Genomic DNA, 57,362 nt, shown 5'->3' on the forward strand with positions numbered 1-57,362 from the left:
CTTCTGGAGTGCGCGCGCCGTCATTCCGTATTTCCTTCAACGCGGGGGCGGTGTGATGATCAATATCGCGTCCACTGCGGGCGTGCGCCCGCGCCCCGGGCTCGTCTGGTACAACGGCAGCAAGGGGGCCGTGATCACCGCGAGCAAGGCGATGGCCGCCGAGTTCGGCCCGCGCAATATCCGGGTGAACTGCGTGAATCCGGTCATTGGCGACACGGGACTGACTGCCGAATTCATGGGCGTGCCCAATACCCCCGAGAATCGCGCCAAATTCCTCGCCGGCATTCCGCTCGGTCGCTTCTCCACGCCACAGGACATTGCCAACGCCTGCCTCTATCTCGCCAGCGACGACGCCGCCTTCATCACCGGTGTCTGCCTCGAGGTCGACGGTGGACGTTGCATCTGAGCGATCCACATGTTTGCATGTCGTAGCACCCGTAGTTGTCGCACTCACACCATAACGACAGACAACACAACGTCAAATCGGAGGAGATCCGTATGAACAGCGTTCCGACGCCCCCGTCGCCCATGGCCACCGCGCCATCGGCCGACTTTGAAGCGGCTACCTACCGCAAGGTCGGCTGGCGGCTGATTCCGTTTTTGCTGCTGTGCTATGTGGTGGCTTACCTCGATCGTGTCAATGTCGGCTTCGCCAAGTTGCAGATGATCGGCGACCTGCATTTCTCCGAGACGGTGTTCGGTCTCGGCGCGGGCATCTTCTTCATCGGCTACTTCCTCTTCGAAGTGCCAAGTAATGTGATCCTGCACCGCGTGGGCGCGCGCGTGTGGATTGCGCGGATCATGATTTCGTGGGGGATCATCTCGGGTGCGACGATGTTCGTAACCACCCCCGCGATGTTCTACGTCATGCGGTTCCTGCTCGGCGTGGCCGAGGCAGGCTTCTTCCCCGGCATCATCCTGTACATCACGTATTGGTACCCGGCCTCCCGGCGCGGCCGCATGACCGCCTGGTTCATGACCGCCGTGGCGTTGTCGGGGCTGATCGGCGGCCCGCTCTCGGGCTGGATTCTGAAGGACATGAGCGGCGTCTCCGGCCTGGCCGGCTGGCAATGGATGTTTATGATCGAAGCGATTCCGTCGGTCGTGATCGGCATTGCCGTGCTGTTCATTCTCGACGACCGTATTCGCGACGCCAAGTGGCTCAACGACGACGAAAAGTCGATGCTGGAGCGCAATATCGCCAGCGATGTGCTGACCAAAGAGGACCTGCCGCTGCGTCGTGTGTTCTCCAGCCCGCGCGTGTGGATGATGAGCCTCATCTACTTCTCGTTCGTGATCGGTCTGTACGGCGTGGGCTTCTGGCTGCCGACGATCATCAAGAGCACAGGCGTGGCCGATCCGTTACAGATCGGCCTGCTCACGGCAATTCCGTACTTCTTTGCAGTGATCGCGATGGTCGCGGTCGGGCGTCGGTCCGACCTGCGCGCCGAGCGCCGCTGGCACATTGCGATCCCGGCGTTCATCGGCGCGATCGGCCTGTTCCTGTCGACGGTCTGGAGCCACAACACGCCACTCGCCATGTTCGCGCTGACGCTCGCCACAATGGGCATCATGATCGTGCTGCCGCTGTTCTGGAGTCTGCCCACCGCGTTTCTCGGCGGCACCGCCGCTGCCGCCGGTATCGCGATGATCAACTCGCTGGGCAATCTGGCTGGCTTCGTAGGCCCCTATCTGATCGGGTTTCTCAAAGACGCCACCCAGAGTACCAACAGCGGTATGTTCCTGCTCACGGTCTTCATGATTCTCGGCGGACTGCTGACGCTCTCGGTGCCTGCGCGACTTGTGAACAAGTGACGGCCCCGCAGATCGCCTGACGAAACCTCGTCTTGGTGACCAAGACCAAGGCGCTACGGGGCTGCTGGCCGGGTGGCCCCCTTGGGAGTAACATTCGTGAGGCCGTCCCCGTCGGGACGGCCTGTTTTTTCCCCAAAGAATCCGCATGCCCGCCAACGACTCACAGGCGACGCCGGCCGGCGTCTCGCTCACTCCCGCCGAGGTCAAGTCGATCCTCTCCGGCCTGCTGCTCATCATGTTTCTCGGCTCGCTCGATCAGACCATCGTGGCGCCTGCCCTGCCGACCATCGCCCGTGACCTTGGCAGCTTCGACGCCGTGTCCTGGGTGGTCACCGCCTACCTGCTGTCGTCCACTGCCATTACGCCCATCGTCGGCAAACTCTCCGATCTGCTCGGACGACGCGTCGTCATCGCCGTGAGCGTGGCGGTCTTCCTCGTCGGATCGGTGCTGTGCGCACTGGCGCCGAGCATGCTCGCGCTGATCCTCGCGCGTGGCGTTCAGGGTCTGGGCGGCGGTGGCCTCATCGCCCTGTCCAACACCGTGATCGCTGACATCGTCTCGCCGCGCGAACGCGGCCGGTATCAGGGGTATATCTCCGGCATGTTCGCGGTCTCCGGTGTGGCGGGCCCCGTCACTGGCGGCGTGTTCGCCCAGTACCTGAACTGGACCCTCATCTTCTGGATCAACCTCCCGCTCGGCGTGCTCGCCATCTATCTGAGCGACCGGGCGTTGCGGCGTCTGCCGCGTCGTGAAGGCAAGCCGAGCATCGATTATCTCGGCTCGCTCCTACTGATCGCCGCCACCGTCTGTCTGCTGCTCGCGCTCACGTGGGGCGGGCACCGCTATGCCTGGTTCTCGAAGGAGATCGGCGGCCTGCTTGTCGCCGCCATGGTCGTCGGCGCCGTCTTCCTGCGTCATCAACGCACGGTGCGAGAGCCCCTGCTGCCACTCGCGCTGCTCGCCAACCCGGTCTTCCGGATGACGTCGACGATGGCGGTGCTGGTCATGATGGTGAACATCAGTATCGGGATCTACGTACCGCTATATCTTCAGTTGCAACGGGGCGAATCGGCCAGTCGTTCGGGACTGATGCTGATCTTGCCACTGCTGGGAATCGTGATCGGCGCGCTCAGTTCCGGGCATTACATGCGCAAGACCGGGCACTACAAGCGTCCGCCGCAGATCGGTCTGCCGGTAGCGTTTCTCGGGCTCGCCACGATTGCGATGGGCGTGCAATCGCTGCCGCTCGTGGTGATCGGGCTGTGCCTAGGATTCGTCGGCATCGGCTTCGGCTCGGCCATGCCGGTCATGACCGTGGCCACGCAAAATGCCGTCGCACCCCGCGATATCGGTATTGCGACGGCCGCCCATGCGTTCTTCCGGGCACTGGGCGGTATGATCGGCGTGGCCATGTTCGGTGCACTGATCGTCGGCCTGCTGGTTTCGGGCGCGGGAGAAGACGGCGGCGCATCGCGCGAACTGACCGACTTCCTGCGTCCCGGTGGCGCACCGGCGGGAATGGAAGCGCATCTGCGGCTCGCTTTCGGTGCGTTCTTCGCCGGTAGCGCGCTCGTCGCGGCGCTTGCCATCGTTGCACTCGGCCGGTTGCCGGAATTGCCGTTGCGTCAGAGCTCCGGGAACGAGGCGACGGCCATCGAGTAACCAGGCAGCAGTCCCCGCGCACGCGATGCTCATCGCCCGCGCATCGCCTTCACGCAATTCACCGTCGCCGTGATCGCCAGCCACACCGGGCAGATTCCGAGACAAGAGGCTCATGCCTTGCTCATGCAACGCATCGATATCGCCGCGATGGAGGGCGAGTTCGAACACCTTGTGTTCTCATGCAGCGAGTGCATCGAAGGGCTTCACGACCGGTACTCGGCCTGCATGGATAGCGACTTCAACGATCTCGCGGCGCACGCGCGCACCAACATTGCCGAGGCGCTCGGGGACTATCGGAGCGCATTGCTGGACTGACTGAAGAGAGACTACGGTGAGGATCGAAGCGCTTTCGGGCGCTCCTGCGACGCACACCGACGACATGCGACTGCTGCGCAGATGTCATCGGTGCGCTGAGAGACTCGCGGGGACTTACGCGGTCGCGCAAGCCCGGTAGTGACGGTTGGCCTGTTCCATCTGACCAAGACCTTCGAAGAGTTGTGCCAACGCCAGATGCACGCGCTGCTGCAAATGAAGCTCGTCGGTATGGCGCAGCGCACCTTCGAGGAACGTCTGCGCCTTGCCCCACAAACGCTGATGCTGACACAGCTTGCCCAGCGCGAAGAGCAGATCGGGATCGTTCGGATGGCGTTGTTGCCATGCCTCGGCTTTCTGGATGAGCGGGAGCGCGTCGCCGCCGGCACACTCTGCATAGCGTCGCAGCAGACGCGAATCCCAGTGCTCGGCCAGCGCGGCTTCCACAATGTCGCGTGCCTCACGCGGGCGGTCGAGCGAGATCAGCAATTCCGCCGCCACATCGGCAATTCGCGCCGAGGTGCGGGTGTCGGGCGGCAGTTCATGCCAGCACTTGAGCAGTGCGTCGGCGTCGTGCCGGTGATCGCGCAGAATGCCTTCGCTGGCCGTCTGCTTGAGCTTGGCCGCCAGCGCGGGATGCAGCGCCTCGCGCTTTTCCAGCATCTTGAGCAGATTGAGTACTTCCGGCCAATGCTTCAGATGCTGATGCGCACGCAACGCGACAAGCTGCGCCTGCATGCGACGTGCCCCCTGCGCCCGCATCTCGGTGAGTGCTTCGAGCGCGCCTTCCGCATCGCGGGTATCCACACGCAACTCGGCCGTCTGCAACAGACGCGCCTCTTCCAGATTCGCCCCCTGCGCCTCGGCCAGCCATGCGTCGCGACGTGCAAACTCGCGCATGCGATGCGCCGCACGCGCCCCGATAATCGCCGCCACGCCACGGTTATCGTCTTGCTCCGCTGCTTCGCGCGCCGCTTTCTCGGCACGCGTGTAGCGACCTGCGAAAAGATTGGCCACCGCGTCGCGCAAGGCGATGTTCGCTCGGCGGCTACGCTGGCGATTACGGTAAGCGGCCACGCGCTCCGGCATCTTGTAGATGTTGCGCAGGATACGAATGATGACGTACAGCGCAACGAACAAAGCCAGCAGCGCCAGCACGAAAAGGTTCAGCGATACGTCTACACGGTAAGGCGGCACCAGCATCACCACCTGCCCGTGATTGAACGTGGCCAGCACGGCGAAGCCGGCCGCCACCGCGAACAGGAGCGTCAACCAGATCAATCCTCGCATGCCCGGCTCCTTACGGCTTGTCCTTGACGTCCTTGACCTGACCGATGGCGGTCAGGCTGGCGTCAAGGGTCGGCAGTTCGATCGTGCGCGAGCCCGAGTCGACCTGATCGAGCAACGTTTTCACGGCAGCGATGCGGCGTGACTTCGCATCGAAGTACTTGTCGAGCGCGGCTTGCGCGACCAGCACGTCGCTGTGCACGGCCGACGCATTGCGCGCCAGCAGCGCCAGACGCGCATTAAGCAGACGCAGCTTGAGATTGGCGCGCAGGAAAGCCCCCTGCTCCGGCGCGACGAGCATCACGTCCGGGTCGTCCAGACGACGCACCTGCACCAGTTGCTTCAGACTACCCAGCATCTCGCCGGACAGGCGGTGCCACGTTGCCGTCCAGCCGGTCTCGCCGGCGCCGCTCGGGCCGCTTACATCCGTCTTCGGTTCGGTGCGTTGTTCCTCGGCCTGCAACGGCAGTGTGTCGATCATGGCGATCGCCTGATCGAGTTTGCCTGTCAGTTGCGGCAAATCGGCGGCAGGCACCGCCTTCAGGCGGTCGATGTCCTTCTTCAGGGCGTCGCGCACACCGGCAAGTTGCGGTGCCCCCGTGCGCGCCAGACGCGCATCTGCACCTTCCAGCGCAATCAGCGCGCCACGCACGTTACCTGTGAGTTGCAACTGTTGATTCGCACTCGTGACGATTTGCTCGGTCTCGGCCAGCACCCATTCGTCGCGGTTGTGCGCGAGTTCCTGATAGAGCTGTTCAAGCGCGGCCTGCTGACTGCGCGAATCGGACACTCGGCCTTCGAGCGAAGTGAGACGGTTCTGCAGATCGCGCTGATTGTCGAGCGCCTGTGCGGTGCGTACCTGCGCCTGCATCACTTGTGCGTCGCCCGCCTGCTGACGGCGCGCCATTTCCTGCTGCACACGATCCAGCTTCTGGTTGAGCGACCAGCCGCCGATGCCGGCACCCGCCGACACGAGCACGAAGAGCAGCCACGGCAACGCGGCCCCAGAGCCACGGCGCTTTTGCGGCGGCTCCGGTGGCTGCCACGTAGGCGGGACACCCGCCGTGCCGTAAGTCGCACCGCCGGTTGCAGGGGAATTCGACGCCGCCGGGCCGCTCGGCGCCGACGGGTTCTGGGAAGACTCTGGAACGCGATTATCTGTCGTCATGCTTGACTTGAATGGGATCCGCCCATGTTTTGAGTGCCGCCAGCAAGTTCTCGTCGCCGGGCGCGCATTGCGTAATCCTATCAAACCCCGCAGCGCGCGCGGCATCTGCGATGCGCGCATGCGACGTAAAGCACGTCGCAGCGAGGATTTGCGCCAGCACTTGCGGGGTGCCCGGCGTGTGAAGACCGTCGCGCGTACCATAGCGCGCCGCGAGCAAAGTCGCCAGATGTCTTACGGCTTCCGAGCTGGTCAGCACCCATGCGCAATGCGCGGGCGAGGCCAGCCGGGCTTCCAGCGCGGCCCATGCGGCAGCATCCGGCGCCGGGGCCCGACGCGTATAGGCGCTCACGATGTCGACCTGTGCCCCGTTCGCGCGCAACGTGTCGGCCAGCAGTTCGCGGCCGCCGTCGCCTCGTACGATCAACACACGATGTCCGGCGAGTGCTGTCAGATCGAGTTGCTCGAGCAAAGCTTCCGAGTCGAATCTCGCCGCCGGGCCTCCCGGCGGCACGATCACCCGGTGCTTCGGCGCGGCGATGCCTGCGTCTGCCAGCGCCTGCGCACTACCGGGCCCTACCACCGCGACCGGCAATGCGGCCGGCCAGAGGTTGCCTGCATTCGCGTTGCCATCGACATCATTGGCGGCCTCACCAACGTCGGGCGACCGCACATCCACCAGCCGCGCCAGTGCATGTGCGACCGCATTGGGCGAGACGAACACCGCCAGCGCGTATGAGGTCAACGCGCCCAATGCACTGTCGAGTGCCGCCAACGCGCCGAGATCGGCTTGCGCCGCGATATCCAGCAACGGGAACGCGAGCGTGTCGATGCCTTCGGCATTCAGCGCCCTGGCGAGCGCATCCGCCTGCCCATCGGGGCGCGTCAGAATCGCGCACGGCGCGGGAGGCGTCGCCGAACCGGCAACGGGGCGTCCGGCAGCGGTCTCCGAGGCGAGCCCCCTGACAGGCGGCGGAACCGGCGCGCGCGGGCTCAAACGGGAGGATCCTTCGGCTCGGACGGCGGCACCAACGCCAGCCCGCCCGCGTCGATCAACTCCTGGGCCACGCGCTGCCCCAATGCCTCGGCGCCCGCCACGTCGCCCTGGGCGACATTGGCCGCTCCCTGCGCGTGAAGCACCGTCGCCCCATCCGTCGACGCGATGAAAGCACGCAACGTCAATTCGCCCTGCGGCGTGAATTCCGCAAACGCCCCCAGCGGTACCTGACACGACCCGCCCAAAGCTCGCGAGACAGCACGCTCGGCGCTCACGGCCAGCGTAGTGTTGGCATCGTGCAACGGTGCGAGCCATTGCAGGATTTCGGGACGTCCGGCGCGCACTTCAATGCCTAGCGCCCCCTGCCCGGCAGCCGGCAAGCTGGCGTCGGCCGGAATCGTGGCACGAATACGTGCGCCAAGCCCCAATCGCTTGAGGCCGGCCGCGGCAAGAATGATTGCCGCGAAGTCGCCACGGTCCAGCTTGCCCAGACGCGTATCCAGATTCCCGCGTAACGGCGCGACCTTCAGATGCGGATACCGGGTGCGCAAACTCACTTCGCGCCGCAGACTCGACGTGCCGACCACCGCGCCGGCGGGCAGCGCATCAAGGCTGTCGTAATCGTTGCTCACGAAGGCGTCGCAAGGATCTTCGCGCTCAAGCACGGCCGCCAGCGTAAAACCGTCGGGCAGTTGCATCGGCACGTCTTTGAGCGAATGTACGGCGAGGTCGGCACGACCGTCGGCCAGCGCCAGTTCGAGTTCCTTGACGAACAGCCCCTTGCCGCCGACCTTCGCGAGCGATCGGTCGAGAATCTGGTCACCACGAGTGGTCATTCCGAGAATACTCACGTGACACTGCGGATATAATTTGTGCAGCGCGTCACGTACGTGTTCGGCTTGCCACATGGCGAGCCGGCTCTCGCGCGAAGCGATCACCAGGGTTTCAGGAGCAGCGAAGTTCATTCAGCAACCGCGTGAAGACCAAAAGAAAAAATGGTAACACGCTTGACCGGCCCGAACGGCTGGTCTCGAGAGGAGCGACATGAAGAGCAGCGCAAAGGTAAAAGCCCCGCAAGAGGGCCTCGCCAAGTCGGTCGGCAAAACTTCCCCCGCCAAGGCAGCAGCAGCGGCCCCATTCACCCGGACACCGGCGCCGGATGTGCCGGCCAGATCCACAGCGCCCAAGACTCGCCGCTCGCGTGAGGACAAAGACGCCCCGCTGCGCGAGGACATACGCTTTCTCGGCCGCCTGCTCGGCGACGTGCTGCGCGAACAACAAGGCAGTGCTGCCTTCGATCTGGTCGAGACCATTCGTCAGAATGCCGTGCGCTTTCACCGCGAAGGCGACCGCAGCGCCGCCCGCGCGCTCGACACGATGCTGGGCGGTCTGACCAACGAGCAAGCCATTCAGGTGGTGCGTGCGTTCAGCTACTTCTCGCATCTGGCCAATATCGCCGAGGACCGCCACCATAACCGGCGTCGCCGCGTGCACGCGCTGGCGGGCAGCCGCGCCCAGCCGGGCAGCCTGAGCGCCGCCCTGCAAAGCCTGAAAGATGCCGGACGCGCCGATCCCGCCACGCTGCAGGCGTTTTTCGCCAGCGCCCTGATCGTGCCCGTGCTCACCGCACATCCGACCGAAGTTCAGCGAAAGAGTATTCTCGACGCCGAACGCGAAATCGCGCGTCTGCTGGCGCATCGCGACGACGCCCTCACCGAGCGTGAGTCGTCGCGCAACACCGAATCGATGCGTGCTTACGTCACCACGCTTTGGCAGACCCGCATGCTGCGTAGCTCACGACTGACGGTGGCCGACGAAATCGACAACGCGCTGTCGTATTACCGCAGCACGTTCCTCACCGAAATCCCCGCGCTGTACGACGATGTGAGCGCAGAACTGCACGACGCCGTGCCGGGCGTACGCGCCGAGGGCCTCGGACGATTCCTGCAAATGGGCAGTTGGATCGGCGGAGATCGCGACGGCAATCCGAACGTCACGGCGCAAACGCTGCAACTCGCGATCACGCGTCAGGCCACCGAGATCTTTGCGCATTACCTCGAAGAGGTGCACTTGCTGGGCGCGGAATTGTCCGTCTCGCAATTGCTCGCCGGGGCAAGCGACGCGCTGCTCACGCTCGCGCGCCGCTCACCCGACGACTCGCCGCACCGCACCGACGAGCCGTATCGACGCGCGCTCATCGGCGTGTACGCCCGACTGGCTGCCACAGCACGCGAGTGGGTCGGCCACGTGCCGCATCGCGGCGCCGTCGGCGACGCCCGGCCGTACCTCGACGCCAGCGAATTCATCTCGGACCTGAACACGGTCGTCGCCTCGCTGATGGCACATCATGGCGGCGCGCTGGTCTCCCAGCGACTCGGCCCGCTCGTGCGCGCCGCGGAAGTGTTCGGCTTCCATCTGGCGAGTATCGATCTGCGCCAGAGTTCGGACATTCACGAAGCCGTCATCGCCGAATTGTTCGCCAAGGCGGGCGTAGAAGCGAATTACGCAAAACTCGACGAAGACGCAAAGCTCGCTTTGTTGCTACGCGAGCTAAGTGAGCCGCGTGCGCTCTTCTCGCCGTATCTCGACTATTCTCAGCGCACTCGCGACGAGTTGGCCGTGTTCGCTACCGCGCGCGACATTCGCGCACGCTTCGGCCCTCGTGCGGTACGCAACTACATCATCTCGCATACGGAAACCGTGAGCGATCTGGTGGAAGTCATGCTGCTGCAAAAGGAGACTGGCCTCTTTCAGGGCGCGCTCGGCAGCGGCAGCGCGAAGGCCATCGAGCCCAAAGTCGGCGCCATGGTCATCCCGCTCTTCGAGACGATTGCCGACTTGCGCAATGCGCCGGTCATCATGCGAGAGTTCTTCGACATTCCCGGCATGTCCGCTGTGGTGACCCAGCAAGGCGGCGAGCAGGAAGTCATGCTCGGCTACTCCGACAGCAATAAGGATGGCGGTTTTCTCACGTCGAACTGGGAACTCTACAAGGCGGAACTGGCACTGGTTCGCCTGTTCGAGGAGAAAGGCATTCGCCTGCGGCTGTTCCACGGCCGGGGCGGCACCGTGGGCCGTGGCGGCGGCCCGACCTATCAGGCCATCCTGTCGCAGCCGCCGGGCACGGTGAAGGGGCAGATTCGCCTCACGGAGCAAGGCGAGATCATTGCGAGCAAGTTCGCCAACCCGGAGATCGGGCGGCGCAACCTGGAGACGATCGTGGCCGCCACGCTCGAAGCAACGCTGCTGCCGAGCCGCAACCAGCCGCCGCGTCTGGCGGCATACGAGAAGGTCATGCAGACCCTCTCCGACACAGCCTTCGCCGCCTATCGCAACCTCGTCTACGAGACGCCGGGCTTCACCGACTACTTCTTCTCGGCAACGCCGATCGCGGAAATCGCCGAGCTGAACATCGGCTCACGCCCTGCCTCGCGCAAATTTTCCGATCCGAAGAACCGCCGTATCGAGGATTTGCGCGCCATCCCTTGGGGGTTCTCGTGGGGCCAATGCCGTTTGCTGATCACGGGCTGGTATGGCTTCGGCAGCGCAGTCAGCGCGTATCTCGACGGCGAAGGGGAGGACAGCAAGGGCAAGGACGGCGACGCGGGCCGCGAGAAGCGTCTCGACACGTTGCGTCAGATGGTCAAACGCTGGCCGTTCTTCGCGAACCTGCTCTCGAACATGGATATGGTGCTCGCCAAGACCGATCTGGCCGTGGCCTCACGCTATGCCGAACTGGTTGCGGACGAGAAGCTGCGCAAACGCGTTTTCGATCGCATCGTGAGTGAGTGGCAAAGCACGTCGCAGGCGCTCGCCCTCATCACCGGTCATGAAGAACGCCTTGCGGACAATCCGTTGCTTGCCCGCTCGATCAAGAACCGCTTCCCGTATCTCGATCCGCTCAACCACTTGCAGGTCGAGTTGTTGCGGCGCCATCGGGCAGGCGAGTCCGACGAGCGTGCGCGGCGAGGCATTCATCTGTCCATCAACGGCATTGCAGCGGGTCTGCGCAACACGGGCTGATACCCGCAACGCCTGACGCTGCGCCGGCCCCATGCTGAGGGGCTGGCGCAGCCCCCGAGTGGCACGGTATCCGTTTGCGTCCGCCCCCATCGCCACGTCGGCCGCCGCCAATCGACATGCCCCCTTGGGATTCTCCCCAACGACAGTCGACCGATAGAACGGTATATTTTGTCGGATTCGACCCGATGGCTGCCGGGGGGCCCATCCATCATGCATTCCGATTCCAACGCACTACCAACACCCGCACCACGCGTGGCGCGCGCCACCGGTGCCACTCGCGCTACCCGCACTCGCTTTGTGTTAGGCACCGCAGTACTCATGACAGCAACGACGCTCGCCCTGCTGTCCACCGCGACGCTGGCCGGCACGGGGTCCACAGCGGCGATACTGCCGACACGCGACGCTAACGCCTACCCATTCCCTGCGAACGCGCTCACCGCCGCTGCACCGCATGGCGTGCGGGGGCTGGCCGTGCGGTTAGTCTCGCAAACGCTGAGTGCTTCGCCTGGTACGCCGGCCAAGCGGCCGCAAGTCGTCGATCCGATTGTCGACCCGTTGATGAACGGCATTCTGGAGCGCCTGGCCATCAGTGAAGCGGTAGCACGAACCAAGTACACGTCCGGGAAACCGGTTCAGGACACGCCGCGCGAGCAGGCGTTGCTCGACAATGCAGGCGAGCGCGCCGCTCAGTTCGGCCTGACACCCGCGCAGGCGCGCACCTTCTTCCGCCTGCAAATCGAGGCCGGCAAGCTGGTGCAGACGGCTCTGCTGGCCCGTTGGGCGCGCGAGGGCCGTGCCCCGGGCGAGCCGGTCGATCTGGCCTCGCGCCTGCGCCCGGCACTAGACCGGCTGAGCACCTCGCTCATGCACGATCTCGGGCGCCTGTGTGCGCTGCCCGACGATCCGTCGCGCATGGCCCGCATCCATCAGGCGCGCGAGCGTATTGCGAAAACGGCGAAACTCGAAGCGCTGCAACGCGCGGCGTTCGACGAAGCGACCTCCGGGCTTTGCCTGTCGGCACCGCCGCGCATCTGGACATTGTCGGCGGCGAACTGAGCGCCGGCGCCGAACCCCGGCGCCGAGCGTGTCGTGGCGACGCTCCCGGGGGTTGTATAATCACGGTTTGCCGTGCTCCGCCACGGTTTGCTTCCATCTGCCCCGATGGGCCTCGACTAGCCACGCTACGACAATGACCTCCCAACTCCACAAGAAAGGCGAAGCCTGGTCGGCCCGCTTTTCCGAACCCGTTTCCGAACTCGTCAAGCGCTATACGGCGTCGGTGTTCTTCGACAAGCGCCTTGCGCTGTTCGACATCGAAGGTTCGCTCGCCCATGCCGACATGCTCTCGGCGCAAGGCATCATCAGCGCACAGGATCTGGCCGACATTCAGCGCGGCATGACGCAGATCCGTGGCGAGATCGAGCGCGGCGAGTTCGAGTGGCAACTGGATCTCGAAGACGTTCACCTGAACATCGAAGCCCGTCTGACCGCCCTCATCGGCGACGCCGGCAAGCGCCTGCACACCGGCCGCTCGCGTAACGATCAGGTCGCGACCGACATCCGCCTGTGGCTGCGCAGCGAAATCGACCGTATCGGCGATCATCTGGGCGACCTGCGCCGGGCGTTGCTGGATCTGGCAGAGCAGCACAGCGCCACGATTCTCCCCGGCTTCACGCACCTGCAAGTGGCCCAGCCGGTGACGTTCGGTCATCACCTGATGGCCTACTTCGAGATGTTCAGCCGCGACGCCGAGCGCATGCTCGACGTGCGCCGCCGCGTGAACCGTCTGCCGCTGGGCGCGGCTGCGCTCGCCGGCACGAGCTACCCGATCGATCGTGAACGTGTCGCGGCAACGCTCGGCTTCGAAGAAGTCTGCGCAAACTCGCTCGACGCGGTGTCGGATCGTGACTTCGCCATCGAATTCACGGCCGCCGCAGCGCTCGTGATGACGCACGTCTCCCGTTTTTCGGAAGAACTGGTGCTGTGGATGAGCCCGCGTGTGGGCTTCATCGATCTGGCAGACCGTTTCTGCACCGGCAGCTCGATCATGCCGCAGAAGAAAAACCCGGACGTGCCCGAGTTGGCGCGTGGCAAGACCGGCCGCGTCAACGGTCACCTGATCGCTCTGCTCACGCTGATGAAGGGCCAGCCGCTGGCGTACAACAAAGACAATCAGGAAGACAAGGAGCCGCTGTTCGACACGGTCGACACCGTGATCGACACGCTGCGCATCTTCGCGGACATGGTGCCGGGCATCAAGGTGCGCGAAGCCAATATGCGCAACGCCGCACTGCAAGGCTTCTCGACCGCGACCGATCTGGCCGACTACCTCGTCAAGAAGGGTCTTCCGTTCCGCGACGCCCACGAAATCGTGGCGCACGCCGTGAAGATCTGCTCGGATCGCGATATCGATCTGGCCGACCTCTCGCTCGCGGAGTTGCAGAAGTTCTCGCCGCTGGTCGGGGAAGACGTCTTCGATTACCTCACGCTCGAAGGCTCGGTCGCCAGCCGTAACCACATCGGCGGCACGGCCCCGGCGCAGGTGCAACGCGCCATCGCCGCAGCCCGCGCAAAGCTCGCCAGGTAATACCGTTTGGCCGGGATGACCGCGAAGTTCGCACCCTCCCCGGCACTAACGAAAATGCCACCCGATCGGGTGGCATTTTTTTTATTGGCACGACGACGTCATGCGCCTCGCATCAGAACAGCGGTAACGACAAGAACCCCTTGATGATGAGCGCGTTGAGAATGTCGATGAAGAACGCCCCCACCATCGGCACGATCAGGAACGCGATGTGCGATGGGCCGAAGCGCTCGGTCACGGCCTGCATGTTGGCGATGGCCGTCGGCGTCGCGCCCAGCCCGAAGCCGCAATGACCCGCCGCAAGGACTGCCGCGTCATAGTTGCTTCCCATGACCCGGAACGTGACGAAAATCGCGTACGTCGCCATCGCTATCGCCTGCACGACGAGAATCACGATCATCGGTAACGCAAGCGTCGAAAGGTCCCACAGGCGCAAGGTCATGAGCGCCATCGCCAGGAACAACGACAGACTGACGTTGCCCATCACCGACAGGGAACGATCGAAGACCTCATAGCCCACGAGCGATAACAGGTTGCGCACGATCACACCGGTGAACAGCACGCAAACGAATGTCGGCACCTCGAACATGGTGCCCGACAGCCAGCGGGCAATGACTTCGCCGCCCAGCAGACAGATCGCGATCATCGCCACCGTTTCGATCAGCGCCTGCGCCGTGATCAGTCGCACCGTATGCGGTTGCTCGAACCCTTCCGGCGCTGCATCCTTCGCCGCGTCGAAACCCGGCACCTTATTACCCAGACGCCCGACCAGAAACCGTGCCACCGGCCCGCCCAACAGGCCACCCAGCACCAGGCCGAACGTGGCACACGCCATAGCGATCTCAAGCGCCGACTGCACGCCGTAGCGCGTGGTCAGCGTCTCCCCCCACGCCGCTCCCGTACCGTGCCCGCCGGCCAACGTGATCGACCCGCCCAGCAGGCCCACACCGGGCGCGAGCCCCATCAGCGTGGCAAGCCCCACGCCAATCGCATTCTGCGTGATCAACATACCCGCCACCACGGCGAGGAACAACACCAGACGACGCCCGCCCGCCTTGAGGCTGGCCAGATTGGCCGACAGACCGATCGTTGCGAAGAACGCCAGCATCAATGGCGTTTGCAGCGACGTATCGAACTTCAACTCGAAGTGCCCGACCTCACGCAGCGCGAGCGTACCCAGCGCCACCAGCAACCCGGCAGCCACCGGTTCCGGAATGCTGTACGTACGAAGCGGTGAGATCCACTCGACCAATTTGCGGCCCAGCAACAACACCAACGTGGCACAAACGAGCGTGCCGTAGTTGCTGAACACCAGTTGTCCGGTTTCCATGAACCCTCCTGCTCGAAAAAGTGCGTCGAGTGTAGCAATCGAAGTCGTCCTAATTGCTGGGAAAATGCCTAATTATTAAAAATTCAAGCTAATCCACAAATCGAGCGACTGAGGGCGCCGCAAGCCAATATACCGATATTTGGCGAAAGTTAACGGGTATTTCGATTGAGTTGCGCCAAGGCTGCTGCGAGCTGCAAACGAAACATACGTGACATGCAGAATTAGGACACCGCAAACAGGCGTATAAGGCGTGCCGCCCATTAGGGGATCGGCACATAAAAAAACGGCCCTGTGCTTTCACACAGGACCGTTTTGGCGCAAGGCAAGATAGCTTACTGGCGCACGCAATCCACGAAGTATTCGGGGCGTCCGTCGACCTCCTCGACGACCAGCCCGTGGATATCGGTATGGAAGCCCGGGAAGCGCTCGTTGAAGTCGCGTGCGAAGCGCAGGTACTCAATGATCGCGGCGTTGAAGCGCTCGCCCGGAATCAACAGCGGAATGCCCGGCGGATACGGGGTGAGCAGCACGCTGGTTACGCGGCCTTCAAGTTCGTCGATGGGCACCCGGTCGATCTGGCGGTGCGCCAGCTTCGAGAAGGCATCGGTCGGCTTCATCGCCGGCTGCATGTCCGAGAGGTACATCTCGGTCGTCACGCGCGCTACATCGTTCGCCTTGTACACGCTGTGAATCTGATCGCACAGGTCACGCAGACCGATGCGCTCGTAGCGCGGGAATTTCGCCACGAATTCGGGCAGCACACGCCACAGCGGACGGTTGTGATCGTAGTCGTCCTTGAACTGTTGCAGCTCGGTCACCATCGAGTTCCAGCGGCCCTTGGTGATGCCGATGGTGAACATGATGAAGAACGAATACAGCCCGGTCTTCTCGACGATGATGCCGTGTTCAGCCAGATACTTGGTGACGATGGCCGCCGGAATACCGCTCTCGCCGAACTCGCCATCCACGTCCAGCCCCGGCGTGATGATCGTCGCCTTGATCGGGTCGAGCATGTTAAAGCCGTCTGCCAGATCGCCAAAGCCGTGCCAGCGGTCGTTCGCGCGCAGCACCCAGTCCTCGCGCTGAATCGTGCCTTCGTCGCCCAGGTTTTCCGGGCCCCAGACCGAGAACCACCACGAATCGCCATATTCGCCCTCCACCTTGCGCATGGCGCGGCGGAAGTCGAGCGCCTCGACAATCGACTCTTCCACCAGCGCCGTGCCGCCCGGCGGTTCCATCATCGCGGCCGCCACGTCGCACGACGCAATGATCGCGTACTGCGGCGAGGTCGACGTATGCATCAGATACGCCTCATTGAAACGGTAGGTGTCGAACGTGCGAGCGTCAGAATCCTGCACCACGATTTGCGACGCTTGCGAGATACCGGCGAGTAGCTTGTGCGTCGAGTGCGTGGCGTAGATGGTCGCTTCCGACGAGCGCGGGCGGCCCTCGCCGATCGCGTGCATGTCGCGGTAGAAGTCGTGGAATGCCGCGTGCGGCAGCCAGGCCTCGTCGAAGTGCAGGGTATCGATGTTGCTGCCCAGCATTTCCTTGATCATTTCGACGTTGTAGATCACGCCGTCATACGTGCTCTGCGTGATCGTGAGAATGCGCGGCTTGGCATTCGGATCCCGCTCCAGCACTTCGCGCGCAAACGGATTCGCTTCGATCTTCGCGCGAATGACTTCGGGCTCGAACTCCGACTTCGGAATCGGACCGATGATGCCCAGGTGATTACGCGTGGGTGTGAGGAACACCGGCACGGCGCCCGTCATGGTGATCGCGTGCAGGATCGACTTGTGGCAGTTACGGTCGACCACGACGATGTCGCCCGGCGCCACCGTGGCATGCCACACGATCTTGTTCGACGTCGACGTGCCGTTCGTCACGAAGAAGAGGTGATCCGCATTGAAAATGCGCGCTGCATTGCGCTCCGACGCGCCGACCGGGCCGTTATGGTCGAGCAACTGACCCAGTTCTTCCACCGCGTTGCACACGTCTGCACGCAGCATGTTTTCACCGAAGAACTGATGGAACATCTGGCCGACCGGGCTCTTCAGGAACGCCACGCCGCCCGAGTGCCCAGGGCAATGCCACGAATACGAACCGTCGGCCGCGTAGTGCGTAAGCGAGCGGAAGAACGGCGGCGGCAGCGAGTCGAGATACGACTTGGCTTCACGGATGATGTGACGCGCCACAAACTCCGGCGTGTCTTCGAACATGTGAATGAAGCCGTGCAACTCGCGCAGAATGTCGTTCGGGATATGGCGCGACGTACGCGTCTCGCCGTACAGGAAAATCGGAATATCCGGATTGCGACGGCGTACTTCCTGCACGAAAGCGCGCAGGTTGATGATGGCCAGTGCGAGTTCTCCCTCGCCCTCGCCGCCCGCTTCGCTCGAGAACGTGCCGAACTCGTCGTCGTCGATGGACAGGATGAAGCTCGAGGCGCGGCTTGCCTGTTGCGCGAACGAGGTCAGGTCACCGTAGCTCGTAAGTCCGTTGACTTCCATGCCCTCGGCTTCGATGGCCTCCGCCAAGGAGCGAATTCCGGACCCGGAGATATTTTCGGAGCGGAAGTCCTCGTCGATGATGACGATCGGAAAACGGAATTTCATTGGCGTTCCTTCGACAAAAGAACGAGCCACGGTCCAACATGGCCGTGGCTCTTGGGCAGTGCGATAGGGGGGATGCTCACCGGCGGCGAGTCGAGCGTAGCAGGCTAGGTTTTCGGCAGCGTGACACCACGCTGTCCCTGATACTTGCCGCCGCGGTCCTTGTACGAGGTCTCGCAGACTTCGTCGGACTCGAAGAACAGCACCTGAGCCACGCCTTCGTTGGCGTAGATCTTGGCCGGCAGCGGCGTCGTGTTCGAGAATTCCAACGTCACGTAGCCCTCCCATTCGGGTTCGAACGGCGTTACGTTCACGATGATGCCGCAACGGGCATACGTCGATTTGCCCAGGCACACGGTGAGGACACTGCGCGGAATGCGGAAGTACTCGACGGTGCGCGCCAGCGCGAACGAGTTCGGCGGGATGATGCAGACATCGCTTTCGACGTCGACAAAGGACTTCTCGTCGAAGTTCTTCGGATCCACGATCGTCGAATTGATGTTCGTGAAGACCTTGAATTCAGGCGCACAGCGGATGTCGTAGCCGTAACTCGACGTGCCGTAGCTGACGATCTTCTGCCCGTCCTGGGAATACCGGATCTGCGACGGCTCGAAGGGCTCGATCATGCCGTGCTCTTCGGCCATTCGCCGGATCCATTTATCGGACTTGATGCTCATGTGTGGGCCTGAACTGGGGTAGTACGTAAAAAGTGGGCGTATTTTACGCGATTGTTGCGGTGCGGTGATTTTTTCACGCACACCGCTTTCCCGCCCCCGCGTTACGTGTTTTGCACGACGATCGACGGGAACTTGCTCGTCATGTCCTTTTGCTTGGCCGCGATCTTCACCGCCACCTTTCGGGCAATGGCCTTGTAAAGCTCGGCCACACGGCCGTCCGGGTCGCCCACCACGCTCGGCATGCCGGCGTCGGCGTGCACACGGATGCTCATCTCCAGCGGCAGCTTGCCCAGCAGGTCGACGTCGAAATCGTGACTCATGCGCTCGCCGCCGCCCACGCCGAAGATCGGCTCCTCATGACCGCAGTTCGAGCAAATATGCAGGCTCATGTTCTCGATCAGGCCCAGAATCGGCACGCCGACCTTCTCGAACATCTTGAGACCCTTGCGTGCGTCGAGCAACGCAAGGTCTTGCGGCGTGGTGACGATGACCGCCCCGGTGACCGGGACCTTCTGCGCCAGCGTGAGCTGAATGTCGCCCGTACCCGGCGGCATGTCGACGATCAGATAGTCGAGATCGTGCCAGTTCGTCTGGTTGAGCAGTTGCTCGAGCGCTTGCGTGACCATCGGGCCGCGCCAGACCATCGGATTGTCCGGCTCGATGAGAAAACCAATGGAACTGGCCTGCAGACCGTGGCCGACCATCGGCTCCAGCGTCTTGCCGTCCTTCGACTCGGGTTTGCCGTGAATGCCCAGCAGCGTGGGCAGCGAGGGGCCATAGATGTCGGCGTCGAGAATACCGACGTTTGCGCCTTCTGCCGCGAGGGCCAGCGCCAGATTCACTGCCGTGGTGCTCTTGCCCACACCGCCCTTGCCCGAGGCTACCGCCACAATGTTCTTCACATTGGGCAACAGCTTCACACCGCGCTGTACGGCATGCGACACGATTTTCTGACTGATTTCAACGGCCACGCGCTCGACGCCGGGCAATTGGCTCACGGCATCGGTGATGCGCGCACGCATCGCTTCGAACTGACTCTTCGCGGGATAACCGAATTCGATCTGAATGCCGACGTGACCGTGCTCGGCCGCGACCTGTTTCACATACTTCCCGGCGATCAGATCGAGCCCCGTGTCGGGGTCGACGATGCCACGCAGCACTTCATTGATTTGGGCGACTTCCATGTGGTCTCTCGCTCTGTCGAGGCTCGCCGGGAAAGGCCCGGCGAGCGCTAACAACTTGTAACATCCATGGCGCACGCTCTCGATTAGCATGCGAGGCGCACGTGTTTTGGGGAACCAGCCGTCGCGGCAATCTGTCCTTGCCTGCGGTTGACACTCAGCGCTATTGTAAAAGACGGCGCGCCCTCAGGCTCAAAACCCCTGCAAGGCGCGCGTGCTTCGACGAAGTGCTCACGCGTTGTTTTATGACTGCTAGCTAATCGAGAAGGAGCCTTAAATGAATAAGAACACTCTGCGCGCATCGGCGCTCATCCTGGCCGCTGCCGCCATGCTCGCCGGATGCCAGACCGAGCAGGGCACCAACACCGCTGTCGGCACGGGCGTTGGCGCCGCAGTCGGTGCAGGTCTGGGCAACCTCATCGGTGGCAATACCACCGGCACGCTGATCGGCGCCGCCGTTGGCGCAGCCGCAGGCGGTGCGACGGGCTACAACTGGAGTGCCATCAAGAACAAGCTGGGCGGCCACACCGCCGGCACCGGCACCACGATCTCCGAACAGCCGGATGGCTCGCTCAAGGTCGCAGTGCCGAGCGACGTGACGTTCGATACCGGCCGTGCGGACATCAAGCCGAACTTCCGCGCGGTGCTCGACGACGTCGCTGCCACCCTCAACCAGAACCCGGGCATTACCGCCAACGTCGTGGGCCACACCGACAGCACGGGCGGCGACCGCATCAACGTTCCTCTCTCGCAGAACCGGGCGGCCAACGTCATCCAGTATCTGAACAGCCGCGGCGTTGCCATGAACCGTATGAGCGGCACGGGCGTGGCGTCAAGCCAGCCGGTCGCCTCGGATGCCACCGCCGAAGGCCGTGCCCAGAACCGCCGCGTCGAAATCCTGCTGCACGCGCCGAACCAGCAAGCCCCGCGCGGCTGATCGCCTCTGCCCCGAAAGTCAGTCATTCAAACGCATGCCCGGCCCGCCGGGCATGCCGCATTTGGGGGCCTTGCGGCGATTGCATGGTGCGGCGCAGCATCGAAACTCGGCACATCGGTTGAACTAAACCCGCGTCATACCGCTCAGACCCTTCGGAAGTGCCTACCGTGGGCGCTTCCATCTCCTCTTTGTTATTGACGTTACGTGTGCCTAGTTATGCCGGAACCTGGTTCCGGCTTTTTTTTGGCCATTCGATCCCGCCCGGGCCGCTCACAGCCGCTGGCGGGTCCGCCAGATTTCGCCTCCCGGCACGCCCGGTTGGGCGACTTCCCGCCCCGCCTGCTAGAATCGTCCTTTCCCCGTCCCTTCAACACACAAGCGATCCTCATGTCCCGCCGCATTCTTGTCACCTCCGCCCTGCCGTACGCCAATGGCCAGATTCACATCGGCCACCTGGTGGAATACATCCAGACCGATATCTGGGTACGGTTCATGCGGATGCAGGGCAATGAGGTCTATTACGTGGGGGCGGACGACACGCACGGCACCCCCGTCATGCTGCGCGCCGAGAAGGAGGGTCTCACCCCCAAGCAACTGATCGAGCGCGTCTGGAAGGAACACAAGCGTGACTTCGACAGCTTCGGCATTTCGTTCGATAACTACTATTCGACGGATTCGGAAGAAAACCGCGAATTGTCGGAAAGTGTCTATCTTGCCCTCAAGGACCAGGGCCTGATCGAGGCGCGCGATATCGAACAGGCGTACGACCCGGTCAAGGAAATGTTCCTGCCGGATCGCTTCATCAAGGGCGAATGCCCGAAATGCGGCGCGAAGGACCAATATGGCGATTCGTGCGAAGTTTGCGGCTCGACCTACGCGCCGACCGACCTGCTCAACCCATATTCGGTGGTCTCGGGCGCCACGCCGGTGCGCAAGACGTCCACGCATTACTTCTTCAAGCTCTCGGACAAGCGTTGCGAGCAGTTCCTGCGCAAGTGGGTAGCCGGTCTCGCCCAGCCCGAAGCGGCCAACAAGATGAAGGAATGGCTCGGCGAAGACGGCGAGTCGACACTGGCCGACTGGGATATCTCGCGCGACGCGCCCTACTTCGGCTTCGAGATTCCGGGCGCACCGGGCAAGTACTTCTACGTGTGGCTCGACGCGCCGGTCGGCTATTACGCGAGCTTCAAGAATCTTTGCGCCCAACGCGGCCTGAACTTCGAGGAGTGGGTCAAACCGGGCTCGACCACCGAGCAGTACCACTTCATCGGCAAGGACATTCTGTACTTCCACACGCTGTTCTGGCCCGCCATGCTCGAGTTCTCGGGCCATCGCACGCCGACCAACGTGTTCGCACACGGCTTCCTGACGGTGGACGGCCAGAAGATGTCGAAGTCGCGCGGTACCTTCATCACGGCGCAGAGCTTCATCGACACGGGCCTCAATCCGGAATGGCTGCGCTATTACATCGGCGCCAAGCTGAGCAACACGATGGAAGACATCGACCTGAACCTCGATGACTTCATTGCTCGCGTGAACAGCGACCTGGTCGGCAAGTACGTCAACATCGCCAGCCGTGCCGCAGGCTTCCTCATCAAGCGCTTCGACGGCCGCGTGTCGCCGGACGCCATGCAAGCGCCGCTGCTCGGCCAGTTGCGCGGCGTTGCGCCACAAATTGCCGCGCATTACGAGGCCCGCGAGTTCGGCAAGGCGCTGCGTCTCGTGATGGAGCAGGCCGACGCCGTGAACGGCTACGTCGACACGGTCAAGCCGTGGGATCTGGCGAAGGACCCGGCGCAGGCTGCTGCCTTGCACGAGGCGTGCTCGGTGTGTCTCGAGGCCTTCCGTCTGCTCACGCTGTACCTCAAACCGGTGCTTCCGGTGACCGCCGAGGCAGTCGAGCGCTTCCTGAATATCGCGCCGCAAGCGTGGCAGGACGTCGCCCGTCCGCTTACCGCCGACACGGCCATCACGGCGTACAAGCACCTGATGACGCGCGTTGAGGGCAAACAAGTCGAAGCGCTGCTCGCAGCGAACCGCGACTCGCTGCAAGCAAGCGCGCCGGCCGCGGACGCCGCTGCCGCCAAAAACAAGGACAAGACGGCCAAGGCTGACAAGACGACCGAGAAAGCCGACAAGGGGACTGACGACGGTGTCATCACCATTGACGACTTCGCGAAGATCGATCTGCGTATCGCGCGCATCGTCGACTGCAAGGCGGTCGAAGGCTCGGACAAGCTGCTGCAACTCACGCTCGACGCAGGCGAGGCGCAAACGCGCAACGTCTTCTCCGGGATCAAGTCGGCTTATCCGCAGCCGGAAGCGCTCGTGGGCAAGCTCACCGTGATGGTGGCCAATCTCGCGCCGCGCAAGATGAAGTTCGGGCTGTCCGAAGGCATGGTGCTCGCGGCATCGGCCACCGACGAGAAGGCCGAACCGGGCATCTACATCCTCGAGCCGCACGACGGCGCAAAGCCGGGCATGCGCGTCAAATAATCAGCCAACGCCCACGCAGGACAGGGGAAGGCAGACCTCGCTTCACGGCGGTAACGGCCTTCCCAAGCGAAACACCCCGGTGCCGGACGCCATGTCCCGCACCGGGGTGTTTCGCTTTGTACCGTTGAGGCCGCGTTCGGTCTATCGCGACGCCGACACCATCAACATCATTGGACGCTCCCGTTCTTCCGCCAGCGAAGGGTTCTGACGAATCTGCTCCGCTGTGGGCGCAAACTCATCGACCTTCCGAATCCGGAATCCTGCTGCGATAACTCCGTTCAGCGTTGTGCCGAGCGTGCGGTGGTACTTCAACACGCCTTTGGCGAACCAGTCGGTACGGCGCTCGCCCTCCGTGGCGTAACCGTTGACCGGCCAGGTCTTGCGACCGTCCTCATCGGCAATCCAGTGCGGATGCGCTGCCGCCATGAACACCGGGTGTTCGATGCTGAAAACGAAGTCCCCTTCCGGCGCAAGGCTCGCGTAAATCGTCCGCACGAGACGCGCGAAGTCGCGCACGTAGTGAAAGGTCAGCGCGCTGTAGGCGAGATCGAACGACGCCGGCGGCAGGTCAAACGTGTCGAGATCGGCAATGCGATACGCAATGGCCGGGTCAGACGTGAGGGACGTTGCGCGGTCGATCATGTTCTGCGACAGATCGAGGCCAAGCACGGACGCCGCGCCTTGCTCGCGCATCCAGCGCGACGCCCAGCCAAACCCACAGCCAAGATCGACCACGCGTTTGCCATGCAGATCGGGCAGCATGGAGCTGATGGCAGGCCACTCGGGCGTACCGTCCAATCCCAGCACCTGACGAGGCAACTGGCGGTAGCCGGCAAAAAACTCGGGGTTGTCGTAGATGTTCTGAGCCATACGATTTTTTCGAACGAACGCTGTAGGACGGTGGCCGCTCGCGGCGAATGCCGAGTCTGCGGTCATCTCGTCAGATCGATCTACCGCCGTGGCCTAGCGCAAATGATCCACCGGCAACGCAGTCGTGAACTTCACCGTCTCCATGGAAAAGCTCGCGCTGATGTCCTGCAAATCGGCAACGCGGATGAGCTTTTTGTAGAAACGGTCATAGGCCGCAATGTCCGGCAGGTAGACCTTGAGCAGATAGTCGATCTCGCCCGCCATGCGGTGAATTTCGACGATTTCAGGCAATTCCCGTGCGCCGGCCACAAAGCGGACCATCCAGTCCTCGCTGTGGGTCGCCGCCTTGATGAACACAAACGCGGTCACGCGCAGGTCGAGTTGCTGGGGATCGCACAGCGTCACCTGCCCCGTGATGACCCCGTTTTCGCGTAAACGTTGCACGCGCCGCCAGCACGGCGTGGGCGACAGGTGAACCGCCTCGGCCAGTTCGCCCAGCGAACGAGAAGCATCGGCTTGCAGATTTTCGAGAATTGCGAGATCGGTCTTGTCCACGACAGCCACCTGGGAGGTAAATTTTTCCAAATCCTACCCGATTTGGCGGAATATTTGAAAGCCTTTACCCGACGTCGGCAGGTAGACTTCACAAATATTCCAGAAACAGAGGGCATTATGAAAATCTTCACCCGGCATCCCGCCTCTGTCGGCGAAAGCTACCTCCAGCACATGGGGTCCGCGTTGTCGTTCGCGTTGCCGTTACTGGGTGCGTTTCTGACCTGCCTCGTGCACGCCGTATTGCCGTTCATGTTCGAGAAAACGGGCAGCCGGATCATCGTGCGTCTGCACGATCGCATGGTGACCCACCGCCACCGTCACCCGCCCCAGGGTACTCAGGCGAATCAGACGGCGGCGGCCGCTGAGCAGGCGACGCGATAACAAGCCCGATAGCGTCTCAGGCGCGCTCGTGTGAGCGCATCAGACTCAGGGGCGCTCGGACGCCGGGTCCGGGGAGCGCGACGTGACCGTTACCCGACCGTCCGGTCCAAAGTGGACGTTGAACATTCCCGGCGTATTGACGCCGTCTTCCAGCCAGCGCCAACTCCAAACGGTTTCCTTCTTCAGGCGATATTCCGCCACGGTCGTTGGCTTGCCGAGCAAACGCCGCACATCGTCCTGCGACATACCCGGCTGCACCTGCCCGAAGTTTTCTGCGGCAAGCGCCTGCGTCACGGCTCGCAGCTTTCCGTCCGGAGCAATGTCAACCATATAGGTCCGCAAGCCACCCGGCGCGCGCGGGTACTCCAGCCGGCGCGAGCCGTCGTCGTTCTCCCAGACGATCTCGGGCTTGCCCATCTGCTCGCGCACCTGCGCTTCGGTGGTGACACCCGGCATGAGGTTGCGCAACAGCATGTCGTCCGGTTTGATGGCGTTGAACGTGTCACGCGCCTTCTCTCGCGCTTTGTCGATCTGCTGCTGATCGCAGCCGAATAACCCCAGCAGACTCGCGAACAATCCCATGGCGACTCCCCAACGAAGACTCCGGCGCAGCGCATGCGCCGAATGAACGGAACTACGCGACGTTAGCATCGGTACCACCTCCTCTTCACAGTTGACCGCTCCCCCGCGCTTCGCTGTGACTGATGCATCAGTCGAAGCGGCGGTTGAACAGCACGTCGAAGCCGGACAGCGAGCCGGTGCGCAGCACCAGTTGCCAGCGGCGTGAGACCTGCCACGTAATTTTCACGATACTCGCCGCGCTGGTCAGACTCTGCTCGTATCCGAGCGCGAAGTTGTCCGAGATCGCCTTGCCCACCTTCACCACCTGCTCGTCGTCCGACAGCCCCGAGTCGCTGGTGCCGATACTGAACTCGTCGATCCCCAGATCCTTGATGATGCGCTTGCCGCCGGTCGCTCCGAGCAATGCCGTCGCCGCACCGGCCATCGCCTGACGCTGGCCGAGGCCCGCACCGTCCGGACCGTGGCCGAACATCAGCCACGAGAGCTTCTCTTCGTCCGACACGTTGGGCTCGGAGACGAGCGACACGCGCGGCTGACGCACCGTGCCCGTGACGAGCACCCCGGCTGCGACCTCCTGATTGCGGCGCATGGCCTGAATGTAGATGTCGGGGTTGTCCAGCGGACCCACGAAGTTGATCTGACCTCGCTCGATGGCGAGCTTCCGGTCAAACGCCTCATACGTGCCCTCGGCCACCGTGATCGTACCGGTCGCGCGCATTGGCGAGAGCGGATCGCTCTGCACGCGCATGCTGCCGCGCAACAGCAGATCGGCGCCCGCGCCGACGAAGCGGAAGTCGCGCCCCAGATCCACTTCCACATTGATGTGCGGCGAGAATCGGCTGGCGGGCTTCGCGCTGATGCGTGCGGCCTCTTCCTTCGGATCGACCGGCTTGACGCGAGACTGAGCGCCGCCGCGTACGACCACAACGTCGTCGCCCAGCTTCGGCGCGCTTGTGGGCGGCAAAGCAAATCGCGCACGGTCGACGGTGAACTTACCGGTCACCGACATCGCGTCTCCGCTGCCTGCTGCCTTGGCCTCGCCACTCAACGAGAGCTGCCGGTCGGGCGCCGCGAACAATTGCAGTTTGTCGGCCGTCAGCGTGATACCAAGGGTCGGCTCGGGGGTATCGAGGCGGATGTTGCCCGCGGCCTTCGCCGTGCCACCGCCGCCGCCCGTCACAACGACGTCGCGCAACACGATCTCGGTCGGCGTCAGCGCAATGCGTACCCGGCCGTTCTTGATACTCACGCCGGTGTCGAACATCTGCACCGACAGATCATCCGCGGTCAGTTCTCCCGTGGGTCGTGGCTTGGCCACGGTGCCCGCCAGCGTCACTTGCAGGTTGGCGCGCCCCTTGAAGGCGAATTGCGCACCGGCCAGCGTCTCGAACTTCGAGAGGTCGGGAATGACAGCGGCAATGCGCCCGGTCAGCGGGGCGTCGTCCGGCACATTGGGGATCCCGCCCTGCACATGTAAGCCCGTCTTCACGTCGGCATCCACCGTGCCAATCAGCGACGAGACAGCCTTCACCGTCGTGCTCGCCGTCTGGCCCGACAGATCGATACGCGTGCGCAGTTCCGAGATACCCAGCGGCACGCGTGCACCGACCCCGCCCTTCTCCGGGCTCAGACCGGGAATACCGGTCACCGTCACCTTCACGCTTTCGTTGAGACCGCCGCGACGCAGTGTCACGTCGCCACGCCGGCGCACCATCTCGACAAATCCGTCGGCGCGCTGACCGACGCGCACATCCCACTTGCCGTCGAGCACAAGGTCGCTCTCCACCGGCGACGGCTCGCCGGTGAACGACTGCACCACGCGCAGCACCTGCGCAACGTCGAGCGTGTCGATGGTACCGGCGGTTTTCAACTGTCCGTCGCCGTAATCGAAGTTCGCGAGCGAGAGCTCGCCGGCGCCCGTCACCAATCTGGCCGCACCGAGATGCACACGTTCAGCGCTCGCTTCGACCTGCCACGGTGCCGCCAAATGGAGCTTCGGCACGCCACGGTTTTCGAGCGTCTGAATCGTGCCGCGCCAGCCCGGTTTGCCGCGCGTGTCGGTCACGGCACCGGCAGCGTCGAGCGTCATGTCGAGCGGCGCTTCGCGCAGCTTGCCCGCCGTTTTGAGATGCAGCGTATGGGCGCCACGGGTGCCCGCCAGCACCACGGAGAGGTTGTCGAGCCGCGCAACGTCGCTGGTGAACCCACGGCCATCGAGCGTCACGTTCAGACGGTCGCTCGCCGCGCCCGGCAAACCACCGCTCACATCTACCTTGCCGCTCAGATGCTCAAGCGTCTGCGCACCGAACACGAGCTTGTCGGCCGCGAGCGTGGCGACGACGGCCGGACGCTCGATCGTGCCCGACACCTGCCCGTCGAGTTGCAACCGGCCTGCGAGGCCGAAGCCGAGCTTGTCGAGCGATGGTGCATCGATATTCACCGCCATCTTGTCGCCCGGCGCGCCGAAATTGCCTCGCAACGCCACCTTGTTACCTGCTACGAGCAGGTTGGCGTCGCTCGGCAACAAGCGCGAACCGGCAAGCCTGACAGTGCCGGCCCCGCTCATGGGCAAGTCGGCGTAGACACTGTCCTGCAACGCGAATTTGAGTGAGAGGCCGAACGCCGGACGCAGTGTGCCCTGCGCGTCGAACTGGCCTGTGACGCTCGCTTGCGGGGTCTTGGCGCCGCGCTTCTGCGGACCGTACAGGTCGTACCACGCTGCGGGATCGAAGCGCGAAAGCTTGATCTGCGCCTGATACGCGCCGGTACCGCCGTTTTCGAGAACCCCGGTCGCGGCGACCTTACCGTTGCCCGCGTCGAGCGAGAAAGTGTGAATCGTAGTCCCCCTGGCGTCGAGCCCCACATCGGCCTGCACACGCCGGGCGGTGTCTCGCCAGTCGAGGACAATGCGCTGCCCGGCGGCGTCGAGCTTGATGTCGAGCGGCCCGGCGAGCTTTGTCGCCGGCAGCTTGCCGTAGAGGGCGCGCAGATCGAGATCGCGCATCGTGAAGGCGAACCCGCCAACCGTGGCCTCGGTATCAGACGTTTCCGACGTTACCGACGTTACCGACGTTGCCACCGGGGCCGCCGTAGCACCGCTCGCCCCCGACGCCACCGGGGCCGTCGCAGCCGTCGCGGCAATCTTCTCGCGACGCAACTCGCCGCTACCGGTGAGCAGCGCGCGGCCCGCGAGCTTCAATTCAATGCCGGTCAGGGCCTGACGCGTTGCATCGAGCAACACCTGCGTGCGAAGACTCTCGACGGGCAACCCGCCGGCATCGATAGCGCCAGGCTTGGCATTGACGACGGACACCGGCCCCAGCACTCGGAATGCCTTCGCCCCGGGTTCCGGCCGCAAGTCGGCTTGTACGGCCAGATCCGCCTCTGGCGCGCCGGCGGCGAAATCTCGCGGATTCAAGTGATCCAGTGCGATCCGCGCGCGAGAGAGCGGCACCGGGCCAAAGGGCGACGCCGCGATATGTGCCGTGCCGTTCAGCTTTTCGCCGCTCGCGCTCAGATCGATGACAAGTGCGTCGAGCGAGCCGGACAGATTGGCCTCCAACGCCACGGGAATATCGCCCGCCCTGGCCTGCAATCCAACGTTGCCGCCGAGCGCGAACGGACGCCGTCCGTTCAATTGCAGGTTCGCCTGCGCCTCGCCGTAGGGCGTGCCGACGTGTTCGATCTGAACGGTGTGTTGCGTACCATCGCTGCGCGCGGAGACCCGAATGTCGTCGAGTACCAGCGCGGGAGACGCCAACGTGAGCCGGCCAACGCGAACGTCGTTCAGCGTCAGCCCGAGCGGCAGGCGCAGGCTCGAAGGCATCGTCGTCGGCGTGTTCGATGGCGGCGACGGCGCAAACGCCAGCGCCACCTCGCCCGCGTGCAACTTGTCGACGGTGAAATGCAGCGGGCTCAGGCCCAACGCCCAGCGACTCTCAAGACGGCTTACGGTAATGCGCGTCGCGCCGTCGAGATAGCGCACATCGTTCACCGTGAAGCCCCGCGCGAAGCTGCCGCTGCGCCATTCGCCCGAGAGCTTGCCGCCAAGCGTCGACACGGCGGTTTGCCACAACCAGCGGCTGCCCCGCTCGCTCGACATTGCCCAGAGCAGCGCGCCGAGCGCCAACGCCAGGATCAGCAGCAGCGTCAGCACAATGCCCGCCAGCATGCGTCCCCAACGCCGGCGCGGAGGGGGCGATGGCGGGGGCGGCGCGGTGGGGGGAGACGGCGGCGGCAGTGCTGGCGTATCGCCGGGCGTCGCACTCGCAATGCTCACAGTGCTCGGAGGATTCTGAGGATTCGGGGGCATCGTCATCATCAGAATGCCACCCCCAGCGAAATGGCCGGGCGGAAGCGCCGGTCGTGCACGCCGTAACCAAGGTCGAGATTCACCGGCCCGACCGGGCTGCGCCAGCGTACCCCGAAGCCCACACCGTGATACAGCGGCGTGGGGTGCCGATAGTCGTCGGTGGCCGTGCCGACGTCCCAGAACACGGCCCCGCCCCAGTCGCGCGTGACCCAGCGCTGGTATTCGAGGCTTGCCGTACCGAGGTATTTCGTTGGGAATGTGGTGCCGTTCTGCTGACGGCCGATGCTCTGATACGTGTACCCGCGAATCGACGACGTGCCGCCCGCGAAGAACAGCAGCGACGACGGAATGCGGTTGCTGTTGCCGTTCGTGAGGACAGCGCCAAGTTCCAGACGTGCGATCACGAGATCGCGTTGTCCGACGGGAAAGTACTGACGAATACGGCCATACAAACGCGCAAAACTCTGATCGGTGAGCAAAGGCTTTGCGGCGAAACCAATTTGCGTGTTGATGATGTTGCCCTTGCGCGGAAAGATCAGGTCGTCTACGTCGCGACGATTCCATGAAAACGCCGGCACGAGCGCCTTGTTGAGGAATCGCTGGCCGCCGTCCGGCCGCTCGTCGGTGCGGTAGAAGTCGAGCGTATAAGCCCAGTCATAGCGCTCGCGCGAGCGGGCGCGCTTGATGCCGATTTGCGTCGAGCGCTGATCGAGGCCATTCAGGTAGGTGCGGTCGAACGATCCGCGCAGACTGTTGGTATATGCCGAGGTATCGGGCGGCATGCCGATTTCGGCGTAACCGCCCTGGCGGTACTGCTCCAGACGCGCCTGCGAGTCGAAGGTCCAGGCCCGGCCGAACAGGTTGTAGTACGAATACCGGCCGTTGACGCTCGCCCCCGTATCCGTCGTATAACCCACCCCGCTCTGCACGCGTTGCACCGGAAACTCGCGCACTTTCACTTCGATCGGTGCGTTCTCGGCCATCGCGGGGTCTTCCGTCACCGAAATGATGACGTTCGAAAAATACGGCGTGGCCTGAATCTGGCGTTGTAGTTCCTGCAAGCGGTCGGCGTCGAACGGCTCGCCCACGGACAGCGGATTGACGTTGCGGATGATCTGCTCGGGATAGCGACGGGTCCCGGTGATGATGAGCGGGCCCAGCGTGAACGGCGGCCCGCTTTCATAGGTCGCCGCCAGCGACGCCGTGTCGCTGTCGGCATCGATCACCGCGCGCGAGAACGCCATCTTCGCCGCGTGATACCGCTTCTGTCCGAGCTGGAACAGCGTGTCGTTCTTCGCCTTGTCCCAATCGGCCTGACGAAACGGTGCGTCCACCGGCAGTTCCCACGCGCTGCGCAACTGCGCCACGCGCTGCGGGTCCTGATCGACCACCGGGCCGTCGAATTTCAACGCCACTTCCTTGATATGCGTGCGCGGTCCCGAATCGACAGTGACGTGAACGTCGCGCTTGCCGTTGACGGTGGCGACGTCCACATGCGTGACCGGCGAGAAATAGCCTTCCGTCGACGTCAGTTCCTGTATCTGCTCCCCCACCGTGGCGACCAGGTGCTCGAACTGCGCCTCGCCAATATCGTCGCGCTCGGCATAGCGCACAAGGTCGAGATTATCCTTGAGCAGCTTGGCCAGACCGTTGGGGGCGTCGACACGAACACGATAGTCGGCCTGCGCCGCGCCCGGCCCCAGCAAGCCACAGGTCAGCACGGCCAGGCTCAGGAGTGCGGCAGGTAGGGTGCGCAAAGGGCGCACGCCGAGGCGACGAGAAACGTCGTAACGGGGTTTGATCTGCGAGACGGTCAAAACCTTCCTTGGAATCTTAAATGCCGCCGCGGGTTGTCCCGCGTGCGGTTCAGGGTGCCCAATCGAACAACAATACTGGCAAGCATCGCACAACGACGTAACGTGCGACGCGGAGATGAGCCGTATTTGACCATATCCCCACGGCGGATTTCACTCGCGTATCCCAATTCAGCCAAAAAGGCGAACCATAACGCGTTTGCGGTAGAATCTGCGTCGATTGGTGCCATTGCGATGGCGCCGCTTTTGCCTATTTTTCAAGCATTCGACCATGTACGAGTCCGACATCACCCAATTCATCAAGCAATTGAAGTCCGAGAAGCCGGCGCTGGAAGCCGAGCAACGTCAGGGCCGCTCGCTGCTGTGGGACAAGCAGCCGATCGATATGGAAGAGCGCCGCCGCGCCCAGCAATCGCGCGTGGCCCAGCAGCCGTACGTCTACCAAAGCGAGTAAGTCGCCGCCTCTCGCGCCGAGTGCTGCATTGAATCCGAGTCCGCCCGACGATCCGTCGCACACCCCCGAGCCGATCCCCGAGATCGCGCCGGTGTCTGCGCACGTCGATGCCGCGCCGGATGACGGCCAGAATGGCGATACTAACGAGGCGTCAGCCGCCGCAAGGGAATCCAACGAGGGCGACAAATCGGCTGAATCGGCTGAATCGGCTGAATCTGCTGAATCTGCTGAATCTGCCGCGTCGGCCGCGCCCGCCGGATCGGCGGCCGGTGTCACGCGCCCGGGGACATCGGAGGCGCATCCGATCAAGCCCCATCCCGTTGCCGTCACGACAACGGAGCTGCCCGCACCACAGAGCGGGCAGGACACTACGCCGGACATCGTCGACGGTGTGGCGCGTGCGCGCCTGTATGGCGAACCGCTCTTCGCGCTGCCGACCGATCTGTACATCCCGCCCGACGCGCTGGAGATCTTCCTCGAAGCCTTCGAGGGCCCGCTCGACTTGTTGCTGTATCTGATCCGAAAGCAGAACTTCAACGTGCTCGACATTCCGATGGCGCAGGTCACGAAGCAATACCTGCTCTACGTCGAACAGATCCGCCGGACCAATCTCGAACTCGCGTCCGAGTATCTGCTCATGGCGGCGATGCTCATCGAGATCAAGTCGCGCATGCTGTTGCCGGTCAAGAAGGCCGACACGGGCGAAGAAGCCGAAGATCCACGCGCAGAACTCGTGCGCCGCCTGCTTGAGTACGAGCAGATGAAGCTTGCCGCGCAAAAGCTCGACACGCTGCCGGTGCTGGGCCGCGACTTCCTGCGCTCGCAGGTGTATATCGAGCAGAGCCTCCAGCCGCGCTTTCCCGATGTCGACGCCGAAGATCTGCGCGCCGCGTGGGCCGAAGTGCTGCGCCGGGCCAAGCTCGTACAGCATCACAAGATCTCGCGCGAGGAACTGTCCGTGCGCGAGCACATGAGTCAGATCCTGAGGCGTCTCCAAGGGGCGCGCTTCATGGAATTCACCGAACTCTTCGACGTCACGCGCGGCGTGCCCGTTGTCGTGGTCAATTTCATCGCCATGCTCGAACTCTCGCGCGAATCGCTGCTGGAGATCACTCAGGCCGAGCCGTTTGCGCCGATCTATGTCCGCCTGACCTATTCCCCCAACTGAGCGCCAGTCATTCCTCGCGGCCGAGGGAGTCCGTTGGACCAGCGCGGTTTTGCGCACGCCCAATGAGATTTCCTCTACAATCCCCCGGACATTTTGGCGGCCACGCCCTTGCCAGATAAGGCGCGCGCCACACTTGGACGTCATCAACGTACGCCACGCACGGAACTTCAATGAAAGTTATCCCCTCGATTCACGAACTGCGCGATCAACTGCGCGGACAGAATCGCGTCGCCTTCGTGCCCACGATGGGCAACCTGCACGAAGGGCATCTGTCGCTCATGCGCCTGGCGCGCCAGCACGGCGACCCGGTCGTTGCCAGCATTTTCGTGAACCGCCTGCAATTCGGGCCGAACGAAGATTTCGACAAGTACCCGCGCACGATGGCCGAAGACATCGAGAAGCTCACGCGCGAGAACGTCTACGTGCTGTTTTCGCCTGACGAGAAGGAGATGTATCCGGAGCCGCAGGAATACCGCGTCGAGCCGCCGCACGATCTGGGCGACATTCTCGAAGGCGAGTTCCGCCCCGGCTTCTTCAAGGGGGTCTGCACGGTCGTCACCAAGCTGTTCTCCTGCGTGCAGCCCCGCGTGGCTGTGTTCGGCAAGAAGGATTACCAGCAACTGATGATCGTGCGCAGCATGTGCCGTCAGTTCGCACTGCCGATCGAGATCATTGCCGCCGAGACGGTGCGTGCCGAGGACGGCCTGGCGCTGTCGTCGCGCAATCGCTATCTGTCGGATGCGGAGCGCACCGAAGCGCCGCAGCTTTATCGTTTGCTGGGCCAGATTCGCGACGACGTGAACGCTGGCAAGACGGACTACGCCGCCCTCGAAGCGGCCGCCATGCAAACACTGACCGAGCGTGGCTGGAAACCGGATTACGTGGCGATTCGCCAACGCGCCAACCTGCGCGTGCCGGCACCCGGCGCCGCGCCGGCCGAGAGCCTCGTGGTGCTCGCGGCGGCCAAGCTTGGCGCTACGCGTCTGATCGACAATCTGGAAATCTGAGCGCCGGGTACATGACGCACGGTCGAACGACCGGCGCCGTGTGCTCCCGACGCAAGCCGCGCGTGCCGGTTGCACGCGCATCTTTCGTCGCGCCGCTCGCGCGACACCGCAACACAAGAGGCAAGCCATGTACCGCACCATGCTCAAGTCGAAGATCCATCGCGCCACCGTAACGCATTGCGAATTGCATTACGAAGGCTCGTGCGCGATCGACGAAAACCTGCTCGAAGCCTCGGGCCTTGTCGAAAATGAGCAAATCGACATTTTCAACGTCAACAACGGCGAGCGCTTCACCACCTATGCCATTCGCGGCGAACGTGGCAGCGGCATGATCTCGCTCAATGGTGCAGCCGCGCGCCGCGCGCAGTTGGGCGACATCGTCATCATCGTGTCGTATGCCCAGGTCGAGGAAAAGGAAGTGCTGGCCGGCTTCAAGCCGAAGCTGGTGTTCGTCGACGACAAGAACGTGCAAAAGGGCGAGCGCGATCACGTGCCGCTGCAAGCGTGGGAAGACACCCGCGCCTTCGAGGCTGCGCAGGCCGCCAAGTAAGGCAACGCTTCGACGCTAACGACAAAGGGGCCCGCAGGCCCCTTTGTCTATTGATACACCGCCTCCCGGCGTGATCGATCACTTCGCCACGAATGCCGTGATGCCTTCCCATTGCGGCAAATCGCGTTCGACGCGCCCCGGCGCCACGTCCCACAGCGTGAGGCCGTGCGCGGCGAGCTGCACGTAGTTCTGCGTATTACGCAACATGCCGAGCACCGGCAGGCCCGCCTCTTCGCAGTATCGTGAGAGTTGATCGGCCGCACGCGTGCGGGCGTCGACGCGCATGCCGACCACGCCGATGCGCACATCCCCCTGACGTACGGCCTTCTCCTCGCCCAGTTTTTGCAGGAAGTCGCGCGTGGCGAGAATGTCGAAGATCGACGGCTGCAACGGTACCAGCACGTGATCGGCGAGCTTGAGAATCGCGTCGAGCCGCTTGCCGTGAAGGCCGGCCGGCGTATCGAGCACCGCATGGGTCGTGCCCTTGGGAGGACGTGCGACGTCGTTGTGATCGACTTCCCAGGTGCCAATCGCGCGCAGCGCTGGCGGGCGCAGACCCAGCCAGGCACGCGAGGACTGCTGCCGGTCGGTGTCGCCGAGCATCACCGCATGGCCCTGTGCCGCCAGATACCCGGCCAAATTCGTTGCCAGCGTGCTCTTGCCCACGCCACCCTTTGGATTCGCCACCACGATCACCGGCATTGCAGACTCCCCGAGGTCGATTTGCCGCTCATCTTACAACGGTTGGATGGCAGCCTCATGTTCCGGCGGCCCCGGCGGCCCCGGCGGCCCCGGCAATCTCGACGGTCGCCGCAGCGCTGCCGTTCCGACAGTTCCGACGGTTCCGCCTATCTTGTCTATCCCATCGATCCCCAGCGCACGACCGTTAGCGCAGGCAAGCCCACACGCGCGGAAGATCAAGATGCGCGGCAAACGAATCCGCCAGCCGGTCGAGCGAGGCCTCGCGCAATGCGTTGTAGTCCTGCGCCTCGAAATCGCGGGCACCGGCCCATGTCAGCAGCGCGTGTAACGCCTGCGGCGTATCGAACAGTCCATGCAAATAGGTCCCCATGACCTGATCGTCGGCCGAGCGCGCGCCATCGGCACGCTCGGTGCCCGCCTCGTTCAGCCAGACGGCGGGACGTCCGAGCGCCGCCCCGCTTGTCACGCCCATGTGAATTTCGTACCCGGTCACCGGCGCGTCGCCAGCGCTCAGACGCCCCGCCACAACGCGAAGCTGCTTCTGCGCCTCCATCGTGGTCTCGAGATCCAGCCAGCCGAGTCCACCTGTCGTGCCTGCCTCGCCTTCCAGGCCCTGCGGGTCGTGAATCGCAGTCCCCAGCATCTGCAAGCCACCGCAGATCCCAAGCACTTTCCCCCCATAACGCAGGTGCCGTGCCATCGCCGTCGCCCAGCCCTGTGCACGAAGCCATGCCAGGTCGGCACGCACATGTTTGCTGCCGGGCAGGATCACGAGGTCGCTCGCGGGCCACGACTCACCAGCGCTCACATAGCGAAAGTCGACTTGCGGATGCGCCCGCAACGCGTCGAAATCGGTGTGATTGCTGATGCGCGGCAACGCCGGCACCGCGACACGCAACCGCGTCTCGCCGCTGGCGGCCTTGTGCCGCTCGCCGGGCAGCATGTCTTCGCCGTCCAGATGCAGGCCGTGAAGATACGGCAGCACGCCCAGCACCGGAACCCCCGTGCGCGCCTCGATCCATTCAAGACCACTGGTGAGCAGCGACGGATCGCCGCGAAACCGGTTGATGACGAAACCCTTGATGCGTGCGCGTTCGCTGTCCGACAGACACGCAAGGGTGCCCAGCAATTGCGCGAACACGCCACCCCGGTCGATATCGGCGACGAGCAGCACCGGCGCGTCGACCGCCTCGGCAAAGCCCATGTTTGCAATGTCGCGCGAGCGCAGATTCACCTCGGCCGGACTGCCCGCCCCCTCCACGAGTACGGTGTCGTAGCCTGTGCGCAAACGCTCGTAAGCGGCCAGCACGGCCGCCATCGCGCGCGGCTTGTACTCGTGATAGGCGCGCGCGTCGAGATCGGCCATGACCTTGCCGCCGATGATGACCTGTGCGCCCCGGTCGCTGCTCGGCTTGAGCAATACGGGGTTGAAGTCGGTGTGCGGCGCGACGCCGGCGGCCTGCGCCTGCAACGCCTGCGCACGCCCGATCTCGCCGCCGTCGGCGGTCACGGCGCTATTGAGCGCCATGTTCTGCGGTTTGAACGGCGCGACGCGCACACCTTCTCGGTATAGCAGGCGGCATAGTCCGGCGACCACCGTGCTCTTGCCCGCGTCCGAGGACGTCCCCTGAATCATCAGGGTGCCCCGGTAAGCGCGCGACGACGCGCCGAAATTGACAGGGATTTCACTCATGACGCGGATTATCGCATCGGGCGCTCGTACAATATCGCTCATGAGTGCCCTCGACCTGACTTTCGTGCTGGGTGGCGCGCGCTCCGGCAAAAGCGCGTTCGCCGAACGTCTCGCCGGACAAAGCGGCCTGCCAGTCACTTACCTCGCCACCGCAGCCATGAGTGACGAGCCCGAGATGCACGCTCGCATTGCCCATCATCGCGCCAGTCGGCCGTCGCACTGGCCAACCGTGGAAGTCGGGCGCGACCTCGCTGGCGCGCTGCGCGACGTTGCCCGCGACGGCCACTGCGTGCTGGTCGACTGCCTTCCCTTGTGGCTTGCCGGCTGGCTATGCCCTCCCGACGACCACCCCGACGGCCCTGCCAGCGACGCACAGTGGCACAACGTCGTCGAATCGTTGGCGCAGACACTGGGGTCACTGCCCGGCAAGATCGTGATCGTCAGCAATGAAATCGGGCTGGGCGTGATCCCCATGGGTTCACTCACGCGCCGCTACGTCGATGAACTCGGACGTCTGAACCAACGTGTGGCCGCGCTGGCCCCGCAAGTGCGCTTTGTCGTCGCCGGACTGCCGATGGCCGTCAAAGGATAACCGTCGATGCTCACTGGACTCGCCCCCGAATCGCTCTGGCTCGCCGCGCTGATCGGCGTGCTGCTCGACGCCTGGCTCGGCGAGCCGCGCCGATGGCATCCGTTGGTGGGATTCGGCTATATTGCGAACGGCGTCGAAGCCTGGCTCAACGATCCCGAATCGCGCGACAAACCCTTCAGCGCCATGACACGTGGCACATGGGCCTGGATGATCATGCTCGTGCTCCCCGTGCTCATCGCGTGGGGGCTGACGTTCCTCCCGGGCTGGAGCGGCATTCTCTGGCAGGCGCTGGCGTTGTATGCAGCGCTCGGCGCACGCAGTCTGCGCGAGCATGTAATGCCCATCGCCCACGCCCTTCGCGACGGCGATCTGGCGCAAGCTCGCGCGCTGACCGCTCGCATCGTCTCGCGCGACACCGAAGACGCGAGCGCATCCGATCTCGCGCGGGCGGCCGTCGAGTCGACGCTGGAGAACGGTAACGACGCGATCTTCGGCGCGCTATTCTGGTTCGCCATTGCGGGCGCCCCCGGCGTCGTGCTGTTTCGGCTGGCGAACACGCTCGACGCCATGTGGGGCTATCGCACCGACAAGTTTCTTTACTTCGGCCGGCCGGCCGCGCGTATCGACGACGTGCTCAACTGGATTCCCGCACGCCTGACGGCGGCAAGCTACGCGGTCTTCGGAGATGTCGCGCGTGCCATCGACTGCTGGCGCACGCAGGCAAGCGCGTGGTCGAGCCCCAACGCGGGACCTGTGATGGCCGCGGGGGCAGGCAGTCTCGGCGTTCAACTGGGCGGCCCGGCACGCTATCACGGCGAGTGGGAGCCGCGCCCGGCGCTGGGTTGCGGCATGGAACCCTCGGCCCAGCACATCAAGGCCGCGTGGCGGCTGATCTCGCGTTCGATGTGGATGTGGCTGATCGTTAGCGGTGCGCTCGCGCTCTTCGCGGCGTCACAGGCTGACGCCTTGCCGGTTGGCGTGACGTGACCGTAGCCCCATCATCGCAGCCCTCGCGTTTCCCCATGTCATCCTCAGTCATCTCGCCATCACCAGCATCGGTCACACCGAACCCATCAAGCGTATCGAGCGTGCCTGCCGGCCCCGCCACGCCGCGTCATGGCGGCAATCTTGGCGAAGCCATCCTTCGCTATCGGCGTCCCCGCGAGGACTGGATCGACCTGTCTACCGGCGTCAACCCGCACGGCTACCCTGTGCCGATGCCCCCTGCGAGCGCCTGGCGCGACTTACCCGACGCCTTCGACGATCTCTGCGACGTTGCTGCGCAGTACTACGGCGTGCCGGTCAGCACCGTGGTGCCGTGTGCGGGATCGCAGGCCGTCATCCGGTCGTTGCCGACGTTGTTGCGCCCCGGGAGGGTTGCCGTCGCCTCGCTGACCTACAGCGAGTACGCACCGGCCTTCGCCAACGCTGGCCACACACTGGTGCCGTGGCAAGGTCCTGAGGCCGGTCTGCCCGATGTCGACTATCTCGTCTGGGTGAATCCGGACAATCCCACCACACGACACGTCTCGCGCGAGACATTAACGCAATGGCAAGCCCGGCTGGCCGAACACGGCGGCATGCTGATCGTGGACGAGGCATTCGCCGACGTTTCGCCGCAGGCATCGATGGCACCTCATGTTGGCGAGACGGGTCTCGTCGTCTTGCGTTCCGTGGGCAAATTCTTCGGACTCGCGGGAATTCGTGCGGGCTTCGCGTTGTGTCCGCAAGGGCTGGCAACGCGTCTGGCCGAGCGCCTGGGCGCGTGGACCGTGAGTGGGCCGGCAAGGTTCGCTGTCCGAACCGCCCTGCGCGATACGGCATGGCAAGCCGCCACCCGGGAACGTTTGTTGCACGATGGCGAACGGCTTCTCAGACTGTTGCGCGCACACGACTGGCCGGCGAACGGCACGCCCCTGTTTGCCTGGACGCCCCACCCACTGGCCCCGCAATGGCATGAACGACTGGCGGCTCAAGGGATCTGGACCCGCCGCTTCGATGACCGGCCTGTCACGCTCGGAAACGGGACGACACAAACGTTGCCAAGCTTGCGGCTCGGCCTGCCGCCGACCGAGTTTGCGTGGCAGCGGCTGCAATCTGCGCTAGCCGGATTGCGGGCCGGATAGAGTTTTCGGGAACTGCGGAAGACAACGGCCATCAAAATTCCCCGTGGTGCTTTCGATCGGGCACATGAACCGCGCGCACCGCACGGCGCCATGCCTTACGCCGTATTAAAAACCGGGCGTTTGGCGCCCTTTTCGTTACAAATTGAAGCATTTCTGCAACAAATGCACACAGTCATCGCCATAGGGCGCCGCTAGACTGAAGGTTCTTTCGCAAGGGCTTTCTCCATATATAAAAGGACGACCAAATGAAAAAACTGCCTCTGTTGCTTGCTACGCTTCTGGCCGCTACCGTCGTGACGGTCGGTTGTTCGAAGAAGGAAGACCAATCGGCCGCGCCGGCCTCCGACATGTCGGCTTCGGCACCGGCAGCGGCGCCGGCAGATAACACGGCACCGGCCAGCGATGCTGGCGCTGCCATGAGCGCTCCGGCGTCGGACGCAGGTGCCGCAGCCCCGGCGCCGGCCTCCAACTAACGCTGTCCAACGCTTGGTCAGACACTGCCGTGGGCTTCGTGCCATCGTAAGGTGTCCTGCTCAACCCTGTGCCGCCTTCACGCTCCAGTAACGCGCTGACATCGAGGTGACACCGTGTTGATCGTGCATTGCCATGCGTGAATGACCGCGCCCCCTGAACGCTTCGGCGTCAGGGGGCGCGGTCGTTTTGGGGAACGCCGGTCGCACGCAAGGCGGCACAACACGATAATGTCCCGCCAGGCTTATTTCACCACCGTCACACCCCCGTCGATCACGCCGTAGGCTTGCACCTTGCTTGTCCCGCTGCCGGCGCTCGCCCCCGACCCGCCGTCGGGGCCGGCGCAAGCGCTGAGCATCGTCGCCAGGGCAAGCGCCAACGCGCTCATCAATCCGATATTTCGTTTCACGTCTTCGACTCCTCTAAGTGCGCGGCCCGCGCGTACTGGCCGAGCGGGCTTCCTGTCGATGATCCGACACAGACTGACCTATGACGTCACGCTTCGTTCGACAGCCCTCGCGTGACATCGGTTCGCTGCGGGCGCACATTCGGCCCTTCCCCTCACGCTTGCCGCAGCACGACAACACGCCGAGAATGTCGAGTCGGTTGCGTGGGCGAGCGGTCATCGTGACGTTCGGTCAACGCCAGCCCCAACCCGCCAACACCTAAGCCTGCTGCCTCGATGTCGCTCAATCTCACAGCCTCACACCGCCTTCGTCGTCACCGGCTCGCACTGACGCTCGCCGGCTTCGCCACGCTCGGCGCCCACGCCGCCGTCACCGTCAAAGACGATTCCGGCGCCACCGTCACGCTCGCGGCTCCGGCGCAGCGGGTGGTAAGCCTTTCGCCGCATGCGACCGAATTGCTGTTCGCGGCAGGCGCAGGCGACAAGGTCGTGGGTGTCGTGGCGTACTCCGATTATCCCGAAGCGGCGCGCAAACTGCCCCGCGTCGGTGACAACAGCGCGCTCGACCTTGAGCGCATTCTCGCGCTCAAGCCCGATCTGCTCGTGGTGTGGATGCATGGCAACTCCCAGCGCCAGGTCGAGGCGCTGCGTCAATTGAAACTGCCGGTGTTCTACTCCGAGCCGAAGCATCTGACAGATCTGCCTGCGGCCATCGAAACGCTCGGCACACTGACCGGAACTCCGGCGAAAGCCCAGGCGTCGGCCGAAGCGTTCCGGGCACGCTACGAAGCGCTGCGCAAGCAATATTCCTCCCGCGCACCGGTATCCGTCTTCTATCAGGTGTGGACACAACCGCTCATGACCTTGAACGGCACGCATATGGTCAGCGACGTGATCCGACTGTGCGGCGGGGTGAACATCTTCGCCGACGAAGCACCGCTCGTGCCGCGTGTGTCCGTCGAAGCCGTACTGGCCAAACGGCCGGAAGCGATGTTCACTGCCACGCCCGGCGCAACCAAGTCCGACAAACCGCTTGCTACGCTCGACAGTTGGCGCAAGTGGCCGCAGTTGCCTGCCGTGGCGCACAACAACCTGTTCGGCATCGACGGCGACCTCATCAACCGGCCCGGCCCGCGCATTCTCGACGGCGCACGCACAATGTGCGAAGACCTCGATATCGCCCGCTCGCGCCGGGCATCGGCTGCGCAGTAATACGAAATCGAGGGTAGCCGCGCAAGGCCGGGGCGTTACCGCCTGCGCGACCTCATGCGTTCCAGCGAATCAGGCGCGCGTTGCCGTCGCCGTCGAGATGAAGGTGACAGAGTCCCCCGAAATCGAGCGACCACGACAGGCACGCCGCCGTCGGCATTCGCAGCGCAGTCGCCGTGTGCAGACGAATCGGCCCTGCGTGCGCAACGACCACATGCACGGCATCCGCCGCGCTCGCCGTGTGTCCCAAATCCCGGGCCCAGGCGTCCATACGCCGCACGATGTCTCGCGCGCACTCGCCGCCGGGCGGCGCAAATCCGGTGACGTCGCGCGCCCAAGCGTCAAGCGCTTGCCGGTCGATCGCTTCCCACGGCCGCATTTCCCATGTGCCGAAGTCCATCTCGGCAAGACGCTCGTCTTCCGTCACCCGCAGGCCAAACGGTGTCGCCAGTGCTTCGGCGGCGCGGCGCGCGCGTTGCAGAGGGCTGCTGTGGATCGCCACAGGGGTACGGCCGTCCAGCAACGTTACGAGGCGGGCCTGCATTGCCGCGACAGCCGCATCGAAGCGCGCCGCATCGACCGGCAAATCGGTGCGCCCGTAACATAACCCCGACACGATGTGTGGCGGCGGATGCCGCATCAGGATCAGATCCATGCGCACACCGTGAGATACAGCGCGAGTTCGCCAACCTGCTGGGCGAAGCCCAGCGTATCGCCCGTATAGCCACCGAGACGCCGGCGCAGATAGCGAATGAAGCCCATGCGCACCGCGATCAGCACGACCGCGCCAGTCACGCCCGCTCGCCAGTCGGGCCACACCCACCACGGCACACTGCATGCCACGCCGAACATCAATCCGTTCATGCTCAGTCGCTGAGCAACGGGTTTGGCCTTGCCTTCGGGGCGCACATAGTCGAGCGTGCGCAGCAAACTGATGGCCATGCTGCGACTCGCCGCGTGGGCACCGATCAGCACGACGGCAAAACCGCCCCACCCCACTGCCGCCTGAATGTCGACCAACGCTTGCCACTTCACCGCGAGCGCCAGCCACAACGCCACCGCGCCGTAAGTGCCGATGCGCGAGTCGTGCATGATTTCCAGCACGCGCTCGCGCGTGAAGGCGCCACCGAACGCATCGACCGAATCGGCCAGCCCGTCCTCGTGAAACGCTCCCGTAAGCAGCACGCTCGCGCCCAATCCGAGGGCGATGGCGAGAGACGGCGACCACAACAATCCCATTGCCGTCGTGAGCAACGCGACCAGCACGCCGACAAACACCCCGACGAGCGGGAAATAACGCGTCGCGGCATTCAACTGTTCGGGCGAATAGCCCACCCATTGCGGGATCGGCACGCGCGTGAAGAACCCAAGCGCCGTCAGAAAAAGCCGCAACTGTCCCTTGACGCCCCCGAACGACGGTGCAGCCGCCCCCGCATGCGCCGGGCGACCCTGCGTCACCAGATCGCGCGACGGCGCTGCCTCATGCGAGGGATCGGGGGACGACGTCGTCATTGCCCGTTTGTCTCCCGGTCGCTCACGCCCGCGCCTTCGAACGTCGCCATCTCGCGCAAGAAGGCGGCGGCAGCCTGAATCAGCGGCATCGCCAGTGCTGCGCCGGTGCCTTCGCCCAGTCGCAAGCCCAATTGCAACAAGGGTGTCGCGCCGAGAATGTCGAGCATCGCGCGATGACCGGTTTCGTCCGAGGCATGCGCGAAGACACAGTAGTCGAGCACGGCCGGCGACACGCGTGCAGCCACGAGCAGCGCCGAGGTACTGATAAAGCCGTCCACCACGATCACGAGCCCCAGTTTCGCGGCAGCCAGATACGCGCCGGTCATCATGGCGATCTCAAAGCCGCCGAAGGTCGCGAGTGTGTCCAGCGGATCGGGCGTGTCGCCCGAGACGGGATGCGCCGCGAGTGCGCGTTCAAGAATGGCCGTCTTGCGTGCCAGCCCGGCGTCGTCGACACCCGTGCCACGACCGACACAGGCGGCGAGCGGCAGACCGGTCAGGCGTTGCATCAGACACGCTGCCGAGGACGTGTTGCCGATGCCCATCTCGCCGAAACCGATCATGCGTGCGCCACGCGATGCGTGCGCCACGACCCGCGCGGCACCGGCGGCCAGCGCGGTTTCGAGTTGCTCGCGCGTCATGGCCGGCGCGTCGAGAAAGTTCTGCGTGCCGCGCGCCACCGGAATATCGACGAGCGACGCGTGCGCCGGAAAATCGGCGGCCACACCGGCGTTCACCACCTCAAGCTCAATGCCATGCGTACGGCAGAAGACATTGATGGCCGCGCCGCCGCGCAGGAAGTTGAGCACCATCTGCGCGGTAACCGCCTGCGGATACGGACTCACGCCGGCAGCGACAACGCCATGATCGCCCGCGAAAATCAGCATCGTCGGACGCGCGAGATCCGGTGTCGCGCTCTGCTGAATCCGGCCAATCTGATGCGCGACACGCTCAAGCGCACCGAGGCTGCCGGGCGGCTTCGTCTTGATGTCGATGGCATGTTCGAGCGCCGCATCCATCGCTGAAGAAGGTGCGGCGATATCGAACAGTTCGGTTAGCAACGGGCTGAAAGCGGTCATACGAGAGACGTCCTGAAACGGTGAAGCAAAGATTACATTTCCACGCCGGCCTGCGCGCGAATGCCCTCGGCAAAAGCGTGCTTGACGGGGGTCATATCGGTCACGGTGTTGGCGGCGTCGATAAGCGCCTGCGGGGCGCCGCGGCCGGTGATCACGACATGCTGCATTTCGGGGCGCGCCTGCAAATCGGCGACCACGGTGTTCACGTCGAGATAACCCAGCTTGAGTGCAATATTCAGTTCGTCGAACAACACAAGGCCGAACGACGGATCGCGCAACATGCGGCGCGCCTGCTCCCACGCCGCTTCCGCCTTGGCAATGTCGCGCGTGCGGTCTTGCGTCTCCCAGGTGTAGCCTTCGCCCATCACATGGAACTCGCACTCGTCGGGAAAGCGCCGCAGGAATTTCTCCTCGCCGGTCGGGATCGCGCCCTTGATGAATTGCACCACGCCCGTCTTCATACCGTGGCCCATCGCGCGCACCACCATGCCGAAACCGGAACTCGACTTGCCCTTTCCGTTGCCGGTCGTGATGACGATCACGCCGCAGTCGCGCTGCGCCTGCGCGATTTTGTCGTCGATGACCGCTTTCTTGCGCACCATGCGCGAGCGGTGGCGCTCGTTGCGGCCGTCGTCGCCGGCAGTGGCACTTTCAGGTTGGGATTGCGGCTTGTCTTGCGTCATGAACATCACCTGTCAAAAGCAGGCGCACGGCCTAACATGGCCGTACGCGGATGAGAGTGTACGCCTGTGTATCCCCACGGGGCTGATAAGGACCGTGGCGTCGGACATGCCGCTCAGAAACGGCGCACGGGCACGAGGGCTTCGTCGTTGCCATCGCGAATCAGGCGCAACGGATAACCGAAAGCATCACTGCAATACTCGGCCGAAAGCACTTCGCCCACCGGGCCGGCACGCCACCCGCCACGGCCGTCGAGCAGCAACGCGTGCGTGGCAAAGCGCCGTGCGAGATTCAGATCGTGGCACGAGAAGATAACGGCAGCATCGTCGCGTTGCGCATGGCGCGCGAGTTGTTCGAGCGCGTCGATCTGATGATGCAGATCGAGATGCGAAACCGGCTCGTCGAGCAGCAACAGCGGCGTGGCCTGCGCCAGTACGGCAGCCAGCGACACCCGCTGACGTTCGCCGCCCGAGAGCGTGGTGACGTCGCGCGCCGCGAAATCCTCCATGCCGACTTGCGCGAGTGCCGCCATGGCGGCGGCAATGTCTTCATCCGATTCCCACGCGCCCCAGCGCCCTTGCGCCAGATAGGGGTGGCGTCCGGCCAGCACGACTTCGAGAGCCGTGGCCCCGAAGGCGTCGCGCGTTTGTTGCGGCATGAGCGCACGCACCTTGGCGAGCGGCGCGGGACGCCACTGAGCCAACGACTTGCCTTCGATCTCGACACGCCCGCTACCGGCAATGGCCGCATCGCGCGATGACGTGGCTTGCACCGGACGCAGCCCGGCGAGCGTGGTGAGCAACGTGGTCTTGCCGGCCCCATTCGGCCCGGCCAGACACCAGCACTCACCCGCAGCCACGGCAAGATCGAGCCAGTCGACGAGTACGCGCTCGCCGGCGCGTAATGTCAGGGCATGCGTTTGCAGCAGTGGTGTATTCATCGGATGGCCCGCCGGGAAAGCAGCCACAGAAAGACCGGCACGCCGATCATCGCGGTAATCACGCCCACGGGCAATTGCGTCGGTGCAATGATCGTACGCGCCACCAGATCGGCGAGCATCAACAATGCGCCACCGGCGAGCGCGGCGGCGGGCAACAACATGCGCTGATCGTTGCCGAAACGCAGACGCAGAATGTGCGGTACAACGAGACCGATGAAGCCGATGCTGCCGGCAGTGGTCACGGCAACCGCGGTGGCCAGCGACGCCGCCAGATAGATGCGTGCCCGTAGCGGGCCGACAGCCACGCCCACGGCCTGCGCCACGGCCTCGCCACGCAACAGCACATTCAGGCGGTGCGCGACGGGGCACACGATCAGCAGCGTTACCGCTAGCGCGATCAACGGCAGGGCGGCGCGGTCGACACCGTTCAGATCGCCCGTGAGCCAGAACAGCATGCCGCGCAGGCTGGCGTCGGGCGCGAGCGTGAGAATAAGGGTGGCGAGTGCGCCGAAGCCTGCGGCCATCATCACGCCGGTGAGCAGCAGTTTGGTGCTGCTATCCTGCTCGCCGGGCCGCAGGAAGCTGCGGTGCGAGAGCGCCATCACGATAGCGATGGCGGCGAGAGCGCCCGCGAAGGCGCTCGTCTGTACCCAGAAGAAGGGGAGCATGAGCGCCAGCGACGCCAGTGCGGCGACACCCGCGCCACCGGAGATTCCCAGAACGTAAGGATCGGCGAGCGGGTTTCGCAACAGGGTCTGCATCAGGGTGCCGGCAACGGCGAGCAGCCCGCCACAGGCAAACGCGGCGAGCGCGCGCGGCAGGCGCAGACGCCAGACCACGTCGCCCGCGAGACCGGCATCGTGACCCAGCAGCAGCGAGCCGATCTCACCGAGCGAGACTGGCACGCTGCCCAGCATGAGCGACGCGAGCAGAACGACCAGCGCAACGCCGGCCAGTCCTGCCCAGATGGCGAGAGCGCGACGCGGTGTCATGCCGCGTGAGGAGCGTGGCGCCCTGCCGGGACGTCGTTAGAACTGCTTCCAGCCGAGCGAGACATAGATCGCGCGCCCGAGGGTGTTGTAGGCATAGACCGTCTGGTAGTTCTTGTTGAAGACGTTGTCCAGGTGCGCCGAGACGTACCAGGATTTGTCGATATCGTAGCGTGCCTGCAGGTTCACGAGCGTATAAGCGCCGAGGTGCTGGCCGCCCGTATCGTAACGCTCGCCACTGTAGAACACATCGCCGCCGACGGTGAACTTGTCGAATGTCTTCGACAAGCCGATCGAGCCGAACTGCTTGGCGCGACGTGCGAGTTGCTTGTCCGCATCCAGATCGGTCGGGTTCTGACGCGTGAACGACGCGCGCACATCCACGCCGAAGAACGGACGGCCGGCATAGGTCAGCTCAAGACCTTCGACACGGGCTTTGGCCACGTTCGCAGCAGTGTACGGGAACACCGTCAGCGACTGGATCAGGTTGGTGTAGTTGGTCTGGAAGCCCGTCAGCTTGACCAGACCCAGACGCTCGCCGCCATTGAACTGCACGGCCAGTTCTTTGGAGATCGAACGTTCCGGTTGCAGGTTCGGATTGCCGTAGCCCGGGTAGAACAGCTCGTTGAAGGTCGGTGCACGGAAGCCGTCTGACGCGTTGGCCATGAACTTCCACTGATTCGTCAGGTTGTAGCCGTAGCCCAGCCAGTAGCTGTTTGCCCCGCCGAAGTCGGAGTAGACGTCGCGGCGTACATTGGCCTGCACCTGATGCTTGCCGAACGTGCCTTCGTAGCCCAGGTACGGGGAATCGAGATGGCGGTTATTGCGGCCGTAGTTGGTGTTGCTCTCGACGGTCTGCTCCAGACGCGTGTAGCCGGCGATCAGCTTCTGGTCCGGCATGAAGGCGTATTCGTTGGCCCAGTCGATCTGATTGCTCGACGTATGAAAGTTGCCGTTGCCCTTGCCGTTCAGATAGTTGTAGCTGTAATCGTCGCCCTGCGTGACAGTGAAGCGCGTGCTCCACTTGTCCGTGATGTTGCCCTTCATGTAGCCCGAAATCTGACGCACGCGAGCGTCGGTGTCGTTCAGATCGGTCGGCTTGCCGAAGGCATTGTCGTAACTGCTGCTGCCGTCGCTCTGGAACAGACGCACGCCCGCTTCCCATGTGTCGCCGAACTTGCGCGAAAGCGACGCGGTCACGCTCGTGTTGTCGTCGCCGTTGCGGTTCGGGTTGACCTTCGGCGCGAAGCGCGGGTCTTGTGCGGAAATGCCGTTGGTGTGAAAGCGCGAAACATCCAGCGAGAAACGGGTCTTGCCGTCTTCGAACGAACCTGCGATACCGGCGTTGGCCTGCGTGGTGTTGTTCGTGCCGTAACCCACTTCGGCGTAAGCGCGGGGCGGGCCGCCATCGCCCTTGCGCGTGAAGATCTGAATCACGCCGCCCACAGCTTGCGAGCCGTACAGGGCCGAGACGTTACCGCGCACGATTTCGATGTGATCGATTTGCGACACCGGAATCTGCGCGATGTTGGTCGTCCCCGAGGTCGCCGAGTTGACCGGCACCCCGTCGATGAGCACGAGCGAGGCGTTCGACGCGGCACCGCGCATGAAGATGCTGGCCGACGTACCGAAGCCGCCGTTCTGCACGATTTCTACCCCCGCCTGACCGCGCAGCAGCGTCGGCAGGTCCTGTGCCTGGCTGCGTTCGATGTCCTCACGCGTAATCACCGACGTGGCGGCCAGCGTGTCGGCCAGCTTCTGCTCGGTGCGCGAGGCTGTCACGACGGTCGTCTTGAGCTGAGCGGCCGTGGGATTGTCGGCTGTGTTGGCGGCAACGGCGACCGAGGCATCGGCCTGCTGGACCGGCTGGGTCGACGAATCCGTTTGAGCCGACTGTGCATGAACACCCACGCTGGCGCACAGCATGGCGGCGGCGATGGCGAAACGGTGCGGCGCGGGAACAAGGGCGGCGGACGCCGAGGCTAGGCGTGCAAATGCAGGCGCGTGCAGCGCCATCGCACGAACGTGGGTGCGCATGATCTGGTGTAACTTCCGTAGTTTTCTTATTGCCTAGACCCGTTCCCCCGCAGGCCGCTGGCGCAAGGGGAACGCCGGTGACAGGTCAAGGATGCGAAGCATCGACACATGAAAACGACGACATGCCACCCACGGCATGGCCGGGCAGCATGGCTTTTCCCCACTCACTTGGGCCGGTATCCGGGCTGGTCATCGTCGCGCCTGACCGGCCTTCCCGCGAGCGGGTAACTCACAGTGGCGATAAAGGCGAAGCGCGTTTTCGGAAACCTTTCGGGCCGAAAGAATGACTTACCGTTGCGGGGGCAGCACAGGTTGGCCAGCCCGTGTGGGGACGCGGCTCCCTGTTTCCCGTTTAACTGCGCATGCCGGAGGGGCGTGCGCGAGCACCGAAGTGCCGCAAGTGTAGGGGCCATTCGAAAGAGCGTCAATGCTCGATCGCCGGGCATTGGCCGCCGATTCCGTTAGAATGTAGGGCAATTATGAGGACGCAGCCCGATGCTCACCGATCTCGACAATCTCACCGACAAAATTGAACAGTTGGTTGTGATAAGCCAACGTTTTCATCAACACAATCAAGCCTTGCTCGCCGAACTCGATCGCGCGCGCGCCGAATGCGACGAAACCCGCGTGGCGAACGAGCAATTACGCGCCGAGCGCGACGCCCTGCGTTTGCAGCGCGATCAGCTTGCGGCCAAGATCGACGAGGCCCAGGTTCGCCTGAACGCCATCCTGGAAAAGCTCCCTACGCAAAACCCCGCTGAGGGTCAGATGGATCTGCTCGGCACCCCCGGTGGAGAAAACGCATGACGATCAAGCAGCTCGAAGTCAACATTCTCGAACAGTCGTACCGGCTCGCCTGCCCGCCGGAGCATGAGGCTGACCTGCTGTCCGCCGTGTCTCGGGTCGATGCAGAAATGAGCAAGGTTCGCGCCCAGAGCAGCGTGCGCGGCACCGACCGCATTGCCGTCATGGCAGCGTTGAGTCTGGCATCCGAATTGCTTGCACTTGAAAAAAGTATTGCTGCCGGACAAGCATTCCCCGCCGAAGAAATTCAGAGTAGAATGCAACGCATGAACGAACGATTAAGCGCTGTGATCGATCAGTATCAAAACTGAAAAATCACTCAGTGCCGTCCGATTCAAAAAGTTAGTTTTCCCTGCCTGGTTCGCGAAAGTCATAGATTCCTTGAACCAATGATCTGTTGCAGGTTGCGGAAGTTTGTAGTGCTGGCGTGAGCGTCACTCTGTCTGATGAACCCAAAGCGCTACTAACCGCGACCACCTTGAGCCTCACGGTTCAGGATGCCGGCTTAGCGGCTGAGGCGGGGACCCAATACACGGCACTGCGCAAGCAGTGCCGTTTTTTTTCGTCTGCGCATCGCGCGTCGGCACGAACGTCTCTCGCATAAGAAAAGGCGGCCCGCAGGCCGCCTTTTTTCAACTTACGTTACATCGCATCACGCCGTCGGTCTCGACAGCGTGATGACAAGCCCCCCCGCTCAGAACTGCGCTTCCGTGAGCGACAGCGCCGAATCCGCGCCCTCCGTAATCGCCTGCGCGAGGCCCGGAGCTTGCGTGAGAATGTGATCCGCGAAGAAACGCGCGGTGCCGATCTTGGCGTCGTAGAACGACGGGTCCTGCGCGCGCAATGTCTGCGCCGCCAGCAACGCGCGCCCCATCTGCCAGCCACCGAGTACGATACCGGCAAGCTTCAGGTACGGTACGCTGCCGGCAAACACGGCGTTCGCATTGTCCTGCGTGTTCGCAATCACGTAGTCCACCACGATCGACAGCGCCTCACGTCCCTTTGCCAGACGTTCCGCCACTGACTGCCCCACACCGCCCGATGCCCGCAGTTCGTTCTCCGTAGAGACGATCTGCTCGCATAGCGCGCGCGCCACGGCACCCCCATCGCGCAAGGTCTTGCGGCCAATCAGGTCGTTCGCCTGAATCGCGGTCGTGCCTTCGTAGATCGGGAGAATACGAGCGTCGCGATAGTACTGTGCCGCCCCCGTTTCTTCGATAAAGCCCATGCCGCCATGCACTTGCACGCCGAGGCTCGTGACCTCAAGCGACATTTCGGTGCTCCAGCCCTTCACGATCGGCACGAGGAATTCGTAGACGGCCTGCGCGCGCTTGCGCTCGGCGGCATCCGCCGCATGGTGTCCGATATCCGCCTGTGCCGCCGCCACATACGCGAGTGCCCGCGCGCCTTCGGTCAGTGCGCGCATCGTCATGAGCATGCGCTTGACGTCGGGGTGATGGATGATCGACACGGCGTCGCGCGACGAACCATCCACCGGGCGGCTTTGCAGACGATCGCGTGCATAGGCCACGGCATGCTGGTAAGCACGGTCGGCAATGGCGACCCCCTGCATGCCCACGGCGAAACGCGCCGCGTTCATCATGATGAACATGTATTCGAGGCCGCGATTCTCTTCGCCGACGAGGTAGCCCTTCGCTCCGCCGTTATCGCCGAATTGCAGCACCGCCGTAGGGCTCGCCTTGATACCGAGCTTGTGCTCGATGGACACGCAATGCACATCGTTGCGGGCGCCCAGATTGCCCTCGGCATCGACGTCGAACTTCGGCACGATAAACAGCGAAATACCCTTCACGCCCGGCGGCGCATCGGGGGTACGGGCCAACACGAGATGCACGATGTTGCTCGCCATGTCGTGCTCGCCGAACGTGATGAAAATCTTCGTGCCGAAGATGCGGTAAGTGCCATCCGCTTCGCGTTCCGCACGCGTGCGAACCAGCGCGAGATCGGACCCGGCTTGCGGCTCGGTCAGATTCATCGTGCCGGTCCATTCGCCCGAGAGCAGCTTCGGGACGTAGAGCGCGCGTTGTGCGTCGGTGCCTGCGGTAAGCAGCGCTTCAACCGCACCGTCGGTCAGCAAAGGACACAAGGCGAACGACAGGTTCGCGGCGTTGAGCATCTCCGTGCAAGGTGTGGCAACGAGCTTGGGCAGCCCCTGTCCGCCAAACTCCTGCGGGTGCAGAACCCCCTGCCATCCCGCCTCAGAGAACTTGCGGAAGGCGTCCTTGAACCCCGGCGTCGTGGTGACGACACCGTCCTTCCACGTGCTCGGCTGCTGATCGCCGATGACGTTCAGCGGCGCCAGCACTTCCTGATTGAAACGTGCGGCTTCCTCGAGCACGGCCTGTGCAAGTTCGGGCGAGGCGTCCTCATAACCCGGTAGCGCCGCGATGCTCGTCAGGTCCGCCAGTTCGTTCATCACGAACTGCATGTCCTTGATCGGGGCCTGATAACTCATGTCGTTCCTCCAAGGGATTCCAAATGCCTGCTGATGGTGGCAAATGCCGGATTCTTGTTATTTTGTCTGACCGATTCGCATGAAGACACCCGACCGTTGCCGGCCAGCCTCCTCATGCGGATCGGCTGCGGGAGGCACTTGCCTGCGCTCCCGCAACCTCACCTCACGACACGCTTACAGCGCGCCCGTGAGCTCCGGCACCACCGTGAACAGATCGCCCACCAGGCCGTAATCCGCCACCGAGAAAATCGGCGCCTCCGGATCCTTGTTGATCGCCACGATCACCTTCGAATCCTTCATCCCCGCCAAGTGCTGAATCGCACCCGAGATGCCCACCGCGATGTACAACTGCGGCGCCACGATCTTGCCCGTCTGACCCACCTGATAGTCGTTCGGCACATACCCCGCGTCGACCGCCGCACGCGAGGCGCCCAGCGCCGCACCCAGCTTGTCCGCCAACGGCTCGAGCACCTTCGTGTAATTCTCGCCGCTGCCCAGACCCCGGCCGCCCGAGACGATGATCTTCGCGCTCGTGAGCTCCGGACGGTCCAGCTTCGTCACCTCACGGCCCACGAACTGCGACAACCCCGCGTCCGGCGTCGCCGACACCGCTTCCACCGCCGCGCTACCTCCCGTGGCCGCTGCCGGGTCGAAACCCGTCGAGCGCACTGTGATCACCTTCACCTTGTCCGCGCTTTGCACCGTCGCAATCGCGTTGCCCGCGTAGATCGGACGCTCGAACGTGTCCGCGCTGTCCACCTTCGTGATGTCCGAGATCTGCGCCACGTCCAGCAGCGCTGCCACACGCGGCGCGATGTTCTTACCGTACGCCGTCGCCGGGGCCAGAATGTGCGAATAGTTGCCCGCGATCGACACCACCTCATCGGCGATGTTCTCCGCCAAGCCATCGGCGAAGTACGGCGCGTCGGCCAGCAACACCGTCTTCACGCCTGCGATCTGCGCTGCCGCATCGGCCGCCGCCTTCGCGTTGCTGCCCGCCACCAGCACATGCACGTCCTCGCCGCATTGCAGCGCTGCCGTCACCGTGTTGAGCGTCGCCGCCTTGATCGATTGGTTGTCGTGTTCTGCGATTACCAAAATGCTCATCTCGTCGTCTCCCTTAGATGACCTTGGCTTCAGTCTTCAGTTTCTCGACGAGCGCTGCCACGTCCGCCACCTTCACCCCCGCACTGCGCTTGGGCGGCTCGGCCACCTTCAGCGTCTTCAGGCGCGGCGCCACATCCACCCCAAGATCCGCCGGCTTGACGGTCTCCAGCGGCTTCTTCTTCGCCTTCATGATGTTGGGCAGCGTCACGTAACGCGGCTCGTTCAGGCGCAGGTCCGTCGTGATCACCGCCGGCAGCGACAGCGACACGGTCTCCAGCCCTCCGTCCACTTCGCGCGTGACCTGAGCCCGGTTGTCCGCCACCGTCACCTTCGAGGCGAACGTCGCCTGCGGCAGCTTCGCCAGCGCCGCGAGCATCTGACCGGTTTGATTGGAATCGTCGTCGATCGCCTGCTTGCCCAGGATCACCAGTTGCGGCTGCTCCTTGTCCACGATCGCCTTGAGCAGCTTGGCCACCGCCAGCGGCTGTAGTTCTTCGTCCGACTCGATCAGGATCGCCCGATCCGCGCCGATGGCCAGCGCCGTGCGCAGCGTCTCCTGCGACTGCGTCACGCCCGCCGACACCGCGATCACCTCCGTCGCCACGCCCGCTTCCTTCAGGCGCACCGCCTCTTCCACCGCGATTTCGTCGAACGGATTCATCGACATCTTCACGTTCGCGATATCGACGCCGCTGCCGTCGCTCTTCACGCGAACCTTTACGTTGTAATCCACTACCCGTTTGACCGGTACCAGGATCTTCATGAACTCGCTCCAAAGTTACGTTTACGTCAATCCGCTGCCATTATAACCACACGGCAAATGACGCATTAATTGCATATTTGCGGCATTTTGTGGCAAACATTCTCGAACGCTCTGTCGAATGGCCACGGATGCGCGATCCTCGCGATAGCGGCGTCGGGATCCGGCACGGGTACGCCTCCACGCGCTTACAGGCGCCCACCCAGCCCCGAACGATCGTGCTATTTTTATGCAAATCGTGACGCACAGCCAGTATCCGTGTGGTGCATTTCCTCTAGAGAAATCACCCCGTCGTGCGGGCGCCTATGATCGAATGGCGCACCGATAATCGCAGCGCCGTCGCACGTACGACGGCCACCCGGCCAGTGCGCCAGGAGGAGACATGACCACCTATTCGGAATCGCGTCTGCAAGCCAGCGACGGCCTTTCTCTGCACGTTCATCGTTGGCAGCCGGATACCGGCGGCGCCCCCCTGCGTGCGGTCGTCGCCATCGTTCACGGGATGGGCGAGCACGGCGGACGTTATGCACGGCTGGCCGAACATTTCGCCACCCTCGGCATCGCCACCGTTACCTACGATCTGCGCGGGCACGGTCGCTCGGGCGGCGCGCGCGTCTTCGTCAACCATTTCGACGAGTACCTCGACGATACGGAAATTTTCCTCACGCACGTACGCACCACGTTCGGCCCGACGCCGCTCTTCCTGCTCGGTCACAGCATGGGCGGCGCCATTGCGGCGCTGTTCACCATCACGCGCGCGCCGGCCAACGTGCGCGGACTGATGCTCAGCAGCCCGGCACTCGCGCCGGGCGAACCCGTGGCGCCGTGGATGGTGGCGGCCGGACGCTGGGTCTCACGCTGGCTGCCCAAGGTCCCTGTGTTCAAGATCGATCCCGCAATGATCGCGCGCGACGAAACGGTTGTCGCCGCGGCGAAGAAAGATCCGCTCAACGCCTATCGCGGCACGCCGGCACGCACCGCCGCCGAACTGCTCGACGCCATGGCGCGGATTCATGCCAACGCCAACGCATTGCACCTGCCGCTCTACATCTTTCATGGCACCGCCGACAAACTCACCGCGCCCTGGGCGAGCGAACAGTTTCACGGTAACGCCGCCTCGCAAGACAAGACGCTCCGTCTCTATCACGGACACTTTCATGAAACACTCAATGACCTCGACCGCGAGAAGGTCATCGGCGAACTGACGACGTGGCTCTTGCAGCACTTGCCCGACACACTGGGGGCACCGGCGGCACAACCGCCCCAGCCGGCAATGGGGGCGCACGGGCACGTCTGACCGTGTGAGCCTCGCAACCGTCGATACGACAAATCTGCGGAACCCTGCACGCGAGCAGGGGCTCGCCACACAACATTTCGCTGCGCGTTACACTGAATCTGTGTGAATTGCGAGGAGGCTCCCGCATGCAAGCGCAGACGAAATACTCGCCGCAAACGGTCACCGGCATGCATTTCTGGACGCCGACGATCTTCAGCATCAAGACCACACGCCCGGCCGGCCTGCAATTCACAGCAGGCCAGTTCGTGCGGCTGGGACTGCCCGGCGACGACGGGAAACTGATCTGGCGAGCGTTCTCCCTCGTGAGTTCGCCCGCAGAAGATACATTGGAGTTCTATGCAATTACGATTCCCGAAGGCCAATTAACGCCCCGGCTTTCGAAACTGAAGGTCGGCGACGAGCTGTTTGTCGATCACACAGCCTACGGCTTTCTCACGCTCGACCGATTCACCGGCGGTGAAGATTTGTGGTTGCTCGCCACTGGCACCGGCCTCGCACCGTTCGTGTCGATCCTGCGCGACCCAGCCGTCTGGCAGCGCTTCAAACGTATCTTCGTCGTACATAGCGTGCGATGGGAGCGTGACCTCGCCTACTACGAAGCGTTGCGGCACTTCTCCCACCCCGATGTCGATCCGTCGCTGGTCGAAAAGCTCCACTTCGCGGTGAGCGTGACACGCGAGCAAACACCGGGGGCGCTGTACGGGCGTATCACGTCGTTACTGGCATCGGGGGAATTGGAGAAGGCGATGGGCGCGACGCTCGACCCGGCGACATCGCGCATCATGGTGTGTGGCAACCCCGATATGGTCAAGGAGTTGCGCGCATGGTTCACCAATAACGGCTACGCCGTCAGCCGCACCGCCGCGCCGGGGCCGCTGGTGCTTGAAAAGCAGTGGTAGTAGTGGGTGATGGCTGTAATAGCGATAAGCGCGCGCCACGTTCGAAATTCCGGGCATGGCGTCAACGCCGCCTGCGCTCAGCCGGACGGCTCCGCCCAGTCGGGCGCGCGTTTTTCGATAAACGCCTGCACACCTTCGAGTGCGCATTCGTCCATCATGTTGCACGCCATTGTCTGCCCGGCCATTTGATACGCGGCTTCGATACCCGTCTCGGCCTGCCGGTAGAACAGCCCCTTGCCAGCGGCCACCGCTGCTGCCGGCTTTGCGAGAATCGCCCGGCAGAGCGCCGCCACTTCCGAGTCCAGCCGCTCCGTCGCCACCACCCGGTTGACGAGACCGCGCTCGCGAGCCGTCTCTGCATCGATGAACTCGCCCGTGAGTAACATCTCCATCGCCTGCTTGCGCGTGAGATTACGCGAGAGCGCCACGCCGGGTGTCGCGCAGAACAGACCGACATTGATGCCCGAGACGGCAAAGCGTGCGGCCGACGCCGCCACGGCCAGGTCGCACATGGCGACCAGTTGACACCCGGCCGCCGTGGCAATGCCATGCACGCGCGCCACCACCGGCTGCGGCATGCGTTGCATGGTCAGCATGACGCGCGTGCATTGATTGAAAAGTGTGCGGTAGTAGTCGAGCGAAGGCTCGGCGCGCATCTCCTTCAGATCGTGTCCGGCGCAAAAGGCCGGGCCGGCGGCGCCGAGCACTACCACGCGTGCGGAGGCGTCGAGGGCAATGTCGTCGAGCGCATGTTGCAGCGCGTCGAGCATCGCTTCGGAGAGCGCATTGAAATGACGCGGACGATTC

50 protein-coding genes, 1 other RNA gene and 1 riboswitch (2 of these 52 cut by a window edge) are annotated in these 57,362 nt (G+C 63.8%); of the genes, 24 read left to right on the forward strand and 27 right to left on the reverse strand.

Going from position 1 to position 57,362, the window contains the following annotated elements; translation table 11 throughout:
- The 4 genes from AT395_RS18625 to AT395_RS18640 form a co-directional block, all read left to right on the forward strand.
- On the forward strand, nt 1-406 hold the 3' portion of the coding sequence (locus AT395_RS18625) for an SDR family oxidoreductase (protein WP_042116956.1). 353 nt of this gene lie to the left of the window's left edge; only the last 406 of its 759 coding nucleotides appear in the window; its start codon lies off the left edge, out of view; it ends in the stop codon at nt 404-406.
- A 92-nt stretch (nt 407-498) separates the two neighbouring features.
- On the forward strand, nt 499-1,815 hold the full coding sequence (locus tag AT395_RS18630; protein ID WP_048629955.1) for an MFS transporter: 1,317 nt from the start codon (nt 499-501) through the stop codon (nt 1,813-1,815).
- Nucleotides 1,816-1,960: 145 nt separating this feature from the next.
- The gene (locus tag AT395_RS18635) at nt 1,961-3,478 is read left to right on the forward strand and encodes an MDR family MFS transporter (RefSeq protein ID WP_048629956.1); all 1,518 of its coding nucleotides are present in this window, start codon (nt 1,961-1,963) and stop codon (nt 3,476-3,478) included.
- A 123-nt stretch (nt 3,479-3,601) separates the two neighbouring features.
- Entirely contained in the window at nt 3,602-3,793 is a 192-nt protein-coding gene (locus AT395_RS18640; protein ID WP_048629957.1) for a hypothetical protein, read from the forward strand.
- Nucleotides 3,794-3,907: 114 nt separating this feature from the next.
- Here AT395_RS18640 and AT395_RS18645 read toward each other — a convergent pair whose 3' ends face one another.
- From AT395_RS18645 to hemC, 4 genes are read right to left on the reverse strand one after another with little or no spacing between them, the layout of a single operon-like run.
- Complete coding sequence (locus AT395_RS18645; protein ID WP_048629958.1) at nt 3,908-5,080, reverse strand: heme biosynthesis protein HemY; 1,173 nt, start codon at nt 5,078-5,080, stop codon at nt 3,908-3,910.
- 10 nt (nt 5,081-5,090) lie between these two features.
- A complete protein-coding gene (locus AT395_RS25355; protein ID WP_042116964.1) occupies nt 5,091-6,245 on the reverse strand; it encodes a uroporphyrinogen-III C-methyltransferase in 1,155 nt (384 codons plus the stop codon).
- A complete protein-coding gene (locus AT395_RS25360) occupies nt 6,232-7,239 on the reverse strand; it encodes a uroporphyrinogen-III synthase (protein ID WP_048629960.1) in 1,008 nt (335 codons plus the stop codon). The genes AT395_RS25355 and AT395_RS25360 overlap by 14 nt, the downstream gene beginning before the upstream one ends.
- On the reverse strand, nt 7,236-8,204 hold the full coding sequence (hemC, locus tag AT395_RS18655; RefSeq protein WP_042116967.1) for a hydroxymethylbilane synthase: 969 nt from the start codon (nt 8,202-8,204) through the stop codon (nt 7,236-7,238). The genes AT395_RS25360 and hemC overlap by 4 nt, the downstream gene beginning before the upstream one ends.
- A gap of 79 nt (nt 8,205-8,283) precedes the next feature.
- Here hemC and ppc point away from each other — a divergent pair, with 79 nt between their 5' ends.
- The 3 genes from ppc to argH all read left to right on the forward strand — a co-directional run bounded on the left by ppc (nt 8,284) and on the right by argH (nt 13,849).
- On the forward strand, nt 8,284-11,262 hold the full coding sequence (gene ppc / locus AT395_RS18660) for a phosphoenolpyruvate carboxylase (RefSeq protein WP_072632876.1): 2,979 nt from the start codon (nt 8,284-8,286) through the stop codon (nt 11,260-11,262).
- 318 nt (nt 11,263-11,580) lie between these two features.
- Complete coding sequence (gene aroQ / locus AT395_RS18665; protein WP_048629961.1) at nt 11,581-12,318, forward strand: gamma subclass chorismate mutase AroQ; 738 nt, start codon at nt 11,581-11,583, stop codon at nt 12,316-12,318.
- 133 nt (nt 12,319-12,451) lie between these two features.
- Nucleotides 12,452-13,849: an argininosuccinate lyase gene (gene argH, locus AT395_RS18670; protein ID WP_042116970.1), complete on the forward strand. Its 1,398-nt coding sequence runs from the start codon at nt 12,452-12,454 to the stop codon at nt 13,847-13,849.
- A gap of 112 nt (nt 13,850-13,961) precedes the next feature.
- Here the strand turns inward: argH and gltS are convergent, their stop codons facing one another.
- The 4 genes from gltS to apbC all read right to left on the reverse strand — a co-directional run bounded on the left by gltS (nt 13,962) and on the right by apbC (nt 19,652).
- Nucleotides 13,962-15,176, reverse strand: coding sequence for a sodium/glutamate symporter (gene gltS / locus AT395_RS18675; protein ID WP_042116972.1), 1,215 nt, complete (start codon nt 15,174-15,176; stop codon nt 13,962-13,964).
- Between the two features lie 332 nt (nt 15,177-15,508).
- The gene (locus tag AT395_RS18680; RefSeq protein ID WP_042116973.1) at nt 15,509-17,794 is read right to left on the reverse strand and encodes an arginine/lysine/ornithine decarboxylase; all 2,286 of its coding nucleotides are present in this window, start codon (nt 17,792-17,794) and stop codon (nt 15,509-15,511) included.
- A gap of 104 nt (nt 17,795-17,898) precedes the next feature.
- Complete coding sequence (gene dcd / locus AT395_RS18685) at nt 17,899-18,468, reverse strand: dCTP deaminase (RefSeq protein ID WP_039373928.1); 570 nt, start codon at nt 18,466-18,468, stop codon at nt 17,899-17,901.
- A 101-nt stretch (nt 18,469-18,569) separates the two neighbouring features.
- Nucleotides 18,570-19,652: an iron-sulfur cluster carrier protein ApbC gene (apbC, locus tag AT395_RS18690; RefSeq protein ID WP_042116976.1), complete on the reverse strand. Its 1,083-nt coding sequence runs from the start codon at nt 19,650-19,652 to the stop codon at nt 18,570-18,572.
- A 274-nt stretch (nt 19,653-19,926) separates the two neighbouring features.
- Between apbC and AT395_RS18695 the strand changes: the two genes are divergently transcribed.
- Nucleotides 19,927-20,586 (forward strand): YiaD family glycine zipper/OmpA-like lipoprotein, encoded by a 660-nt coding sequence (locus tag AT395_RS18695; protein ID WP_042116978.1) that lies wholly within the window; start codon nt 19,927-19,929, stop codon nt 20,584-20,586.
- Between the two features lie 387 nt (nt 20,587-20,973).
- Nucleotides 20,974-23,082 carry a methionine--tRNA ligase gene (metG, locus tag AT395_RS18700; protein WP_048629962.1) on the forward strand — a complete coding sequence of 703 codons (2,109 nt, stop codon included), beginning with the start codon at nt 20,974-20,976 and terminating at the stop codon, nt 23,080-23,082.
- Between the two features lie 141 nt (nt 23,083-23,223).
- On the opposite strand, the gene AT395_RS18705 is transcribed toward metG, so the two are convergent.
- Nucleotides 23,224-23,952 carry a class I SAM-dependent methyltransferase gene (locus AT395_RS18705; protein WP_048629963.1) on the reverse strand — a complete coding sequence of 243 codons (729 nt, stop codon included), beginning with the start codon at nt 23,950-23,952 and terminating at the stop codon, nt 23,224-23,226.
- 93 nt (nt 23,953-24,045) lie between these two features.
- Nucleotides 24,046-24,507 (reverse strand): Lrp/AsnC family transcriptional regulator, encoded by a 462-nt coding sequence (locus AT395_RS18710; protein ID WP_036662003.1) that lies wholly within the window; start codon nt 24,505-24,507, stop codon nt 24,046-24,048.
- Nucleotides 24,508-24,624: 117 nt separating this feature from the next.
- Between AT395_RS18710 and AT395_RS18715 the strand changes: the two genes are divergently transcribed.
- Complete coding sequence (locus AT395_RS18715; protein ID WP_048629964.1) at nt 24,625-24,888, forward strand: DUF6356 family protein; 264 nt, start codon at nt 24,625-24,627, stop codon at nt 24,886-24,888.
- 45 nt (nt 24,889-24,933) lie between these two features.
- On the opposite strand, the gene bamE is transcribed toward AT395_RS18715, so the two are convergent.
- From bamE to AT395_RS18730, 3 genes are all read right to left on the reverse strand, one after another.
- Nucleotides 24,934-25,470, reverse strand: coding sequence for an outer membrane protein assembly factor BamE domain-containing protein (gene bamE / locus AT395_RS18720; RefSeq protein WP_048629965.1), 537 nt, complete (start codon nt 25,468-25,470; stop codon nt 24,934-24,936).
- Between the two features lie 127 nt (nt 25,471-25,597).
- The gene (locus AT395_RS18725; protein ID WP_048629966.1) at nt 25,598-29,641 is read right to left on the reverse strand and encodes a translocation/assembly module TamB domain-containing protein; all 4,044 of its coding nucleotides are present in this window, start codon (nt 29,639-29,641) and stop codon (nt 25,598-25,600) included.
- A gap of 149 nt (nt 29,642-29,790) precedes the next feature.
- Entirely contained in the window at nt 29,791-31,539 is a 1,749-nt protein-coding gene (locus AT395_RS18730; RefSeq protein WP_082164890.1) for an autotransporter assembly complex protein TamA, read from the reverse strand.
- A gap of 328 nt (nt 31,540-31,867) precedes the next feature.
- Here AT395_RS18730 and AT395_RS18735 point away from each other — a divergent pair, with 328 nt between their 5' ends.
- From AT395_RS18735 to panD, 4 genes are all read left to right on the forward strand, one after another.
- Nucleotides 31,868-32,050: a DUF3460 family protein gene (locus tag AT395_RS18735; RefSeq protein WP_039373917.1), complete on the forward strand. Its 183-nt coding sequence runs from the start codon at nt 31,868-31,870 to the stop codon at nt 32,048-32,050.
- 304 nt (nt 32,051-32,354) lie between these two features.
- Entirely contained in the window at nt 32,355-33,218 is an 864-nt protein-coding gene (locus AT395_RS18740; protein ID WP_042118933.1) for a segregation and condensation protein A, read from the forward strand.
- Between the two features lie 170 nt (nt 33,219-33,388).
- Nucleotides 33,389-34,225: a pantoate--beta-alanine ligase gene (gene panC, locus AT395_RS18745; RefSeq protein ID WP_048629987.1), complete on the forward strand. Its 837-nt coding sequence runs from the start codon at nt 33,389-33,391 to the stop codon at nt 34,223-34,225.
- A 127-nt stretch (nt 34,226-34,352) separates the two neighbouring features.
- On the forward strand, nt 34,353-34,775 hold the full coding sequence (panD, locus tag AT395_RS18750; RefSeq protein ID WP_039373914.1) for an aspartate 1-decarboxylase: 423 nt from the start codon (nt 34,353-34,355) through the stop codon (nt 34,773-34,775).
- A 78-nt stretch (nt 34,776-34,853) separates the two neighbouring features.
- Here the strand turns inward: panD and AT395_RS18755 are convergent, their stop codons facing one another.
- Complete coding sequence (locus AT395_RS18755; RefSeq protein WP_042116986.1) at nt 34,854-35,477, reverse strand: ParA family protein; 624 nt, start codon at nt 35,475-35,477, stop codon at nt 34,854-34,856.
- A gap of 184 nt (nt 35,478-35,661) precedes the next feature.
- Entirely contained in the window at nt 35,662-37,170 is a 1,509-nt protein-coding gene (locus tag AT395_RS18760) for a cobyric acid synthase (RefSeq protein ID WP_048629988.1), read from the reverse strand.
- A gap of 40 nt (nt 37,171-37,210) precedes the next feature.
- On the opposite strand from AT395_RS18760, the gene cobU reads away from it, so the two are divergent.
- The 4 genes from cobU to AT395_RS18780 all read left to right on the forward strand — a co-directional run bounded on the left by cobU (nt 37,211) and on the right by AT395_RS18780 (nt 40,361).
- The gene (gene cobU, locus AT395_RS18765; protein ID WP_048629994.1) at nt 37,211-37,762 is read left to right on the forward strand and encodes a bifunctional adenosylcobinamide kinase/adenosylcobinamide-phosphate guanylyltransferase; all 552 of its coding nucleotides are present in this window, start codon (nt 37,211-37,213) and stop codon (nt 37,760-37,762) included.
- Between the two features lie 6 nt (nt 37,763-37,768).
- Complete coding sequence (cbiB, locus tag AT395_RS18770) at nt 37,769-38,749, forward strand: adenosylcobinamide-phosphate synthase CbiB (protein WP_042116988.1); 981 nt, start codon at nt 37,769-37,771, stop codon at nt 38,747-38,749.
- A 35-nt stretch (nt 38,750-38,784) separates the two neighbouring features.
- On the forward strand, nt 38,785-39,888 hold the full coding sequence (cobD, locus tag AT395_RS18775; protein WP_082164889.1) for a threonine-phosphate decarboxylase CobD: 1,104 nt from the start codon (nt 38,785-38,787) through the stop codon (nt 39,886-39,888).
- A 245-nt stretch (nt 39,889-40,133) separates the two neighbouring features.
- Complete coding sequence (locus AT395_RS18780; protein WP_042116991.1) at nt 40,134-40,361, forward strand: hypothetical protein; 228 nt, start codon at nt 40,134-40,136, stop codon at nt 40,359-40,361.
- A 242-nt stretch (nt 40,362-40,603) separates the two neighbouring features.
- Here the strand turns inward: AT395_RS18780 and AT395_RS25710 are convergent, their stop codons facing one another.
- Nucleotides 40,604-40,768 carry a hypothetical protein gene (locus AT395_RS25710; RefSeq protein ID WP_156219787.1) on the reverse strand — a complete coding sequence of 55 codons (165 nt, stop codon included), beginning with the start codon at nt 40,766-40,768 and terminating at the stop codon, nt 40,604-40,606.
- A 273-nt stretch (nt 40,769-41,041) separates the two neighbouring features.
- On the opposite strand from AT395_RS25710, the gene AT395_RS18785 reads away from it, so the two are divergent.
- Nucleotides 41,042-41,977 carry a cobalamin-binding protein gene (locus AT395_RS18785; RefSeq protein WP_048629989.1) on the forward strand — a complete coding sequence of 312 codons (936 nt, stop codon included), beginning with the start codon at nt 41,042-41,044 and terminating at the stop codon, nt 41,975-41,977.
- Between the two features lie 52 nt (nt 41,978-42,029).
- Here the strand turns inward: AT395_RS18785 and AT395_RS18790 are convergent, their stop codons facing one another.
- The 7 genes from AT395_RS18790 to AT395_RS18820 all read right to left on the reverse strand — a co-directional run bounded on the left by AT395_RS18790 (nt 42,030) and on the right by AT395_RS18820 (nt 49,212).
- Nucleotides 42,030-42,629, reverse strand: a complete 600-nt coding sequence (locus tag AT395_RS18790) for a histidine phosphatase family protein (RefSeq protein ID WP_042116995.1) — start codon at nt 42,627-42,629, stop codon at nt 42,030-42,032.
- The gene (locus AT395_RS18795) at nt 42,620-43,486 is read right to left on the reverse strand and encodes an adenosylcobinamide-GDP ribazoletransferase (protein ID WP_082117972.1); all 867 of its coding nucleotides are present in this window, start codon (nt 43,484-43,486) and stop codon (nt 42,620-42,622) included. Before AT395_RS18795 ends, AT395_RS18790 begins: the two co-directional genes overlap by 10 nt.
- Nucleotides 43,483-44,565 (reverse strand): nicotinate-nucleotide--dimethylbenzimidazole phosphoribosyltransferase, encoded by a 1,083-nt coding sequence (gene cobT / locus AT395_RS18800; protein ID WP_048629990.1) that lies wholly within the window; start codon nt 44,563-44,565, stop codon nt 43,483-43,485. Before cobT ends, AT395_RS18795 begins: the two co-directional genes overlap by 4 nt.
- Before the next feature lie 32 nt (nt 44,566-44,597).
- Complete coding sequence (gene cobO, locus AT395_RS18805) at nt 44,598-45,248, reverse strand: cob(I)yrinic acid a,c-diamide adenosyltransferase (protein ID WP_042118940.1); 651 nt, start codon at nt 45,246-45,248, stop codon at nt 44,598-44,600.
- Nucleotides 45,249-45,361: 113 nt separating this feature from the next.
- Nucleotides 45,362-46,186, reverse strand: coding sequence for an ABC transporter ATP-binding protein (locus tag AT395_RS18810; RefSeq protein WP_048629991.1), 825 nt, complete (start codon nt 46,184-46,186; stop codon nt 45,362-45,364).
- Entirely contained in the window at nt 46,183-47,178 is a 996-nt protein-coding gene (locus AT395_RS18815; protein WP_042117000.1) for a FecCD family ABC transporter permease, read from the reverse strand. The genes AT395_RS18810 and AT395_RS18815 overlap by 4 nt, the downstream gene beginning before the upstream one ends.
- A gap of 36 nt (nt 47,179-47,214) precedes the next feature.
- On the reverse strand, nt 47,215-49,212 hold the full coding sequence (locus AT395_RS18820; RefSeq protein WP_048629992.1) for a TonB-dependent receptor plug domain-containing protein: 1,998 nt from the start codon (nt 49,210-49,212) through the stop codon (nt 47,215-47,217).
- Nucleotides 49,213-49,366: 154 nt separating this feature from the next.
- A riboswitch (cobalamin riboswitch) is annotated at nt 49,367-49,618 on the reverse strand.
- Nucleotides 49,619-49,707: 89 nt separating this feature from the next.
- Here AT395_RS18820 and AT395_RS18825 point away from each other — a divergent pair.
- The 3 genes from AT395_RS18825 (at nt 49,708) to ssrS (ending at nt 50,544) form a co-directional block, all read left to right on the forward strand.
- Nucleotides 49,708-50,019 (forward strand): hypothetical protein, encoded by a 312-nt coding sequence (locus AT395_RS18825; RefSeq protein WP_042117001.1) that lies wholly within the window; start codon nt 49,708-49,710, stop codon nt 50,017-50,019.
- On the forward strand, nt 50,016-50,327 hold the full coding sequence (locus AT395_RS18830) for a cell division protein ZapA (RefSeq protein WP_042117003.1): 312 nt from the start codon (nt 50,016-50,018) through the stop codon (nt 50,325-50,327). The genes AT395_RS18825 and AT395_RS18830 overlap by 4 nt, the downstream gene beginning before the upstream one ends.
- Before the next feature lie 35 nt (nt 50,328-50,362).
- Nucleotides 50,363-50,544: non-coding RNA, 6S RNA (ssrS, locus tag AT395_RS18835), on the forward strand.
- A 166-nt stretch (nt 50,545-50,710) separates the two neighbouring features.
- On the opposite strand, the gene AT395_RS18840 is transcribed toward ssrS, so the two are convergent.
- From AT395_RS18840 to AT395_RS18850, 3 genes are all read right to left on the reverse strand, one after another.
- The gene (locus AT395_RS18840; protein ID WP_042117005.1) at nt 50,711-52,492 is read right to left on the reverse strand and encodes an acyl-CoA dehydrogenase; all 1,782 of its coding nucleotides are present in this window, start codon (nt 52,490-52,492) and stop codon (nt 50,711-50,713) included.
- 174 nt (nt 52,493-52,666) lie between these two features.
- Nucleotides 52,667-53,599 carry an electron transfer flavoprotein subunit alpha/FixB family protein gene (locus AT395_RS18845; RefSeq protein WP_042111970.1) on the reverse strand — a complete coding sequence of 311 codons (933 nt, stop codon included), beginning with the start codon at nt 53,597-53,599 and terminating at the stop codon, nt 52,667-52,669.
- A 13-nt stretch (nt 53,600-53,612) separates the two neighbouring features.
- Nucleotides 53,613-54,362 (reverse strand): electron transfer flavoprotein subunit beta/FixA family protein, encoded by a 750-nt coding sequence (locus AT395_RS18850; RefSeq protein ID WP_042115070.1) that lies wholly within the window; start codon nt 54,360-54,362, stop codon nt 53,613-53,615.
- Nucleotides 54,363-54,741: 379 nt separating this feature from the next.
- Between AT395_RS18850 and AT395_RS18855 the strand changes: the two genes are divergently transcribed.
- Both AT395_RS18855 and AT395_RS18860 read left to right on the forward strand, forming a co-directional pair.
- Nucleotides 54,742-55,656 (forward strand): alpha/beta hydrolase, encoded by a 915-nt coding sequence (locus AT395_RS18855; RefSeq protein WP_072632877.1) that lies wholly within the window; start codon nt 54,742-54,744, stop codon nt 55,654-55,656.
- Between the two features lie 125 nt (nt 55,657-55,781).
- A complete protein-coding gene (locus AT395_RS18860; protein ID WP_042115068.1) occupies nt 55,782-56,555 on the forward strand; it encodes a ferredoxin--NADP reductase in 774 nt (257 codons plus the stop codon).
- Nucleotides 56,556-56,632: 77 nt separating this feature from the next.
- On the opposite strand, the gene AT395_RS18865 is transcribed toward AT395_RS18860, so the two are convergent.
- A protein-coding gene (locus tag AT395_RS18865) for an enoyl-CoA hydratase (RefSeq protein WP_048628995.1) crosses the window boundary here: on the reverse strand, nt 56,633-57,362 show its 3' portion. The gene runs 95 nt beyond the window's last position; 730 of the gene's 825 nt are visible here — the last part of the coding sequence; the start codon falls outside the window, past its right edge — the gene reads right to left on this strand; it ends in the stop codon at nt 56,633-56,635.

The sequence above is a fragment of the Pandoraea apista genome, from assembly GCF_001465595.2.
GTDB lineage: Bacteria > Pseudomonadota > Gammaproteobacteria > Burkholderiales > Burkholderiaceae > Pandoraea > Pandoraea apista.

Excerpts from the sequence above, each read along its gene's own strand:
- AT395_RS25355 (WP_042116964.1), bottom strand. The coding sequence starts at position 6,245 with ATGACGACAGATAATCGCGTTCCAGAGTCTTCCCAGAACCCGTCGGCG.
- AT395_RS18820 (WP_048629992.1), bottom strand. The coding sequence starts at position 49,212 with ATGCGCACCCACGTTCGTGCGATGGCGCTGCACGCGCCTGCATTTGCA.
- AT395_RS18810 (WP_048629991.1), bottom strand. The coding sequence starts at position 46,186 with ATGAATACACCACTGCTGCAAACGCATGCCCTGACATTACGCGCCGGC.
- dcd (WP_039373928.1), bottom strand. The coding sequence starts at position 18,468 with ATGAGCATCAAGTCCGATAAATGGATCCGGCGAATGGCCGAAGAGCAC.
- AT395_RS18630 (WP_048629955.1), top strand. The coding sequence starts at position 499 with ATGAACAGCGTTCCGACGCCCCCGTCGCCCATGGCCACCGCGCCATCG.
- AT395_RS18725 (WP_048629966.1), bottom strand. The coding sequence starts at position 29,641 with ATGCTGGCGGGCATTGTGCTGACGCTGCTGCTGATCCTGGCGTTGGCG.
- AT395_RS18760 (WP_048629988.1), bottom strand. The coding sequence starts at position 37,170 with ATGAGTGAAATCCCTGTCAATTTCGGCGCGTCGTCGCGCGCTTACCGG.
- AT395_RS18695 (WP_042116978.1), top strand. The coding sequence starts at position 19,927 with ATGAATAAGAACACTCTGCGCGCATCGGCGCTCATCCTGGCCGCTGCC.
- AT395_RS18815 (WP_042117000.1), bottom strand. The coding sequence starts at position 47,178 with ATGACACCGCGTCGCGCTCTCGCCATCTGGGCAGGACTGGCCGGCGTT.
- AT395_RS18840 (WP_042117005.1), bottom strand. The coding sequence starts at position 52,492 with ATGAGTTATCAGGCCCCGATCAAGGACATGCAGTTCGTGATGAACGAA.
- AT395_RS18705 (WP_048629963.1), bottom strand. The coding sequence starts at position 23,952 with ATGGCTCAGAACATCTACGACAACCCCGAGTTTTTTGCCGGCTACCGC.
- AT395_RS18780 (WP_042116991.1), top strand. The coding sequence starts at position 40,134 with ATGAAAAAACTGCCTCTGTTGCTTGCTACGCTTCTGGCCGCTACCGTC.
- AT395_RS18785 (WP_048629989.1), top strand. The coding sequence starts at position 41,042 with ATGTCGCTCAATCTCACAGCCTCACACCGCCTTCGTCGTCACCGGCTC.
- argH (WP_042116970.1), top strand. The coding sequence starts at position 12,452 with ATGACCTCCCAACTCCACAAGAAAGGCGAAGCCTGGTCGGCCCGCTTT.
- cobO (WP_042118940.1), bottom strand. The coding sequence starts at position 45,248 with ATGACGCAAGACAAGCCGCAATCCCAACCTGAAAGTGCCACTGCCGGC.
- AT395_RS18825 (WP_042117001.1), top strand. The coding sequence starts at position 49,708 with ATGCTCACCGATCTCGACAATCTCACCGACAAAATTGAACAGTTGGTT.
- cobU (WP_048629994.1), top strand. The coding sequence starts at position 37,211 with ATGAGTGCCCTCGACCTGACTTTCGTGCTGGGTGGCGCGCGCTCCGGC.
- AT395_RS18640 (WP_048629957.1), top strand. The coding sequence starts at position 3,602 with ATGCAACGCATCGATATCGCCGCGATGGAGGGCGAGTTCGAACACCTT.
- gltS (WP_042116972.1), bottom strand. The coding sequence starts at position 15,176 with ATGGAAACCGGACAACTGGTGTTCAGCAACTACGGCACGCTCGTTTGT.
- AT395_RS18715 (WP_048629964.1), top strand. The coding sequence starts at position 24,625 with ATGAAAATCTTCACCCGGCATCCCGCCTCTGTCGGCGAAAGCTACCTC.
- cobT (WP_048629990.1), bottom strand. The coding sequence starts at position 44,565 with ATGACCGCTTTCAGCCCGTTGCTAACCGAACTGTTCGATATCGCCGCA.
- AT395_RS18830 (WP_042117003.1), top strand. The coding sequence starts at position 50,016 with ATGACGATCAAGCAGCTCGAAGTCAACATTCTCGAACAGTCGTACCGG.
- AT395_RS18635 (WP_048629956.1), top strand. The coding sequence starts at position 1,961 with ATGCCCGCCAACGACTCACAGGCGACGCCGGCCGGCGTCTCGCTCACT.
- AT395_RS18845 (WP_042111970.1), bottom strand. The coding sequence starts at position 53,599 with ATGAGCATTTTGGTAATCGCAGAACACGACAACCAATCGATCAAGGCG.
- AT395_RS18850 (WP_042115070.1), bottom strand. The coding sequence starts at position 54,362 with ATGAAGATCCTGGTACCGGTCAAACGGGTAGTGGATTACAACGTAAAG.
- panD (WP_039373914.1), top strand. The coding sequence starts at position 34,353 with ATGTACCGCACCATGCTCAAGTCGAAGATCCATCGCGCCACCGTAACG.
- cobD (WP_082164889.1), top strand. The coding sequence starts at position 38,785 with ATGTCATCCTCAGTCATCTCGCCATCACCAGCATCGGTCACACCGAAC.
- AT395_RS18860 (WP_042115068.1), top strand. The coding sequence starts at position 55,782 with ATGCAAGCGCAGACGAAATACTCGCCGCAAACGGTCACCGGCATGCAT.
- AT395_RS18790 (WP_042116995.1), bottom strand. The coding sequence starts at position 42,629 with ATGGATCTGATCCTGATGCGGCATCCGCCGCCACACATCGTGTCGGGG.
- hemC (WP_042116967.1), bottom strand. The coding sequence starts at position 8,204 with ATGAACTTCGCTGCTCCTGAAACCCTGGTGATCGCTTCGCGCGAGAGC.
- AT395_RS18755 (WP_042116986.1), bottom strand. The coding sequence starts at position 35,477 with ATGCCGGTGATCGTGGTGGCGAATCCAAAGGGTGGCGTGGGCAAGAGC.
- panC (WP_048629987.1), top strand. The coding sequence starts at position 33,389 with ATGAAAGTTATCCCCTCGATTCACGAACTGCGCGATCAACTGCGCGGA.
- cbiB (WP_042116988.1), top strand. The coding sequence starts at position 37,769 with ATGCTCACTGGACTCGCCCCCGAATCGCTCTGGCTCGCCGCGCTGATC.
- bamE (WP_048629965.1), bottom strand. The coding sequence starts at position 25,470 with ATGGGATTGTTCGCGAGTCTGCTGGGGTTATTCGGCTGCGATCAGCAG.
- AT395_RS18855 (WP_072632877.1), top strand. The coding sequence starts at position 54,742 with ATGACCACCTATTCGGAATCGCGTCTGCAAGCCAGCGACGGCCTTTCT.
- AT395_RS18680 (WP_042116973.1), bottom strand. The coding sequence starts at position 17,794 with ATGAAATTCCGTTTTCCGATCGTCATCATCGACGAGGACTTCCGCTCC.
- metG (WP_048629962.1), top strand. The coding sequence starts at position 20,974 with ATGTCCCGCCGCATTCTTGTCACCTCCGCCCTGCCGTACGCCAATGGC.
- aroQ (WP_048629961.1), top strand. The coding sequence starts at position 11,581 with ATGACAGCAACGACGCTCGCCCTGCTGTCCACCGCGACGCTGGCCGGC.
- ppc (WP_072632876.1), top strand. The coding sequence starts at position 8,284 with ATGAAGAGCAGCGCAAAGGTAAAAGCCCCGCAAGAGGGCCTCGCCAAG.
- AT395_RS18795 (WP_082117972.1), bottom strand. The coding sequence starts at position 43,486 with ATGACGACGTCGTCCCCCGATCCCTCGCATGAGGCAGCGCCGTCGCGC.
- apbC (WP_042116976.1), bottom strand. The coding sequence starts at position 19,652 with ATGGAAGTCGCCCAAATCAATGAAGTGCTGCGTGGCATCGTCGACCCC.
- AT395_RS18735 (WP_039373917.1), top strand. The coding sequence starts at position 31,868 with ATGTACGAGTCCGACATCACCCAATTCATCAAGCAATTGAAGTCCGAG.
- AT395_RS18645 (WP_048629958.1), bottom strand. The coding sequence starts at position 5,080 with ATGCGAGGATTGATCTGGTTGACGCTCCTGTTCGCGGTGGCGGCCGGC.